Here is a 57,671-nt window from a genome sequence, read left to right as displayed (position 1 = left end):
GACTTTCCGTAGGTTGGGGTAAACGTCTGAAATGGCCGGATGACTATTTCACTCTTTCTGCCGAATTAGCTTACCAACGCTACAACTTGAGCGACTGGCAATACTTCCCGGTAACCAATGGTAAATGTAATGACCTTAGCATTTCATTGACTTTGGCACGTAACTCTATTGACAACCCGATCTTCCCCCGTTCAGGTTCAGATTTCTCATTGTCAGTTCAGCTTACACCGCCTTACTCATTGATGGACGGTAAAGACTATAAGGGATATTATAGTAACCCTGAAACAGGTAGCATTACCCAGGACAACATGAATAAACTTCATAAATGGATAGAATATCACAAATGGAAATTCAAAGGCAAAACGTATACTCCGTTGATGGACCCGATTGCACATCCGAAATGTCTGGTGTTAATGACACGTACTGAATTCGGTTTGTTAGGTCACTACAACCAATACAAAAAATCTCCGTTCGGAACATTCGACGTGGGTGGTGACGGTATGACCGGTTATTCAACTTATGCAACTGAAAGTATCGCTTTGCGCGGTTACGAAAACAGCTCATTAACTCCATACGGATCTGAGGGTTATGCTTACGCACGCCTCGGCATTGAATTAAGATATCCGTTGATGCTGGAAACAAGTACTAACATTTATGTGTTAGGTTTCCTAGAAGCTGGTAACGCATGGCACGATATCAAGAAATTCAATCCATTCGAATTGAAACGTTCTGCCGGTGTCGGTGTTCGTATCTTCCTGCCGATGATTGGTATGATGGGTATTGACTGGGGTTACGGTTTCGATAAAGTATTTGGTTCTAAACAATACGGAGGAAGTCAATTCCACTTTATCTTAGGACAAGAATTCTAATGTATCATCAAAAACTAAACGTTATGAGAAAGTCTGTTCTATTAATCATGATGCTGTTTGCTGTCAGCATGGCGGCAAATGCACAGAAGTTTGCACTGATCGATACGGAATATATCATGAAGAATATTCCGGCAGCTCAAAGCGCTAATGAGCAAATGCAAGAAGCTACGAAGAAATACCAGAGCGAAGTAGAAGCCCTGGCAAAAGAAGCACAGAAGATGTTTCAGGATTACCAGGCAAAATCTTCCACTCTTTCTGCCGCACAAAAGACAAAGACAGAAGATGCAATCGTAGCTAAAGAAAAAGCGGCAGCCGAGTTGAAGCGTAACTACTTCGGTCCGGAAGGCGAATTAGCCAAGATGAGAGATAAGTTGATTACTCCGATTCAGGACGATATTTATGAAGCCGTGAAAGCTATATCACAGCAACATGGATATGATTTGATTATCGACAGAGCCTCTGCTACAGGTATAATATTTGCAAATCCACGCATAGATATTAGTGATGAAATACTAAGAAGATTAGGATATTCAAATTAATTTCATACATTTGCAACTGGAAATAACTAAAAATCATTCAAATAAATTATAGAACTATGCTAAAAAAAATTGCACTTGTAATGTTGCTTGCACTCCCAATGGGTGTATTTGCACAGAACCTGAAATTCGGCCACATTAATGCACAGGAAATCATCACTGTGATGCCGGAATTCACCAAAGCTCAAAATGACATTCAGACTTTAGAAAAACAACTTACTGCTGAACTTCAGAGAACGCAAGAAGAATTCAACAAGAAATATCAGGAATTCCAACAAGCTATCGCTAAGGATTCTCTTCCTCCCAACATCGCTGAAAGAAGACAAAAAGAATTGCAAGATATGATGCAAAGACAAGAGCAATTCCAACAAGATGCTCAACAGCAAATGGCGAAAGCACAAAATGATGCCATGGCTCCTATCTATCAGAAGTTGGACAATGCTATCAAAGCCGTAGGTGCTGCTGAAGGTGTAATCTACATCTTCGACTTGGCAAGAACTTCGATCCATACGTAAACGAATCACAGAGCATCAACTTGACTAGCAAGGTAAAAGCAAATCTTGGTATCAAATAAGAACTGACCAAGAATAAAGAAATACCAAAAGGGAAAGAGAAAGAAGTTGATCCTTCTTTCTCTTTCCCTTTTTTTGGCGTACATTTGCGTATATAAATCAAGTGTGTCATGAAGCAACATCTATCCAATACGCCCGGACCGATCGGAGTATTTGACTCCGGTTACGGAGGTCTGACCATCTTAGACAAAATAAGAGAAGTATTACCGGAATATGATTATATCTATTTGGGAGATAATGCACGTGCTCCTTACGGAACACGTTCTTTTGAGGTCGTATACGAATTTACCCGGCAAGCAGTCAACAAACTATTTGATATGGCTGCCACCTGGTTATATTAGCTTGCAATACAGCTTCCGCAAAAGCTTTGCGCAGTATTCAGATGAATGATTTACCAGGCATCGATCCGGCTCGCCGTGTGCTCGGAGTCATCCGCCCTACCGTAGAGTGTGTCGGAGAGATAAGCAAAAACCAGCATATCGGTGTACTGGCAACAGCAGGCACCATCAAATCCGAATCGTATCCGTTGGAAATACACAAGTTGTTTCCTGAAATCCAGGTCAGCGGCACAGCCTGTCCGATGTGGGTATCACTAGTTGAAAACAATGAATCACAGGACGAAGGAGCAGACTATTTTATCCGGAAGTACATCAACCAATTGCTATCGAAGGATCCTCAAATAGATACTGTCATTCTCGGATGTACTCATTTCCCCATACTTCTACCCAAAATCCGGCAATATATTCCGGAGCATATCAGTGTAATTGCGCAAGGCGAGTATGTTGCGGAAAGTCTGAAAGACTATCTGAAAAGACATCCCGAAATGGATGCAAAATGCACGAAGAATGGGAACTGTCAGTTTTACACGACCGAAGCGGAAGAAAAGTTTTCAGAATCGGCCTCTACTTTCCTGAAACAGCAGATTAGTGTAAAACACATCACGCTCGAATAAAATTTAAGAAAAAAAGTAACCGTTTCTCTCTCTTTTTTGTTATATTTGTAGATAACCCCTAATAAGCAAGATCATGAAAGAAGAAGATTATAGCAAAGCAATAGAAGTATTCTCCGGATCCCCATGGGAAGCCGAGATCATCAAAGGGCTATTAGAAAGCAATGACATCCGTTGCGTAATCAAAGATGGGATTATGGGTACACTGGCACCCTATATCGCTCCTTCCGTATCCGTTCTTGTCACCGAGGATCAATACGAAGCGGCCACCGCACTTATCAGGAGCCGGGCCGAGAAAGATAACGACTGATACGGTCGAGTCCTTCACGGATATTCTCCAATGAGTTTGCATAGGAGAAACGTACATATCCTTCGCCTCCCGTACCAAAATCTACCCCGGGAGTAATACCGACGTGTGCATGTTCGAGTACATCGAATGCAAAACGATAAGAGTCGGTAGTAAATTTGCGTGCGTCAGCAAAAATGTAAAATGCCCCTTGAGGTTCTACTTTTATTTCAAAACCCATTTCCCGGAGACGGGCAATCATATATCGGCGACGCTCATCATAAACCAGCTTCATCCGTTCCACGTCCGGTTCAGCCTGCCGCAATGCGACAATCCCTGCCTGCTGGGCAACACTGGACGCACAGATAAACAGATTTTGCTGTAACTTTTGCAAAGATCGCATACAAGATTTAGGTGCGATCAAATAACCCAACCGAAGCCCCGTCATCGCAAAGCGTTTAGAGAATCCGTTCAGGACAAAAGCCTGATCGGTATATTCAAGGATGCTGTGCGCACGTCCTCATACACAAGGCCGTGATAAATTTCATCTGAAATGACAGGAACTCCTAATGCAGCTACGTCCTCAAGAATTTTTCATCCAACAACATTCCGGTCGGATTCATCGGAGAATTGATAAAGATAGCTGCAGTATGCGGATTCACACACTTACGGATAGCCTCTATATCGTATTGCAGATATTCTTTAGACAAAGGAACCAAAACAGGTTTGGCTTGCGTAGCCAACACAAAATTGCGATAGCAAGCGTACCCCGGATTGGAAAGAATCACTTCACTATCCGGATTGCAGAGCAACATCAATGCAAGAAGAATAGAAGGAGAAGACCCGGAAGTCACGACAATACAATCCGGATCTACCGTTACCCCATATTCGCGCAGATAAAAAGCGGCAATTTCCCGTCGCAGTTCCGGATCACCTAAAGAATGTGTATAATGAGTCAGATGACGATCATAAGCCGCTTTTGCCGCTTCCGCCACACAGGCCGGCACATCAAAATCGGGTTCGCCAACTTCCAGATGAATAATATCAATGCCTTGTTTTTGCAATTCGTTCGCCCTCTCCAACACATCCATTACGATGAAAGAGGTCATCTGTTCTACTTGTGGGTTTGTATGTTTCATTGTTTTTCTTTTCTCTATCTGACTGCAAAGATAATTCTTTTTAGCCTGTTTTGGTAACATATCGGTAAAAAGCTCTATATTTGTGCTTTCAAATCGTTAGTAGGAATGAAACAGGAATTTACACGAATCGCAGTAAAAGTAGGAAGCAATGTATTGACACGCCGCGACGGAACGCTGGACGTTACCCGTATGTCGGCACTTGTTGACCAGATAGCAGAATTACATAAATCCGGGGTGGAAATCATTCTGATTTCTTCGGGAGCTGTTGCTTCCGGGCGCAGTGAAGTGCATCCACAGAAAAAACTCGATAGTGTAGACCAACGCCAGTTGTTTTCTGCCGTAGGTCAGGCTAAGCTCATCAACCGTTACTACGAACTTTTCCGCGAGCATAGTATTCCTGTTGGTCAGGTGTTAACCACGAAAGAAAGTTTTGGTACCCGCCGCCATTATCTGAATCAGAAAAACTGTATGACGGTAATGCTTGAAAACAATGTTATTCCTATTGTCAACGAGAATGATACAATTTCCGTCAGCGAGCTTATGTTCACTGATAATGATGAATTGTCCGGACTCATCGCTTCCATGATGGATGCACAGGCTCTCATTATCTTAAGTAATATCGACGGAATCTATAATGGTTCTCCTGCCGATCCGGGTTCTTCTGTTATCCGGGAGATCGATCACGGAAAAGATTTATCCAATTATATTCAGGCAACGAAGTCCAGTTTCGGACGGGGAGGAATGTTGACGAAAACAAATATTGCCCGCAAAGTAGCTGATGAAGGAATTACAGTGATTATTGCCAACGGGAAACGGGATAATATTCTGGTAGATTTGCTTCAGCATCCGAAAGAAACGCTTTGTACACGTTTTATCCCTTCAAACGAACCGGTATCCAGTGTAAAAAAATGGATTGCTCATAGCGAGGGGTTTGCTAAAGGAGAAATTCACATCAACGAATGTGCGACAGAAGTTCTAAACTCTGAAAAGGCTGTCAGCATCCTCCCCATCGGAATTACTCACGTTGAAGGTGAATTTGAAAAAGATGACATTGTGCGTATCATGGACTTTCAAGGAAATCAAGTGGGCGTTGGAAAGGTGAACTGCGATTCCAAACAGGTGCAAGAAGCAATCGGTAAGCATGGAAAGAAACCGGTAGTACATTATGACTATCTATACATTGAATAATTAATAATAAGAATTTCTGTTTTATCCGATTTTAGACTAAAATTAGCTTGTTTCTGAAACAGCAATGAACTGTTTCAGCCTATTCTAACAAGGGTATATTCTCACTGCAATGAGAAAAAGTTCTCATTATAATGAGTATTTCTTCTCATATCTATGAGTATTTTTTCTCATAGGGATAAGTATACTTGAGAATGTTTACGGAAGTTTTTTTGAATTATAATTGTATGAGTTTACCTCATTTCTATACCGAAATGAATTTTCAACTAATCAGAAAAAGAGATACGAAATTAGAACTATATGTCTCTACAATCTATATACCATCACAAAAGCAACATTTATTTCTGTTTTCAACAAGTTTTATTCACATCATTCACTATATTTGCATAGTTTATCTTTCCATTTAATGCAAAAAAGGAGCAAATGACTACAAATTTAAACGAGACCTTTGCTGCCGTACAGGTGGCAAGTCGGGAATTAGCCTTGCTGAATGATGACATCATCAATCAGATTTTAAATGCAGTAGCTGACGCAGCAATTGCAGAAACACCTTTCATTCTTGCAGAGAATGAAAAAGACCTCGCACGGATGGACAAAAATGATCCGAAGTACGACCGGTTGAAATTGACGGAAGAACGTTTAAAAGGCATTGCTGCCGACACACGCAATGTAGCGACACTCCCCTCTCCTTTGGGTAAAGTGTTGAAAGAAAGTGTTCGCCCCAATGGGATGAGATTGACAAAAGTCAGCGTTCCTTTCGGAGTGATAGGAATTATTTATGAAGCCCGTCCGAATGTCAGTTTTGATGTTTTCTCCCTTTGTCTAAAGAGTGGAAATGCCTGCATATTGAAAGGAGGAAGTGATGCCGATTGTTCCAACCGGGCTATCATCAGTGTGATTCACGAAGTATTGAAGAAATTCAATATCAATCCACACATTGTAGAACTACTTCCGGCTGATAGAGAAGCTACGGCAGCATTGCTGAATGCTGTGGGTTACGTAGACCTGATTATCCCCAGAGGCAGCAGCAGCCTGATTCATTTCGTACGCGAGAATGCAAAAATTCCCGTTATTGAAACAGGGGCAGGTATCTGTCACACTTACTTTGATGAATTTGGAGATGTAAACAAGGGGGCAGCTATTATTCACAATGCGAAGACACGCAGGGTTAGCGTATGTAATGCGCTGGACTGCACCATTATACATGAGAAAAGACTGACCGATCTCCCTATGCTTTGCGAGAAACTAAAAGACAGCCATGTCATTATCTATGCTGACGCACAGGCTTATCAAGCATTAGAAGGCCGCTATCCTGCCGAACTTCTGGAACACGCCAAAGCAGAAAGTTTCGGCACAGAGTTTCTGGATTATAAAATGGCTGTCAAGACCGTAAAAAGCTTCGAAGATGCCTTAGGCCATATTCAGGAAAACAGCTCCAAACATAGCGAGTGTATTGTTACCGAAAACAAGGAACGTGCAGCCTTATTCACAAAGATTGTGGATGCAGCTTGCGTATACACCAATGTATCTACTGCCTTCACTGACGGAGCGCAATTCGGATTAGGAGCAGAAATCGGAATCAGTACGCAAAAACTACATGCGCGCGGTCCGATGGGACTGGAAGAGATCACCTCTTACAAATGGGTCATCGAAGGAGACGGGCAAACGAGAAGAAATTGAGACGATACCGTTATCGTTAAAAATCAAACAAGGTATTGAACGAAACTAATTGAAAATTAAGAATTAAAAGATAAATGATATGAAGAAATTTACTTGCGTACAGGACATCGGCGATTTAAAATCAGCCTTGCAGAAGCATTCGAAATTAAAAAAGATCGTTTCAAATATGTAGAACTGGGACGAAACAAGACTTTGATGATGATCTTCTTCAACTCCAGTCTGCGCACCCGCCTTAGCACACAGAAAGCTGCAATCAACTTGGGAATGAATGTAATGGTACTAGATATCAATCAAGGTGCATGGAAATTGGAAACCGAACGTGGCGTAATTATGGATGGCGATAAACCGGAACATATCTTAGAAGCCATTCCGGTGATGGGCTGTTATTGTGATCTCATCGGAGTACGTTCTTTCGCCCGTTTCGAAAACCGCGACTTTGACTATCAGGAAACGATTATCAATCAATTTATCCAATACTCCGGACGTCCCGTCTTTTCGATGGAAGCGGCAACACGCCACCCATTGCAGAGCTTTGCCGACTTGATTACCATTGAAGAATACAAGAAAACAGCACGTCCTAAAGTGGTCATGACCTGGGCTCCACATCCACGTCCATTGCCACAAGCTGTTCCCAATTCTTTTGCCGAATGGATGAACGCAACGGATTACGAATTTGTCATCACCCACCCCGAGGTTATGAACTCGCCCCGCAATTTGTAGGCAACGCAAAAGTAGAATACGACCAGATGAAGGCTTTCGAAGGAGCCGACTTTATATATGCCAAGAACTGGGCAGCTTATTCTGGCGACAATTACGGACAGATATTAAGTAAAGATCGTGATTGGACAGTCAGCGACCGTCAAATGGCAGTTACCAACAACGCTTATTTCATGCATTGTCTTCCGGTTCGCAGAAATATGATTGTGACAGACGATGTGATCGAAAGCCCGCAATCAATCGTTATTCCGGAAGCTGCTAATCGTGAAATCTCGGCAACTGTCGTTCTGAAGAGACTATTGGAAGGACTAAAATAACCGAAAAATAAAGAGGCCGAAAAGCCTTTTCCATCAACGCATAAGAACAAAAGAACATCTCCTTAAAATCCTACTTATAAATATAAAAACAGGATTTGAAAATTGAGATGTTCTTTTGTTCTTATTGTATTTAAAATAAAAGCAGGCTATTACTTACCGCCCGCTCTTTACTTTACCCTATTTCTCTATTTCTTTGCCAGCCTCCTGCCAGGAATTAAATCCTTTATCAAGTTCAAAGACCTTATAGCCCTTCTCACTCAAAATTGCCGCAGCCTTCTTGCTCCGATTACCACTACGACAATACACAGCCACCGGTTTATCCTTCTGTAATAATGAATCAGCCATTGAAGCAAAAGAATCATCCATCACATTGATGTTGATTGTCTTCGTGATGTGCCCCTCCGAATATTCCGCAAGTGTACGGACATCCAGACGTTGTATATCCTCATTCTGAATAAGAGAATCAAACTCCTCTACATTCATAGATTGAAAATCTCCTTTCTGCTGACAAGAGAAAAGGGAAGAGAGAAATAAAAATATCCCCACGATTAATTGATTCAATTTAAACATATATACTCTATTATTCAATTCTGCCCAGGAATATAGTTAAACCCGGGATCACAATACTTTTCAGATACTACCGCAGAGCCATCCTTATCGTACGTACAATATTTAAACTTAATATTTATGGTCCGGCCAGGATGCTCCTCATCAATATATTGCGCCAAAGGAACAGAGATATAAGCACGCCGATTATAGTATTCTTCATCACTGTTCGCATCATGGTATAATAACATATTCACAATACCATTTGTTTTAAGTTCAGACACATCTTCCACTATGCCGAAGGTATGTCCTTTGCCTGTACTGACTTTTAGATTCAGAATCATATTCAGATAATCCCGCCCCAGCCAGATACTGACCACCTCTACCGGATCTTGCTTTATACCGTCTTTATACACCGGATCATCTTCCGGCTTAGGCACCGGCACAATGAGCGATTGCAAAGAATATATAGTAGCCGCACTTCCATCCGGAAGCACTTCATAGTTACTCATTACACGTCTGGAGGTATTTGCGGCAATAGTAGAACCCGTACGGTCTTCCGCCACAGGCAAAGCCTCTCCCTTATCAGGAATAAGCGTTTGTATACGACCGTCTTCCCCGGCCTCTACAGTCACAAATTCCAGTTTCACCGAAGGATAATAATAATCATCATCTCCACAGGCAGTCATCAGGAAAAGCAATCCCCACAACCAAATAACATGTAATTTTCTTCTTTTCATCGGCAAGCTGCTAAATAATTAACTAACGGATTGGAATACATTAATAACAACTTCTCACGCAAAAAGTCTTCATCCTTATTCGGAATCTTGATCTTTGCCAATTGTTGTTCAATATAGTTCATAAACTGTTGTTTCTCTTCTTCCGTGTAATTGGCCCCGAATTCCGTCGTGCCATTCAACCAATCGTACGCCACATAATTTCCCGGATATATCCGGTAGTTACGATGAATACGGCGGTCAAGACAGGCAGAGATACGGGCAAACAAATCCGGTTTCGGCAACGAACGGTCCAACTCTTTCAGATCATCATTCAGACAAGGGGCAACCTGAAAATGTACTCTGCCTTTATATCCGAAAAGGCCGGTTTGCATATTAATCAAATCGTCCTGCGTCGTCTTCTTATACCCTTCGATGTCTCTCTTCAACTGAAACTCCTGCGCTTTCAGAAAATCACACGGGTCATATTCGTATGAAATAGCAAGCGGAGCAATATTCATTTCCACCAAACGGTCTATCAAATCACCTTCACCACCCATTGCCAGCATTTTCAACACACTGTCTTGCGTACGGTCATTCGAATCTTTTGCGCGTCCTTCACGCTGCGCAATCCAAATAGACTGATTTTTTTCCGAAATGGTGTAATGCATATAACGGGACATACGTGCCGAAGATTCTAACATCTGCCGCATTGTCAATGCCCGCTGCACAATAAATGATTTATTGACACGCACCAGTTTCTTAATCCAGGGATAAATCAGCAAATTATCTCCAATCGCTATTTCTACCGTATCCATTCCCTGGTCAATCAACAAAATAGAGAGAAAGCCCGAATCGAGAATAATGTCTCTATGATTCGATATATACGTATAAGCTTTACTTTTATCCGGTATGGCGGTATGATCCAGTGTCAGTCCGGCGGTATGATCTGCCGCTATCTTCCACAAAATGCCATAGCAAAATGCCTCCTGAAAATCAAGTTTAGTCTTACAGGCACGCATTTTCTGCGCCAGAAGTTCAAATGGAACGTTCGGTATAGCCCCGGTAGCAGCTTTCTGAAAAGCCGGGTCGGCAATCAGTTCCTCAAAGACTTGAGGAAGTTCCTCATCATTGTAAGGACGAATTTCATTAAACTCTGTCAGATCCATCACGTGATTAAAATTTATTTTCAATAATATCGGTCATCACATCCTTTATATCCAGTCCGGCTGCACGCACCTGCTGGGGAATAAAGCTGGTAGTAGTCATTCCCGGAGTAGTGTTTACTTCGAGAAGATTCAGTTTTTCACCGGCAGTCACAATATATCTACACGGATAATGCCGGAGCAACCTAATATATCATAGATAGCCGAAGTCAACATCTGCACACGCTTGGTCAGTTCGTCCGAGATACGCGCAGGAGTGATTTCATCTACCTGTCCATTATATTTAGCATCGTAATCAAAGAACTCATTGTGCGTCACCACTTCCGTAGGCGGGAAGATAACTGTCTTCTCTTTTGTCTTATAACAGCCGCAAGTCAGTTCCGTTCCATCCATAAACGCTTCTACAAGTACTTCTTGCGCCTCTCCGAAAGCTTTAACAATGGCCGGCTGTATTTGTTCTTTTGTCTTTACTTTCGTAACTCCGAAGCTCGAACCTCCCAGACTAGGCTTGATAAAACAAGGCAGACCGATCTTTTCCACTACTTCCTCGTCAGAAATCGATTGTCCCTGGCGCAGCAACAATGATTCGGCAATGCGTACTCCAAAAGCTTTCAGATATTGATTGCAGGTAAACTTGTCGTATGTAATGGCAGCCGCCAATACTCCACAACAGGAATACGGTATACGCATCATATCAAAATAGCCTTGCAGGCGACCATCCTCACCGGGCGTACCATGGATGGTGATATAAGCAAAGTCGAACACAACCTTTTCCGTTCCGTTCGTAAAACTAAAGTCATTTCTATCTACCGGCACTTTATTTCCGTCCGGCAATTGTACTTCCCAGCGACGGCCTTCCATCTCCACGATATACAAATTATACTTTTCCTTATCAATAAAGGAATAAATGCCCTGTGCACTACGCAGGGAAACTACGATTTCAGAGGTATCCCCTCCTGCTACGATAGCGATGTTGCGTTTCATTCTAATTCTCTATTACTTATATAGCCTCTCCACTTCTCGATAAGCCGGGTCATGTCATCCGGAAGTTCGGAAGTAAAGTACATCTCCTCACCTGTGACGGGATGCACAAACCCCAACGTCATAGCATGCAAAGCCTGTCGGGGACAAGTGTCAAAGCAATTATTTACAAACTGTTTGTATTTACTAAAATGAGTTCCTTTCAGTATCTCATGCCCGCCATAGCGTTCGTCATTGAATAATACATGGCCGATATGCTTCATGTGGACACGAATCTGATGGGTACGTCCTGTTTCAAGTATACATTCCACAAGGGTTACGTAGCCCAGTCTTTCCAATACACGGTAGTGCGTAACGGCATGCTTGCCCACCGTCGGGTCGGACATCACCGCCATCTGCATCCGGTCTTTCGGATTGCGGGCGATATTACCGACAATCGTTCCTTCATCCTGTTCCACAACGCCCCACACCAGAGCACGATATCTGCGTTTGGTAGTCTTATTAAAAAATTGGAGTCCCAGATTTGTTTTGGCATCCGGTGTCTTGGCAATCACCAGCAAGCCCGAAGTATCTTTGTCGATGCGATGAACAAGTCCCACGTGCGGGTCATTGGCATCGTAATCCGGTATATCCTTCATGTGCCAAGCCAGCGCATTGACCAGCGTGCCGTGATAGTTTCCGTGTCCCGGATGCACTACCAACCCTGCCGGTTTATTCACCACCATTACGTATGGATCTTCATAAACAATAGTAAGGGGAATATCTTCAGGAATAATTTCGTTTTCATAACGGGGGCGATCCATCATCACCGTTATGACATCCAGCGGTTTCACTTTGTAGCTACTCTTCACCGGCTTGCCATTGGCCATAACGAATCCGCCTTCGGCAGCCTTCTGAATACGGTTGCGCGAAGCATTGACAATACGTTCGAACAGATATTTGTCGACTCTGACCATCGCCTGTCCCTTATCTACAACCACGCGGAAGTGTTCGTAAAGCTGGAATTCGTCACCGACAGGTTCTATATCATCCAAATCATTCTCCAGTTCATCCGGAAGTTCTTCCTCTATCATGCGAGTCCGTTTCTGTTATTTATCTATTAAAACCAACTATCATCTTGAGCAGATGATGATTCCGACGTAATCGGCTGGTCCGTATCTACGGAAACATCGGCTGAATCTTCTTCCGACGTATCACCGGAGCCGTTTCCGACCATCAATGTTAACGAAGATCCCACAGGTATTTTCTCACCCGCAGCCAACTGGCGTCCCTGGTACTTCACGCCGTATACCCAGTCTTTCTCACCATTTACCAATTGAACCTGATTCAGTTTGAAACCGGCATTTAGCAATTTAGCCTGCGCCTGGCGGAGCGAGCTGTTGTCCGCCACATCAGGAATAGCACGCAAAGGGACATCCAACGTATTGACAGTCAGATATACCGTACGTCCTTCTTTCACTTTCTCGCCGACTCCCGGCTTCAGTTCGAGAATGATACCTGCTGCTTTATCCTTTACATATTTGGTATCGGAAATCACATATACCAAACCGTGATTCCGGAACATTTTCGCTGCTTCGTCCACCGTCATCCCTTTCACATCGGGAACGGCAACAGTTTCACCATGATGAGTATGTATATCAAGCCATTTCAATACACCGAATATCATCACTACCACCACAACAATCATGGCGATAATGTTCACCCAGAAGAATTTATTTGTTTTAAAAGAAAAGAATTCTTTAATAGTCATACGCATTGCTGTTAATATGCGCCAAAGATACGACAAAATAGTTGAACTTTTAAAAAGTAGGCGATGAAAAATGTCCTCATCTATTATGCAAGAACGCTTATCATCGCCAGAATTGCTGCAACTATAATCCCCACTCCTATAGATTTCAACAACCTTATTATATTTATGCGGGGTTTCAAATCCCCCGAATCTGCTCTTCTATTACGTATGTTTGTTTATGAGTCTTGTTCTATTCCACAAAGAAAAGCAAAAAGTCATAAACAAGAGCAAACAATAGCGCTTTTTAACATACTATTCTCCTGAAAATCAGGAAACAAAAAAGGCGAAGATTAAATTCCCCGCCTTTTTTGTTTCCTGATGACAAGTGATTATCACTTTTGTCCGTTGTACTCATCAGAAACAGTCAGTTTCTTTCTGCCTTTCGCACGACGAGCAGCTAATACTCTACGACCATTAGCCGATGCCATTCTCTCACGGAAACCGTGTTTGTTCTTTCTCTTTCTGTTAGAGGGTTGAAATGTTCTTTTCATTACTGTATCTTGTTTTTATGTTATTATTCTACGTAATCGGGCTGCAAAAATAGGCACTTTTTTTAAATTAACCAAGAGATAACTCATTTTTGCTCAAAAGTTTTTGTGTTTTTTACTGATTTAGATTACTTTTGCAGTCGAATTCCTGCGAAAACAATTAAATAACAATAATATATTAAGAAAAATAGCAGTATGATTAATGCTCAAGACATCAAAAACGGAACTTGTATCCGTATGGACGGAAAGCTCTATTTCTGTATCGAATTCCTGCATGTAAAACCAGGTAAAGGTAATACTTTCATGCGTACTAAACTGAAAGATGTAGTCAGCGGTTACGTTCTCGAACGCCGTTTCAACATCGGTGAAAAGTTGGAAGATGTACGCGTAGAACGTCGTCCGTACCAATTTTTGTATAAAGAAGGAGAAGATTATATCTTCATGAACCAAGAAACATTCGACCAACACCCTATCGCTCACGATTTGATTAACGGTGTTGACTTCCTGCTCGAAGGTGCAGTATTGGAAGTTGTTTCTGACGCTTCTACAGAAACTGTTCTTTATGCAGATATGCCGATCAAGGTTCAAATGAAAGTGACTTATACAGAACCGGGCGTGAAAGGTGATACAGCTACCAACACGCTGAAACCTGCCACTGTAGAATCAGGAGCAACCGTACGTGTTCCATTGTTCATCAACGAAGGTGAAACAATTGAAATCGACACTCGCGATGGTTCTTACGTAGGACGTGTAAAAGCATAATTGACAAGAACATATATAAAAAAACCGGAAGTTTTTGGACTCCCGGTTTTTTTATGTCTTTACCGATATTTATTTGTATCCGGCTGCTTTCGCAATTCTTTTAGGAATCTCCGTGTTATCAATCTTTTCTCCAAACAGTTGAGAACCTGCGCCGATAGCGAATACAGGTACATAACCGGCAGAGTGACCGCCACTTACCCAACCTACCATAGCAATCTCATCCATCACTTCCTTAGCACGTGCAGCCATCGGTTCACTCTTAGAATACATACTTTCAGCAAATACGACTTTATTCTTCACGAATGATTTTTCAAACTCATCACGTAATTTCTTTTCCTGTTCCCAAGAAATAGGGAATTGTTTCCAGAAACCCATTTCTTCGCCTAGGAATGTTTTCATATCTTCCCAAGTCACTTTATTGCCTTTTGATTTTCTCAATTCGCTGATACGTTGTGAAAGTCCGTCAGCAGAATGTTTCTGATGCTGCAATGCTTTCAGGTTCAATTCATATTTTCCTGTACCCAGCACGATACCACCTGTTTCATGGTCGGCAGTAACGACAATAAGGGTTTCTTTCGGATGCTTTTTATAAAACTCATAAGCTACCTTGATAGCATTATCCATATCCTTTACTTCGTTGAACACTGTAGCAGCATCATTCGCATGACACGCCCAGTCTATTTTGCCACCTTCTACCATCAAGAAAAACCCTTTCTTATTATCTTTAGTAAGAAAATCAATGGCACTTTCTGTAATCTGCGCTAAAGTCAAATCACCTTCTTTACGATCGATAGCATAGGGTAAACAAGATGGATTAGCACCTTCTTCCTGAATCAGGATCATCTTTTCTGCTTTTGCAGCTTTTGCCTTATAGTCATTGTAGCCACGTGCTACTGTATATCCGGCTTCTTCAAAAATAGGGAAAATACTTGGAGCTTCTTTCTTGTCAAAAGATGTAGTCGGTTTAAGAAAACCACCGCCTGCATAGAAATCGAAATTTGCTTTTGGCAAATCCAAAGCTATTTCATAATATCTATTACGATCGGGTTGATGTGCATAGAATGCGGCAGGAGTAGCATGATCTACACTAACAGAAGTAGTTACACCAACTTTCTTACCAGCTTTCTTTGCCTTTTCAGCTACAGTCTGAATAGCATTCTTGTCCTCTCCCACAGAAATTGCATGATTATAGGTCTTCTTGCCTGTTGCTAATGCAGTACCTGCAGCAGCAGAGTCGGTTACTGAATTTTTAGCAGAGAAAGTAGTTGCCATAGTAGCAACCGGGAATTGAGTAAACAACAAAGGCTCGACGCCAATGCGTCCATTTTGAATTTCCGCCTGATACATCTCCGTACCATTTACCTGATTGACTCCCATTCCATCCCCGATGAAATAGAATACGTACTTTGCCTGCCCGTTGGCTACAACGGAGATAAAGACAAAGAACAATGTGTAGATTAACTTTTTCATTCTCTAGTATATTTATTTTTAGATTATTTGTCTACAAAGGTAGAAAAAAAAGAAGAAATTATCCGGATGCCATATTACAAATTCATCACATATTGCTCAAACCTGTCCTTATCACCGGCAGCCTTGTTACGCATCCGGCTACGATAATTATAGATAGTCGCCAAAGAGTAGCCCAGAAAATGGGCTATCTTGTTACTATCTATCACTCCCAGGCGAATAAGGGCAAAAATGCGGAGTTCCGTTGTCAGCAGTTCATCGGATTTCGGGTATATGCGCCCTTCTTCTACCAGCAGTTCATTAAAGGCGGTAATAAAGTTCGGGAACAGTTTCAGGAAAGACTTATCAAACTCATTATAGAATTCATTCCGCTCGTCACGGATAAACTGCTCGGACTTGATGGCTTTGAACAAGTCTTCAATACGTGACGCCATAGCCAGCTTCGCCAGTGAACGACGGTAAGTTTCCAGCTTATCCAGATAGTTGACGCATCTGTCCAGATAGCGGGCGATATACACCTCTTTAATTTTCCCCGTCTGTTCCAGTTCTTTGTTTACTGCCTGCATTTGTTTGTTCGCCAAGCTTAAGTCACGCCGCATGGCAGACAGTTTCTTCATCCAACGATACAAATAGAAAACAGCAATAAGGAGAAAGAAAGACAACAGACTGACGCTGACAAGCATTGCCTGTGAAACCACACGTTCTTTTTCTTCCTTCAGTTTATAAGCCTTGTCGATAATAGGAAAGAACTCCGTCACCTCAATAAAACGCAGGCGGGCATTGCAAGCTACGGCGTCTTCCATCGAACAGCTCAGATATTTGTAAGCGCGGTCTACATCGCCCAGTTCATACATCAAGTGTGCCAGTTTCTGCAATGAAGCATATTCCCTGACCGAAGATTCCAAATCGGCAATAGCTGTCAATATCAGATAATATACTTCTTTTTCCATATCGCCTTTCATGCCATATGCTTCGGACAGCGTATAGTAGATATAGACTTTCTGACGTTCGTCAACCGCATCCTTCAACGCGTCGCTGAGCATCACCAAAGCTGTATCAGCCTTACCTGTAACGATACATTTCTCAGCCAGTACAATCGTACGGTTTATTTCGGGCGGCATTATACCAATGATAGAGTCCCTGTATAAATCTGTCTTTGTCAGGTATTTCTTCTTTTCCTCTTTATTAGTGGTATAGTCTGCAAGCCAACCATAACAGGCACGATAAGTCTGATAATAGGATAGTAATGTTTGTTTGTCCAGCTTCTCCGAATTTATGCTCTCCAGTTCTTTCATGGCTTCAATATACATTCCCATCACTCCCAATACTGTTGCACGGTCAATTATTATCTCATCTGCCAATTCCGGACGGGTCAGTTGGGGGAGAAGCTGTTGTCTCCTGTTTATATAATAAAGTGCAGAATCTGCCTGATAATGAAGATAAGCATCGAACAAAGAACCATACAAGCGATATTTATCAGCAGGAGCAACCGAATGAGCGAGCTGCATTTTCAGCGCATCAATAGCTTTCTCTTTCTGAACCTGAAAAGTCTCTTTCTTATTTATAATATCATCCAGTCTTTTAAGGACTGCCGCATTATCATCCGTCTGTGTCGCAAACAGTAAAGTCGGACAAACTAAAAGAAAAGCTAAGATATAGGCTATATTTCTCATAGGTTACTTTTTAAAGATGTCACAAATATAATGAATATAGTAATGATTATGAAACAGACGGTCAAAATAATTTTAATTCCTACTTGTATTTTCTCATAGTCTTTTCACAAGCAATGCATTCATTTTCAACAAAATGAGCATCACAAGTATTTATATTTATATTCTAGTCCCCAAATGCTTTCCCCTATCCCCCTACATTTGCAACATCGGTTCGCCGAGCAAACATTTAAAATCTATGTTACCATGAAAAAGAATTTTCTATTTGTAATCTTACTTGTACTACTATTTGGTTGCAGCCCGGTATATGCCGCAACTGTCATAAAAAAAGTAGTCCCTGCTTTTTGGTGGGCAGGTATGAAAAATCCGGAGTTGCAGGTTTTGCTATATGGAGAACATATAGCATTTGCAGAAGTCAGTATCTCTTCCGAAGACATCACCTTGCAAGAGGTTGTCAAGCTAGAAAATCCAAATTATCTGATTGTCTATCTGAATATCTCGGAAGCAGCCCCGCAGACATTCAACATGATTCTGAAACAAGGTAAAAAACAGACTGTAATTCCTTATGAACTCAAAGAAAGAAAGCCGGATTCTTCTCAGATAGAAGGTTTCAACTCTAGCGATGTGCTTTATCTCATTATGCCGGATCGTTTTGCTAACGGTGATTCTTCTAATGATATAATTTCCGGAATGTTGGAAGCCAGAGTAGACCGTAACGACTCCTTCGCCCGCCATGGCGGTGATTTCAAAGGGATAGAAAAGCATCTGGATTATATCGCGGACTTAGGTGTGACGAGCATATGGCTGAATCCGATTCAGGAGAATGACATGAAGGAAGGCTCTTACCACGGTTATGCCATCACTGATTATTATCAGGCAGACCGCCGCTTTGGGAATAATGAAGAATTCCGGAACCTTGTAGACCAGGCACATGCCAAAGGGATGAAAGTAGTCATGGATATGATTTTCAACCACTGCGGTAGTGAAAACTATCTATATAAGGATATGCCATCCAAAGACTGGTTCAACTTCAAAGGCAACTATGTGCAGACAAGTTTTAGACTGCCACCCAACTAGACCCGTATGCTTCTGATTACGAAAAGAAAATAGCAGTTGACGGTTGGTTCAGCCAGGTTATGCCGGATTTCAACCAACGGAACCGCCATGTAGCTACTTATCTGATTCAGAGCAGTATCTGGTGGATAGAGTATGCCGGTATTAACGGAATCCGCCAAGATACGCACCCTTATGCAGACTTTGACATGATGGCTCATTGGTGCAAGGCAGTGAACGAAGAATATCCCAAATTCAATATTGTAGGCGAAACCTGGTTAGGCAGCAATGTACTTATCTCTTATTGGCAAAAAGACAGCAAACTGACCTATCCTAAAAACACCTACCTGCCCACTGTCATGGACTTCCCATTGATGGAACATATGAACAGGGCTTTTGATGAAGAAACAACCGACTGGAACGGCGGACTGTGCCGGCTTTACGAATACCTGTCGCAAGATATCGTCTTTGCTGACCCGATGAATCTATTGACTTTCCTGGATAATCACGACACTTCCCGTTTTTATCGTTCGGAAGCGGATACTAAAAACCTAAACCGATACAAACAAGCATTAGTGTTCCTTCTGACAACACGCGGAATTCCACAAATATATTACGGGACAGAGATCCTGATGGCTGCCGATAAAGCCAACGGTGACGGAGCACTTCGCTGTGACTTCCCGGGCGGCTGGCAAAATGATACTCATAATTACTTCGATGCGGCAAACCGCACTCCGCTACAAAATGAAGCTTTCTCTTATCTGAAGAAACTGCTCCAATGGAGAAAAGGAAACGAAGTCATAGCCAAAGGAAAACTGAAACACTTCGCACCGAGTAAAGGCATCTATGCGTACGAAAGGAAACAGGGTGATAAATCAGTCGTTGTTCTCCTGAATGGAACAGACCGGGAACAGACTATCAGTTTGGATACTTACCGGGAAATACTGCCTGATACTTCTGCATACAATGTATTGGAAGATAAAAAAGTAGAATTAGGAAAGGATTTAACACTTCCGAGCCGTGGGATATACCTTTTATCCTTTTAAAGAAGTTCACTACGACTTATATTTATCCGAAGTACCCAAGCAGTTATTTAGCTATAAATCAAAATAATAAAGTTTATACTAACTTGTATTTTTATTCTAATTGGAAAACTCAGTTCAGACGGTCGCTACATTTGCAATATCCGAAACAAAAGGAATAAAAACATAGGTTAGCTCACAATTTAATACCATAAAAATAAAATGAAAAAGAATCTTTTGCTTATCGCATTTCTCTGTATCTCGTTTATAGCGAATGCACAACAGAAACTCACTTCGCCGGATGGAAATCTAGTAATGACCTTCCAGGTTAACAAAGAAGGTGCTCCAACGTACGACTTGATTTATAAAGGCAAAACGGTTATCAAACCAAGTACCCTGGGACTGGAATTAAAGAAAGAAGATAATACCCGCACAGATTTCGACTGGGTAGACCGCCGGGATCTGACAAAACTTGATTCAAAGACTAATCTTTATAACGGATTCGAAGTGAAAGACGTCAAGACTTCCACATTCAACGAAACTTGGCAACCGGTATGGGGAGAAGAAAAAGAAATCCACAATCATTATAACGAACTGGCAGCCACGCTGTATCAGCCCATGAACGACCGTTCTATCCTTATCCGTTTCCGGTTGTTCAACGATGGTTTAGGATTCCGCTACGAATTCCCGCAGCAGAAATCTCTGAACTACTTCATCATCAAAGAAGAACATTCCCAGTTTGCAATGGCAGGCGACCACATCGCTTACTGGATACCGGGCGACTATGACACTCAGGAATATGATTACACTATCTCCCGCCTGTCAGAAATCAGAGGTTTGATGAAAGAAGCCATTACTCCGAACTCTTCTCAGACTCCTTTCTCACAGACAGGCGTACAGACTGCACTGATGATGAAAACGGATGACGGTTTATATATCAATCTTCACGAAGCTGCTCTCATCGATTACTCATGTATGCACCTGAATCTGGACGACAAAAATATGGTATTCGAATCCTGGCTGACTCCGGATGCTAAAGGAGACAAAGGTTATCTGCAAACTCCCTGTAATACTCCGTGGCGTACCGTTATCGTCAGCGATGATGCCCGCAATATTCTTGCATCCCGCATCACTCTGAACCTGAATGAGCCATGCAAAATCGCAGATGCCGCTTCATGGGTGAAGCCTGTGAAATATATCGGCGTATGGTGGGATATGATTACCGGAAAAGGTTCATGGGCTTATACCGACGAACTGACCAGCGTAAAACTGGGAGAAACAGATTACTCTAAAACCAAACCGAACGGCAAACATTCTGCCAACACTGCCAACGTGAAACGCTATATTGACTTCGCCGCAGCAAACGGGTTCGACGCTGTATTGGTAGAAGGCTGGAATGAAGGTTGGGAAGACTGGTTCGGCAATAGCAAGGACTATGTATTCGACTTCGTCACTCCGTATCCGGATTTCGATGTAAAAGAAGTACATCGTTACGCAGCGAGCAAAGGTATCAAGATGATGATGCACCACGAAACTTCCGCATCTGTCCGCAACTACGAACGCCATATGGACAAGGCTTACCAGTTTATGGTAGACAACGGTTACAATTCTGTAAAGAGCGGTTATGTAGGCAATATCATTCCGCGCGGCGAACACCACTACGGACAATGGATGAACAACCACTACCTGTATGCAGTGACGAAAGCAGCCGACTACAAAATCATGGTAAATGCTCACGAAGCAACCCGCCCGACAGGTATCTGCCGCACGTATCCTAACTTAATCGGCAACGAATCCGCACGCGGAACCGAATACGAATCATTCGGCGGAAACAAAGTATATCACACAACTATACTTCCTTTCACCCGTTTGGTCGGCGGCCCGATGGATTACACTCCGGGTATCTTCGAAACTCATTGTAACAAGATGAATCCTGCAAACAATTCACAGGTACGTTCTACCATCGCCCGCCAGTTAGCCTTGTACGTGACCATGTACAGCCCGCTGCAAATGGCTGCCGATATTCCTGAAAACTACGAACGTTTCATGGATGCTTTCCAATTCATCAAAGACGTGGCAATCGACTGGGACGAAACAAACTATCTGGAAGCAGAACCGGGAGAATATATCACTATCGCCCGTAAGGCAAAAGGTACAGGCGACTGGTATGTAGGTTGTACAGCCGGTGAGAACGGTCATACTTCCAAACTGGTATTCGACTTCCTCACACCGGGAAAACAATACATTGCCACTGTTTATGCGGATGCTAAAGATGCCGACTGGAAAGAAAATCCGCAAGCTTATACCATCAAAAAAGGTATCCTGACAAACAAAAGCAAACTGAACTTGCGCGCTGCCAACGGTGGCGGTTATGCCATCAGTATCAAGGAAGTAAAGGATAAAGCGGAAGTAAAAGGACTAAAGAAATTTTAGGGAATAAGATTGAAGAGAATATAGTTTTCAGTAGGTATTTTTTAGAGAGATATATTTGATTTTGATAAAATAACTTTAAATTAGAGACATGAAAAAGAGCTTAAGACTAAAAGCCCTGCTCACATTATTGGTGGGACTCTTCCTTTCCATTGGAGCATTTGCTCAGCAAATAGCTGTCAAGGGGCATGTGAAAGACACAACGGGTGAGCCTGTCATCGGTGCTAACGTACTGGTGAAAGGTACAACCAATGGAACAATAACTGATTTCGATGGTAACTTTATGTTGAATGTACCGAAAGATGCTATTCTTTCCGTTTCATTCGTCGGCTATAAATCAGCAGAAGTGAAAGCAGCTTCTACTGTAATGGTTACATTGGAAGATGATTCTCAAGTACTGGACGCAGTAGTCGTTATCGGCTACGGCTCGGTAAAAAAGAACGATATGACCGGTTCGGTTACGGCCATCAAACCGGACAAACTAAATAAAGGTTTGATTACCAACGCACAGGACATGATGACTGGTAAGATTGCCGGTGTAAGCGTTATCAGCAAAGGCGGAGCTCCGGGCGAGGGAGCAACGATTCGTATTCGTGGCGGTTCTTCACTGACTGCGGAAAACGACCCGCTGATTGTAATCGACGGTCTGGCAATGGATAATAAGGGGGTGAAAGGTTTGGCTAATCCTCTGTCTATGGTCAATCCGAATGATATTGAAAGCTTTACCGTATTGAAAGATGCTTCGGCTACCGCCATCTACGGTTCGCGTGCTTCCAATGGCGTTATCATCATCACAACGAAGAAAGGTCAGGCAGGCGCACGTCCTACCATTTCTTATGACGGCAATGTATCTGTCAGCACTGTGAAATCTACCGTCGACGTAATGGACGGAGACCAGTTCCGTTCTTTCATCAAAGACATCTGGGGAGAAGACAGCGAAGCTTATAGCAAATTAGGAAATGCCAACACCGACTGGCAAAAAGAAATATTCCGCCCAGCCGTAAGTACAGACCATAACCTCACCATTTCCGGTGGATTGAAGAATATGCCTTACCGTGTATCGTTCGGTTATACCAACCAGAACGGTATTGTGAAAACATCCAAGTTCGAACGTTATACGGCTTCTGTCAGCTTGGCTCCTTCTTTCTTTGAAGACCATCTGAAAATAAACGCCAACCTGAAAGGTATGATTGCCAAGAACCGCTACGCTGACGGTGGTGCGGTAGGTTCTGCGGTCAGCTTTGACCCCACACAGTCCGTCCGCTCCGACGATCCTTACCATCAATATTATTTCGACGGATATTTCCAATGGAATACGGACGCTTCTTCTTTGAATGACGACACATGGAAACGTACTTTCAACGGCAATGCTCCGGGTAATCCGGTTGCCTTGTTGGAAGAAAAGGACGACCGTGCCATCTCCAAATCTTTAATCGGTAATCTGGAACTGGATTATAAGTTTCATTTCTTGCCGGACTTGCACGCACACGTGAACGGTGGCATGGACCTCTCTACGGGTAAGCAATATACGGATGTCTCTCCCTATTCTTCGACCAACAACTATTATGGCAGCTATGGCTGGGAACAGAAAGACAAGTACAACCTCTCTTTGAATGCTTACCTGCAATACAGCAAAGATTTTACTGACAAACATCGTTTCGATGTAATGGCAGGCTATGAATGGCAGCACTTCCATGATACGTCCGACCAGGAATATTGGGGACTCTATCCGCTGTCGAACAACGTGGTAGAGAACAGAGGTCAGCGTTACAACAATACCTCAAGTGGTTCGGCTACGGAAAGTTATCTTGTATCTTTCTTCGGTCGTGTCAATTACACACTGCTGGACCGTTACCTGTTTACGGCAACCGTACGCCAGGATGGTTCTTCCCGTTTCCACAAAAACAACCGTTGGGGATTGTTCCCGTCTTTTGCCTTGGGATGGAAGTTGAAAGAAGAAGCTTTCCTGAAAGATGTTGATGTACTTTCGGATTTAAAACTTCGTCTTGGCTATGGTATTACCGGTCAGCAGAATATCAATTCGGGCGACTATCCGTACCTGGCTGTTTATGAGACAAACAAAGACGGGGCTTACTATCCTATCCTGGGAGAGGGAATCACTTACCGCCCGAATGCATACAACCCGGACTTGAAATGGGAAAAGACGACCACTTATAATGTAGGTCTGGACTTCGGATTCCTGAACAACCGCATCAACGGTGCTGTGGATTATTACTATCGTAAGACCACCGATTTGCTGAACAGCGTATTCGTTTCTGCCGGAACGAACTTCAAAAACAAGGTATTGTCCAACGTCGGTTCATTAGAAAATTCAGGTATCGAATTCTCCATTAATTCAAAACCGGTTGTAACTACCGACTGGACATGGGATCTTGGCTTCAATATCACTTACAACAAAAACGAAATCACCAAATTAACTACCGGAGATAGCGAAAATTATTATGTTGCTGCCGGAGACAATATCGGTGGCGGACGTGATATGAAAGCAATGGCGCACGCCGTAGGACATCCGGCTTCTTCCTTCTATGTTTACCAGCAAGTGTATGACGAGAATGGAAAGCCTATAGAGAACGAATTTGTAGACCGCAACGGAGACGGAACGATTAACGGTGACGACCGCTACTTCTACAAAAAGCCGACAGCCGACGTACTTATGGGACTTACTTCCCGTCTTTCATACAAGTCATGGGATTTCAGTTTCTCACTGCGCGCCAGCCTGAACAACTATGTGTATAACTCTGTCGAAGCAGGCGGTTCCGACTGCAACCCGACCTCTGTCTATTCATTCGGCGCACTCAACAACCGCCCGTTGATGGGAGTGGCAAACAATATCCAAAGCAAGAACGACAACACCTTACTGTCCGATTACTTCGTACAGAATGCCTCCTTCATGAAATGTGACAATATCACTTTGGGATATTCGTTCAAAAAGCTGTTTGGCGCTCCGATTGGCGGACGCGTATATGCAGCCGTACAGAACGTATTCACTATCACCAAATACAAAGGACTTGACCCTGAAGTAGAAAAGGGATTGGATAACAATATTTATCCGCGTCCTCTGACTACATTAATCGGTTTAAGCCTTAATTTCTAAACCTACTAAAAATACCAATTATGAAATTCAGATATATAAAATCAATCCTATCGGCTGCCTCACTATTACTGGCAGTCAGCGTGACTTCATGTATCGGTGACCTGGATGCGACTCCTATCGACCCGAATATAGTGATGACATTTGACCAGGCGAGCGTTTTTAACAAGATATATGGAACCCTCGGACTGACAGGTCAGAAAGGCCCCGACGGAAGCGGTGACTTGGACGACATCGACGAAGGTACTTCCTCTTTCTACCGTATGACTTGGTGTGCCAACCAATTGATGACAGATGAAGCGATTGTCAATTCATGGAACGATGCCGGTGTCGCTACTATTGCCGATTGCAGTTGGAGTTCTTCCAATGAAATCGTGACAGGACTCTATTACCGTCTGACATTCGACATCACTTTGTGCAACTACTTCCTGGAACAAACGGAAGGACTGACAGATGATGAAACGACACGCCAACGTGCAGAAGTACGTTTTATCCGTGCTTTGAACAACTACTACCTGATGGATATGTTCGGCAATCCGCCTTATTGCGATAAAGTATCGACAGAAAAGCCTCAGCAAATACAACGTGCGGATCTTTTCGCGAAGATTGAAGAAGAGTTGAAAGAAATCGGTGACGACGCTACCGCCACACTAGCACAGCCGCTTCAAACGACTTACGGCCGTGTAGACCGTGTTGCCGCCTGGTTATTGCTGGCACGTATGTATCTCAACGCAGAAGTCTATACCGGCACGCCTCAATGGGGAAAAGCCAAGGAATATGCCCAGAAGGTGATTGGCTCCGGCTATAAGCTGGCTCCTGTCTACAAACACCTGTTCATGGCAGATAATGATGGCAGCAATGTCAACAAGGCAAGACAGGAAGTGATACTTCCCATTTTGCAGGATGGTGTGAGAACCAAGAGTTGGGGTGGTTCGCTGTTCTTGATTGCAGGTACGCACAAAAGTGACACAGGCATGAATCCCTGGGGAAGCAAGCAAGGATGGGGCGGCCCGCATTGTCGTCAGGCAATGGTAGCCAAATTCTTCCCGAACGTAAATGATGCTCCTTCCGTATTGGAAGACCAGATGGTAGTGGCAGCAAAAGATGACCGTGCCTTGATGTGCGGAGTGCAGAGAAGTACGTCGACAGGAGACAATATGAGCTTTACGGACGGATTCGCATGTGCCAAATTCTCGAACATCCGTGCAGACAACGGACTGACAAGCGATACGGATAATCCTGATATGGATATACCTCTTCTTCGTATGGCAGAAGCTTATCTGATTGTAGCAGAAGCCAGTATCCGTGCCAACAATGGTGTTTCTACTCAGGAGACCATAGACGCTATGCATGAAATCCGTAAGCGTGCGAACGCCGCCGAATCTGCTTCATATACATTGACGGACATCCGTGACGAATGGGCGCGTGAGTTCTGGTTTGAAGGTCGCCGCCGCATTGACTTGATTCGTTTCGGCGATTTCGGCGGACACACCGACTATAACTGGGATTGGAAAGGTGGAGAAAAACAAGGTACTGAAATAAAAGAGTTCCGCAACATTTATCCTATTCCTGCCAATGATATCAATGCGAATACGAATCTGGAGCAAAACCCGGAATATTAAACCAGACCGAAGTTATACTTTTATAAAAACAGAGTAATATGAAAAAAATAAATATACTGACGTCCATACTAGTAGCGACAGCCCTGCTGACCGCCTGCGAGGATGACAGGGACTCAAATCCTACCATACAGGAACCTACAACTTTTGTATTGAACACCCCTGCCAATGCAACGTACAACGTCTATGACCTAAATCAATCCAAGAATATCGAGTTGACTTGTACGCAACCGGACTACGGCTATCCTGCCGTAGTGACTTACACCGTGCAAGCGGATTTAACAGACAAATGGACTGATGAAACGGAAACGGCAGACGCCTCTTATCTGACACTACCTTCCATATCTACATCAGCCAAAGTGGATGCCAACACACAGGAATTGAATAAGGCAATCGTAAAACTTGCCGGCTGGACATCGGAGAATGATTATGACGGCGAACCGATGAGTGTATTTGTACGTTTGTACGCACATATCGGAGATAAAGGGTATCCTATACATTCCAATTCGATAGAATTGAAAGTTATACCTTATTATATGGATATATCTGATGCCGTTCCTGCCACTTATTATTTACTGGGCGATTTCATCGGTGAAGTTCCCTGGGGAAATCCGACAATGGCAGCAGGTACCGCTTATTTCCCGATGTCACTGGTAAAAGGATATGCGTATGATGCCAATACTGGTAAAGGAGAATTTACCTACACAGGATATATCCCAGCAGATAAAGGATTTAAGGTAGTGGCTACTCCCGGTGCATGGGACGACCAATGGGGAAATGCTGACAGCGAAGGATTCACCAATTTGGTAAATGACAAGAACTCTCAGAATATTAAAGTGAATGCGGCCGGCTGGTACACACTTCATCTCAATACGCTTGAAAATAAACTGACAATGAAAGCTACTACTTTTGAAACTCAACCGACAGAATATGATGCCGTCACATTGATTTATGGTTCGGAATCTGTAAACATGACCAAAGTTACCATGGAGCATTCACATGTATGGTATGCCGACATAACAATCGCGGCAAGCTGCAAAGCCAAATTTACTTCCGGCGACAAGACTTGGGGTGGAGAGGTATTCCCGTTTGGCTCATTTGTTGATGGAGCTACCATCAGTTGCAAACCGGGTGATTATACCGTACTGTTCAACGAACTGGACGAGTGCTATTACTTCAAAGCTAAATAGATTAATCTTAAATGCAGATAGATATGAAAAAATTATCAATATATATAACCGTGTTACTGGCTGCCGCACTAACAGCCTGCAACGAAGATTTTAATGAAGGGGTAGCTTCCCCACAGTCTTACGGACAGGAAGAAGCTGCTGACAAAATAACTTTTACAGCTACAGGTGTAGCCCCGATTAATCTTGGAAATGTCGAGGAAGAATCCGTAGCGGTTGCCGTATTTACAACTCCTGCCGTTAAAGAAGAAGCCACTTTATCTTATAAAATGAAGTTAGATAATAAAGTGACTTTAATTGTAGACGACAAAGGATACGTAGCAACGGAAGATTTGCAGAATGCAGTGGCGCAAATATATGGTATCCGTCCGGTAGAACGTACCATGAATGCAGTATTAACGTCATACGTGGCTGTCGGAAAGACAGTATATGCGGCACCGGCTGAAAGCTATGAGTTGAAAGTTACTCCGGAAGCACCGGTTATTGAAAGCGCTTATTATATTAATGGCTCTCTGACTTGGGAACAGAATGTAGCATTTGTTAATACAAGTGGTGATCCTTATACCAATTCAGTCTTTACAACAACAGTTCCTGCTCTGGTTACAGATAACACCGGTGCAAAAGATGCCTATTTCCTGATTAAATCCAACTCAGGCAAATCACTTGGCGCGGTTGATGCAGACAACGATGCTCCAGAAGGCAATCTCATTTTATCAGAAACAGCAAATCCTATCAAAATATCCGGTGGCGATTATAAATCAGTTAGAATCTCCATCAACATGATGGAAGGCACTTACAAGATTGAGAAAACAATGGATGCACCTCATTTATGGATACCAGGAAATCATCAGGAATGGAAGCCTTCACAAGCACCGACTTTATATAAGCCAGAAGGAAACAATGCTTATTGGGGAATGTCGGAATTGAACGGTGGCTTTAAGTTTACCGCACAGCCCTATTGGCCGGATGGTTCGAATGGCGGACTTGATTATGGATATGACTATTTTACCTCGAAAGAAGGTATGACAAATGATGGTGGAAACTTATCTTTACCACAGGGTATTTATTACATTGTAGTCAATTTGGACGACAAGTACGTCTCTGCAACAGAAATAACATCTATGGATATTATAGGTACAGCCACAGGAGGATGGGAAAACGGCAAAGAATTAACTTATGATGCAACAGAAAAATGCTGGACTGCAAAGACTGAAATGGCAGTGGGTGAATTTAAACTCCGCGTCAATTCCAGTTGGGACTCCGGTGTTAGTTTCGGGGGAACATTAGATACACCCAGTCCTTTTGCTGGAGATAATATTTCAATGGACGCAACCGGTAACTATACCATCAAATTCTATCTGAACGGTAGACTAGTCCTCATCAAAGAATAATAAATGGAAAATACATTATGAAAAAAGATATAAAACATATATTCTGGATGCTGCTCTGTCTATTCACGATAGTAGCATGTTCCGACGAAAACCATGAGATGTTAATCACCGGTCCGGAAATCCCCGAACTGGATCACGAGCCGTCTATCGAAGATTGGTAGAAGGAATCAATAATTACCCCACTAAATTCAAGGGCGACAAGCAAGGTAAAATCTGGTATAAAGCAGCAGCCGGCGACGACTTGTACGGCTATGAAGGTGATGTATATGTTCACATCGGTATCAATGACTGGATGTATGTTCCTACGGAATGGGGGGTAAATGAAGATAAATACAAGGCAGAGAAAGTGGCGGATAATATTTGGTGCTTTACACTTGCCCCGACAGTACGCGAATGGTTTGGCGCGGAAAATGCAGCAAACATTCAAAATGTCTGCATCCTCTTCCGCAATGATGAAGCGTTGACTGACGAAAAGAAAACCAGCGACTTTTTTATCACAGTAACAGGAGACAAGACTTTCACACCGGCTCCGGTAGAGATAGCTGCCTGCCCGGTAGAAGAAGCGGGTATCCATCCATCGGCTGACGGAACGTCTGTGACTTTCGCACTATACGATTTGGATACGGATAACAATTACAAGGATTATGCTTGTCTCATTGGCGACTTCAATGATTGGGAACTTAGTACTGAATATCAGATGAAGCGTGATAACGACAAACACTTCTGGTGGTACACCGTTACGGGCATCGACCCCGCCAAAGAGTATGGTTTCCAATATTACATGGGTAGTGAAAAAGACGGCAATGTTCGTATTGGCGACCCCTATTGTGAAAAAGTGCTGGATGGCTCGAACGATAAATATCTTGTAGAACAAGGAGTTTATCCGGCTAGTGCCATACAGTATCCGAATGGAAAGACAACAGGCATTGTCTCCGTATTCCAAACAAAACCGGCATCCTACAATTGGCAAGTATCCGACTTCAAGATTGATAATCCTGACAATATGGTAATCTATGAGTTACTATTCCGTGACTTCACACAAGTAGGTTCCGAACTTGCTACGGGTACAATCAAAGAGGCTACTAAACATTTGGACTACATCAAGAGTCTGGGAGTGAATGCGATTGAACTGATGCCTATACAAGAATTCGACGGGAATAATAGCTGGGGATACAATCCATGTTATTATTTTGCAATGGACAAAGCATATGGAACGAAAGAGGAATATAAGCAATTCATTGATGAATGTCATAAACAAGGCATTGCAGTATTACTGGATGTAGTCTACAACCATGCTACTGGCAGTCATCCATTTGCTAAACTTTATTGGAATTCGAAAGAAAGCAAGACAGCCAAGAATAATCCGTGGTTCAATGTCGATGCTCCGCATCCATTCAGCGTATTCCATGACTTCAATCACGAATCGCCGCTTGTACGTGAATTTGTAAAACGTAACTTGAAGTTCTTGTTGGAAGAGTATAAGTTTGACGGTTTCCGTTTTGACTTAACCAAAGGATTTACTCAAAACAAGAGCAATGAATCAACGGCAAGCAACAAAGATGACTCCCGTGTTGTTATCTTGAAAGATTACTATAAAACAGTGAATACGACCAATCCTAATGCAGTGATGATTCTCGAACACTTCTGCAATTTGGATGAAGAGTCAGAATTGGCTAAAGCAGGGATGAAACTATGGCATAATATGAATGAAAGCTATTGCCAATCCGGAATGGGAGAATCAAGCAATTCTGATTTTTCATACATGCGAAATAGCGGAATGCCTGCCGAAGGATGGGTTAATTTCATGGAAAGCCATGATGAAGAAAGAGTTGCATACAAGCAAACTGCTTTTGGCAATCTTCAAAATGCAAGTCTTGATATCCGCATGAAACAACTGGGAACAAATGCAGCCTTCTTCCTGACCGTTCCAGGACCGAAAATGATTTGGCAGTTTGGCGAACTAGGATATGATTATTCCATAATGTATAAGTACGATGGAACAATGGGAACTGAAAAGAATACTGATGCCAAGCCTGTGAAATGGGATTATCTTACTGACCAATATCGGAAAGGATTATACGACACTTATAGCACTTTGCTGAAATTACGCAATGATAATCCGGACTTATTCAGCGACAACGCATTCAAAGACTGGAAAGTAAGTGTTTCCGATTGGGATAAAGGTCGTTATCTAAGATTGGAATCCACTACAAAGAAACTGGTTGTAGTAGGCAATTTCAAGAATGAACAGATTAATACAGGTGTGTACTTTGGTAACACGGGAGATTGGTATGAATTGAATGGTGAAACATTGAATGTGACTAACAGTTCTGAACAGCCTGTTGTTATACCTGCTAATAGCTTCAAGTTATACACCAACTTTCCAGTAAACAATTGATTGAACGGTTGTAATCAGAGTTATCATAGAAAACAACCCATAATAATGTAATAAATCCCTGTTCCACAATGTTGGAGCAGGATTTATTGCTTTAATTATTTCTTATCGGTAGAAATTTTTCTCTTCAAGCATGAGCTTTTTTTCAATCCTTTTAAGCGAGCTAGTTGTTTCATGCCTTGAAACTGTTTGTTTCTCACCGAGAAACGAAGTGTTTCACACCGGGAAACCATTCGTTTCACACCGGGAAACTTTTTGTTTCACACCGGGATGAAACTATCCGCCTCAAACCTGCGTCTCTCCTTCTATATATTCTTCAAGAAAAAGGTTCTCGCCGTCGAATACGGCATAAGAAAAGAAATTAATCCAGTCTCCAAGTATCAGCACACGTGAAGTGACACTTAGCATCAAATCAAGTTCAATGTGGCGATGTCCGTAAATAAAGAAGTTTATATTGGGATGACTTTTCAAATACTCTTTTGTATATAGTACCAGATGCTCCTGATTTTCCCCCATATAATCCGGTTCCTTTCCGTCAGTCCGTTTCTGCCTGCTGCGTTTCGCCCATGATAAACCAAGTTCCACGCTCCATCGGGGATGAATAGCGGAAAACAATGTTTGTAATGTTTTGCTGTGAAACATGGAACGAAGCAGTTTGAACTTCTTGTCCGGGTCGCCCAGTCCGTCACCATGAGCAAGATAGAACTCTTTTCCGTATATTTCGGTAGTCAGCGGTTCACGGTGCATAATGACACCACATTCTTTGGTGAGATAATCCCCACACCATATATCATGGTTGCCAATAAAGAAATGCACTTCCACTCCCATATCCGTCAGTTCGGAGATTTTTCCCAAGAAACGGGTATATCCTTTGGGGACGACCAGCCGGAATTCATACCAGAAATCAAACATATCTCCCAACAGATAAACAGCAGAAGCCTTGTGCTTTATACTATCAAGGAAGTTCACCAAACGCCGTTCCTGCGTGCGTCCATGCTCAATAGCACGGGACCCAAGATGCGCATCGGAAAGGAAATAAACGTTCTTCATGAGTTTTGAGTTGTTAGTTATAAGAGATTGATTATGAGGTTATCACTCGTAACTAGAGAAAACCGAGTTCGAGTTTCGCCTCCTCACTCATCATATCTTTGTCCCATTCCGGTTCAAACACCAGATTAATGGTAGCCGCAGTCACACCCTCCACCGATTCCACTTTCTGACGAATATCTTCCATGATAAAATCAGCAGCCGGACAGTTAGGGGCTGTCAATGTCATATCAAGTACCACTTCTCCAGTATCGGAGACATCTATCTTATAAATCAGTCCAAGATCGTATACATTCACCGGAATTTCCGGATCGTACACCGTTTTTAGCATGGCTACAATCTTTTCTTCTATTTCAATCTTTTCCATACGTCTTCTCATTTTGTTATGTATCGCAAAGATAGAGATAAAAAATGAAACATAAAAAATTAGGTACGGAATGAGCATCGTGTACCTAAAGAATATTACATCTATTCTCCATCTTCACTAATATGAAAAACGTACCCAGATGGTAAATTGTTGCAAAAGGGAATAAAGATGTAGAGAAAATTAAAGCAATCCTTCATCCGCAAAGCTAAAGAACCCGTCTTCACAAACGACGACATGATCTATCAGGTGGATATTCATTGTATCTGCCGCTTTACGAATATGTTCTGTCAGTGTTTTGTCAGGCTGACTAGGACGGATATTCCCTGAAGGATGATTATGGACCACAGCTATTTGGGTGGCTCTTTGCAGCAATGCTTCCCGAAGGATGGTGCGTACATCGGTGTATGTTCCATCTATTCCACCGGTACTGATACGCACCTTATCAATCAGTTTCGTTGCCTGATTCAATAAAAGAACCCAGAATTCTTCTTGTTCGAGGTCGCACATCAAAGGTTGAAAAATATCATAAATATCTTTTGAACAGGTGATTTGAGGCCTTTCTTTTGTGTTTTGCAGTTTCCGACGCTTTCCAAGTTCCAATGCTGCCATCACTGTAATACTTTTCGCCGGTCCCATACCTTTAAAACGGGAATAATCGCAGACTTCCCATTTTGCCAGAGAATTGAGATTGTTATCACAAGACAGGAGCAGGCGTCGCATCAGTTCAACAGCGCTTTCTTCCGTATTTCCGGAGCCGATTAATATAGCGAGTAGTTCGGCATCACTCAATGCTGCTGCTCCCTTTTCCATCATTTTCTCCCGTGGGCGGTCCTCCAGTGCCCATTGGTTGATGGATAGTTTATGCTTACTTTCCATTTGCTATGTTTTGAAGGTGTAAAGGTAGGTTTATTTAATTTAATGATAGAGGCAATGGGAAAAAAATTGGTTGCAGGCTTCTTCTTTTTTCTATGCAGAGACAAGTTGTACGACACCCGGGTCTCAGCATACCTGACACCCGGGTGTTGAGTAGCATGAGACCCGGGTGTCAGACGTATTGAGACCCGGGTGTCATGCAACATTCCTTTTAAGTAAAAATAGGAATGGTAGTAAACAAATTAAAAGTAGGTTACTTATAAAAATTCTTTTGGAAAGCCTCAAACTCATCTTTTCCTCTGACACAACGCTGCCACCATGCACGCCAAAAGCCTGTACCATAGCCGATAAGTTGTATAAATGCAGCGGCTATGGAATATATGCCAATAGTCAGACTCTTATTCTGAATAGTAGAATCCATGCATACCAGCAATGCATAAAGAATGATCGGCGTAAAACTGAAAAGACAGAATGGGGTTCCTAATAATAAGAGTGCCACTCCCAGCGTAAATACAGCAGGAAGTAAATGCACCAGTTTCAGAGAGTCCGGGTATTTCTTATAAAGATTAATACGGGCAATGCCGGAGTTATGCACTTGCTTGAAGAACTTCTTCAAATCAGTGCGGCGTTTGTGATACACCCAGGCATCCGGAAAAAGCCGGCAAGTATAGCCGTTCTTAAAGATACGGATACTAAAGTCAATATCCTCTCCAAAACGCATCTTTGAGAATCCGCCCAAAGCCTCATACACTGCCCGGCGAACTCCCATATTAAAACTGCGGGGATAGAATTTGTCCATCTTCTTTTTCCCGCCACGGATTCCTCCGGTCGTAAAGAAAGAAGTCATGGAATAGTTTATCGCCTTTTGGATATCCGTGAAAGAATCGTGCGCACGGTCGGGACCGCCGAAAGCATCGGCAGGAGAAGCGAGAAGTTCCTTCTCTACCGCATCGAAGTATCCTCGGGAAGAATGACATCAGAATCTAATATAATAAGGTATTCTCCTTCGCTACGTTCTGCCCCGTAATTGCGGGTCTGTCCCGGACCGGAGTTAGGTTTAGAGAAGTATTTTATATTCAACCGGTCTGCATACCGTTCTACTACTTCTTTACAGGGAATGAAGGAACCATCTTCTACAACAACGACTTCGAAATCTTTAAAGTGTTGCATGGTAAGACTTTGCAATAATTCATCCACTTCATCGGGACGATTATAAACGGGGATTATGACGGAGTAACGCATAGTAAATTCGTTTTAAGAATGAATTTGAGATGCAAATTAAGACAAAAAAGGGGAAACTACTCCCAAATCTCCAGAAAAACAAAAGAACTAACTATATTTCCTATCTACTTTTTATCAAGATTCCCTCAAAAAGTTTTCTATTCTCCGTTAGAATCATTATAAAAAGAGATTGAGTTTCTCCAACTATATTAGTTTGATAAATCTTACAGAATAAAAAAGGGCGTTCCTGGGAAATAAGGGAAAATTGGAACGCCCTTCGAAATAAAGGTTTATTATTAGACTGGTCTTTCACAAGTGCAGTCTTTACCTTTTTTCATCTAACAAATTAAGGATGTCAAAAATCCTTAGTGGGAAATAACATATTCATCTTTTCACAAAGATGAATAATTCGACAAATAATATCCGATACCACCATATCGGACAATTATATTATCAATAAAAGGGTAACTCTACACAAAGGAAAAGAGTTACCCTTTCTTTCTTATTTAAAATAGGACTATTTCAAAGAAGCTTTCACAGTGATCTTATTAATAGTTTCTGTACCCCAGTTATGATTTACAGTTACTTTCACATAGATGTCCAATGACTGAACAATCGCTGTATTGTTACATGTAATCACACCTGTTGACGGATTAATAGTATAGGTACCCTCATTTACAGTAGCACTATATCCATCAATTGCATAAGTAATGGCGCCAGCAGCATCAATGCCATAAGCTGCAGCCCAAGGAGCTTTTGCTACTCCATTTTCAATAACTACATTCTTCTTGGTTACATTGATATCTTTGTCAGACATCTTGATTTCTGCTTTCGTTCCTACATTGATAGTCTTATTCTGATCACCATCTATATTCCAATCAATAGAAGACTTGTAAGACAAGACATCAAGCGGAGAACGCAATACAGGTTCACAATAAGTCACTTCTTTTCCATTTATATCAAGAATAGTAGCTTCAATATCAGTTCCTTGTATTTTAGCTCCGATCTTGATAGCACCTAAAGTCTTCACATCTACATCCGGAGTTACAGTAATAACATTACCAGCAATGCTTATCTGACTATAAACAGCTTTAACAGCATCAGACTGTTTTGCTTGCGGAGCCAGATAATATTCAATAACTTCACTAGAAGTACTGTTATCTGTATTATATGCAGCATAAAGAACTGTCAAATCAGCCGTCATACTGAATGACTTATCAGCTTCAGTCCATGCACCGGTAATAGTTGTCTTACCATTCACAACAAATGCACTATTTTGCTTGATGTTCACTTTACGTTCGCACTTAACAAGATCCTTCAATTTCAAAGTATACTGTTTGTTAGAACCGTTAACACGATGAGTTGTTGTGGATTTACGCCATGCATATTCTTCAGAATTTGTAATTTCATATTTTGAGTTTCCACCACCTGGCCATGTTTCGAATGAATACAATTGCTGATCTCCATTGATAACAGTTTCGGCAGGGAATATCAATTTAAGATTATCCAAATCTGTGCTTGTACCCGGTGTGAATTCAATATATGCATCAACCTTGTTAGCATAAGTTTTACCATCTTCATTAGTCAAGTAATACAAACCATATTTAACAGGAGTTACGTTTTCATTGTCAGACATATAGTCACGTCCACCCAGTGAATTCAAGAATGCACGAACATTCAAGTCAATAGTTTGTTCACTTGTGCTATACTGCAATTTAGCTAACTTATCAGCTGCAGCTGCATCTTTCGTTTCTACATCAATATCAACCAATGCCGGAGCCACTTGCTGCTCGCGAACAGCTTTCACTGCAAAGTCATAAGAAATGATTTCCGTACCTTTTTCATTCTTATAAGTTGCTGTCACATAGCATAATTCATTGATAGCCGAAGCTTGCTCACTAGATTTAGCTGTAATAACACCGTCTTTAATTTCAAAGATACCTTTTGCCTTATCAGCTGTTTGTTTGAATTCAACAGTGATACCACTAAATCCTAAATCAGCCATTGAAATGAAATCCTCTTCCACATCATGTCCCAATGCTACAGAATCATTCAAATTATAAGATTTGTTATAAACAAATGTATATTCAACATAAGATGAAAAATCGGATTCGGTAGTTGCATCAGCCAAAACATCAGTAGGAACTTCAACTGCATCTTTTGTATGCACAAAACTCAAATCAGCCGGAGTCCATTTTTCAGCTTTGAAGTTGAAATAATCAGAGGCTGTTGTATAACCGTTAATTGTTACATCCAAAGAAGAAGCGTAAGGTTTATCAACTTCAATGTTTTCGGAAATCATATTTACACTCAAGATACCTTGTCGGTTATCCACCCATTTTGCACTACCTTCTACATATTTCAGTGCAGGAACAAGTGCTCTGGTTTTGTATGTATCGGTAAATGCAAATACAGCTTTACCCAGATCCAGTGTAGTAGGCCATACTTTGAAAGTAGCAACTGAAGCACTGGTTGCCAATAATTCCGCTTCAGGATCATTGGACGACATCAAACCAATTGATCTTACAAAATCCTCCCGATCATCAGCAGCTTGTCTTCTGTAAATAATGCTTTGCAAACCATTATAAGCAGAACCTTCTGCCAACATTTTATATTCTTTACCGTCAAGAGTGATGACATACAAACCATCCACTTCATTTATAACGATAGAAGGAACTTTAGTATCAGTTTTCAAGCTTGTTACCACATCACCGATAACGATATACCCATCTTTATTAATGGACACGTTAGCTGATGCATCCTGCCCTGGTTCGCCAGGCTGACCAGGTTCACCTTGTTCTCCCTTCTTCCCAGTAGCATTAACCTTATTTCCATCTGCATCTAAAACATACTCATAGGTTTTACCATCATCAGTACTTACCTGCCAATAGTTGTCACTTGATACTTTAAATTTAGGAATGACCGTTTCACCATTTAATCCCGGCTGTCCGTTCTCTCCATCTTTACCATTGGTGATAGTCAATTTAGAACCATCAGAAAGAGACAATTCATAACCATTTGCTACAGGAGTATAGCTGACAATAAATTTACCGGCTTTCATTGCAGCTTCCACCTCTTCAATTTTACTCTTATTGGCGTCGACCTGCTGTTGCAAACCATCTATATCATCATCGTAGTCTTTGCATCCTACGTAGCTGATAGCAGAAAGCGCCAGCGCCCCGAAGAGCATCACTTTTACAAACTTTTTCTTCATAACTACTTAAAAATTACATTAATAATATATTATTAAACACTAAGTTTCAATAATAGCATACCTGTTACTTTGTAGGTAACGGGAAAACCTTTGTCCCTGCTCTTTTTGAGTAGTCAATACTAGAAAATGATATAATATACAATGAAACTTTTTAACCCCTACTTCGAGAAAGAGGTAGAGGGGAGGGAAATCTTATGCAAAATTTAGAGGTTAACATACCCTAGTACAAAGAATCCACGTGTTTTATCTATTTATGTTCTTCTTTTGAGTGCTTTAATGGAAAAAATGTGCGATTTCGTTTGGTTGTTTTAAGAAATATGCTCATATTTGCACCGGTATTTATTCCCGTTACCTACAAAGTAACAGGCTTACTTTCAGCAAATTGCATTCCGAACCGAATACCGGATAAAATCAATAACCCGTTTATTTGCTTCATCTATTTTCTTATTCTGAAAAGGTTTCAGATAAGTCTCCGTCACCGTAATGGACGAGTGCCCCATCGCTTCGGAAATGATGCCCGGATGAATTTCACAATAATACGCTGTTGTAGCCCATGTATGACGGGCGGTGTATGAACTCAATTCATCACCCAGTCCCAACAATTCACCCAACAACATTAATTGTCGGTTAAATGTGCGCAATGCTAACTGATACTCTCGATATGCCTCTTTTGTTCCTTCACGACTTTTCAACAATGAGAAAAGGTATGGAGAAGAAGGGTCACAATTCATGTGCTTCTTCACCAAAAGCATTGCCTCCGGAGTCAATGTCACCGACAATGTACGCCCCGTCTTACGCCTACGATAAGTAATCACATTATCATGCAAATCACTCTTACGCAAATATGCGAGATCGACAAAAGGTAAACCACGAAGTAAAAACATCAGAGTAAATAGCTCTTGTGTACATCGCAAAGCCGGAGTTGCAACCGATGAATGTAATTTTGCAAATACCTTTTTTATGTCTTCCTCACATAAAGCTCGCTTACGATCAGCGCGAGTACCGGTATAAACCGAATGAAATAAGTTCGGCACATAAGGTGCTTTTCGAAGATCGACTGCACGGTTATATACTGCACGAAATGTACGCAAATAAGTTGAAACTGTATTCCAACTACAACCACGGCTACGAAGATGTATTTCGAAACCTTTCAACCATCCCGGAGTTACTTTATCAAAAGTGAAATCTCCTTTCCCACAATAAACAATAATGGCATTGAGACTGCTACGATATACGTGAGCCGTCCCAAAGTTTCCCCCCATTTGTAGCCCGTTAGCCACTTGCCTCATAAATGCTACTACTTTTAACATATTATTATTACTTAATTTAATTACACAATAAACATACAGGTATTTTTAAGAACAAGCAAACCTGTAAGTTACAAATAACAATAATAATAACAATGTTGTTTCTTGGAAGTAAATGAAAGGAGCGATGAGGTAAAACTAAGACAAAAAAAGACGGGGATGTCCCAATCTTGGCACATCCCCGTACAATATAAATCAATTCTGTTATTATTTCTTCAGAATATCCATTGTATCGGATGCAATCAACAATTCTTCGTCTGTCGGAATCACTACTACTTTCACTTTAGAAGCAGGAGTAGAAATAATTGCTTCCTCACCACGAACTTTAGCATTCACATCGTTGTCAAGCTCAATACCCATGAATTCCATATCCTTACAAACTTCACGACGACATTCCATCTGGTTCTCACCTACACCACCAGTAAACAGGATAATATCCACACCGCCCAATGCAGCAGCATAAGCACCGATATATTTCTTAATACGGTAATAGTACATCTTCTCTGCAAGGATAGCTTTCTCATTGCCAGCCGCACAAGCAGCCAAGAGTTCACGCATATCGCTTGATACACCCGAAATGCCCAGTACACCGCTCTTCTTGTTCAACAGATTGGAAACACCGGTTGTGTTCAAGCCTTCTTTTTCCATGATAAATGTTACTGCACCGGCATCAATATCACCGCTACGAGTACCCATCATCAAGCCTTCCAATGGAGTCAAGCCCATAGTAGTATCCATACATTTACCATCTTTGATAGCAGCGATAGAACCACCGTTACCAATGTGGCAAGTGATAATTTTCTGTCCTACCGGATTCACGCCCAAAAATTCACATACACGTTTGGACACGTAACGATGAGATGTTCCGTGGAAGCCATAACGACGCACACCATACTTTTCATACAATTCATAAGGAATAGCATACATGTAGGCATAATCCGGCATGGTCTGATGAAAAGCCGTATCGAATACACCTACCTGCGGAATGTTAGGAAGAATAGCAGAAACTGCATTCACACCTTTCAAGTTAGCCGGATTGTGCAACGGAGCCAGATCATTGCAAGCTGTAAAGGCTTCCAATACCTCCTTGTTCAGCAATACAGATTCGCTGAAACGCTCGCCTCCGTGTACCATACGGTGACCTACGGCATTGATTTCATCCAAAGATTTGATAGCGCCATATTCGGGGTGAATCAACGTATTCAGGATAAACTCAACTCCTACTGTATGTTCAGGAATATCTTTTTCCAGAATTTTCTTTTCACCATTCGGTAAAGTCAGTTTCAAGAAAGATCCTTTCAGACCGATTTTTTCGATACCACCTTGCGCAATCACTTCTTTGCTGGTCATATCGAACAATTTATATTTAATAGATGAACTTCCGCAGTTCAATACCAGAATTTTCATGTCGTTGTCAATTTAATACTTACTACCTTATATCTAATACTTATTTATTTGCCTTTGCAGCAATAGCCTGGTTAGCCGTGATAGCAATCATGCGATATACATCTTCGATAGACAACCACGAGACAAGTCGTTTACCGGACAAGCGATACCCTGAAGGATCGGGCCGACAGCGTCAGCATGTCCCAGACGTTGAACTAACTTATAAGAGATATTACCAACTTCCAGACTCGGAACAATCAATACGTTTGCTTCGCCAGCCACAGGAGAACCCGGAGCCTTGCTTGCACCGACTTCCGGAACAAGAGCAGCATCAGCCTGCATTTCACCATCCAGATCAAGCGTAGGAGCCATCTCCTTTGCAATCTTAGTAGCTTCTACCACTTTATCAACTACTTCGTGTTTTGCAGAACCCTTGGTAGAGAAGCTCAACAGAGCCACTTTCGGATTTTCAATACCGGCAACGGCTTTCGCAGTTTGAGCAGTACAAATAGCAATCTGTGCCAGCTGATTAGCGTCCGGAACCGGAGTTACGGCAACGTCACCCATGACCAAAATGCCATTCTTTCCGTATTCAGGAGCATGAGTCAGAAGCAACATAGCACCGGATACGCAAGTGATTCCCGGAGCAGTCTTGATAATCTGCAAAGCAGGACGCAATACATTACCAGTAGTGTTGCGGGCACCAGCCAACTGACCGTCAGCATCACCGCTCTTAATCATTAAACAACCATAGAACAAAGGATCGCTCGTCAATTTGCGGGCTTCTTCGATAGTCATCCCCTTCTTTTTACGAAGTTCACACAACAACTGCGCATATTCTTCGTGTTTCGGAGAAGTTTCAGGATCAATGATAGTAGCTTTACCGATGTTTCCCAATCCCCATTTTGTAGCAAGTTCATTAATTTCTGCCGGTTTACCCAGTAAAATTAGATCGGCTACTTCGTCTGTCAAAATCATATTGGCAGCTTTCAATGTGCGTTCTTCAGTTCCTTCCGGAAGAACAATACGTTGGCGATTTGCTTTCGCACGCGCCACGATTTGGTTGATTAAATTGAGCATAGATATATTGAATATTATTATAAAACGTCCTTACAATTTGTAATTTGCGGTGCAAAAGTACTCAATTTTGCAATATCCACATTACAATTTCGGCTATTTTTCTCTCCCAAGTCTAAAATATTATAATATTTAACACTGTACTCCTATTTTTCATACCTTTGCAGTGTTTTCAAACAAAATCAATAGGTTATTAGTATATGATACGTCAGTGCGCCATTTTATTTGGCTGTTTGGCTTTGGGTGAATTAATAGTTTATCTTACGGGTATCAAGCTCCCCTCCAGCATCATCGGTATGCTGCTGCTCACCCTCTTTTTAAAATTAGGTTGGATTAAACTACACTGGGTACAGGGATTGTCCGACTTTCTGGTTGCCAACTTAGGATTCTTTTTCGTTCCGCCCGGTGTGGCTCTTATGCTATACTTTGATGTTATTGCGGCAGAGTTCTGGCCGATAGTAACAGCGACCATTGTCAGCACCGCGCTTGTACTTGTCGTTACGGGATGGGTACATCAAATCGTCCGCAAGTTCAGGCTGGCACGTCAGATTAAGCTGGCGCGCAAACTTCATCTGACGGATTTCCATCTGTCGGAGAAACTGCACCTTAAAGATAAAATCAACTTAACGAATAAAGACAAATGAGTTCTTAGAGAATAATTTCTTCCTGCTGGCTATCACCTTCGGGATTTTCTTCTTTGCCAAATTGCTTCAGAAGAAAACAGGACTGGTATTATTAAATCCTATATTGCTGACCATCGCCCTATTAATCATCTTCCTTAAAATGACAAATATCTCATACGAGACCTATAATAAAGGAGGACATCTGATCGAGTTCTGGCTCCGCCCGGCTGTTGTTGCTTTAGGCGTACCTTTATATCTTCAATTGGAGATGATAAAAAAGCAGTTATTGCCAATCCTTCTGTCTCAACTGGCAGGCTGCATTGTCGGAGTTATTTCAGTAGTGCTGATTGCGAAGTTTATGGGAGCTTCCCAAGAAGTAATCCTGTCTCTGGCTCCCAAATCGGTTACGACTCCGATTGCGATGGAAGTAACCAAAGCCATTGGCGGTATTCCGTCACTGACGGCGGCAGTTGTTGTGGCAGTAGGTTTATTAGGAGCAATCTGTGGTTTTAAGACCATGAAAATCATGCGTGTAGGCAGTCCGATCGCCCAAGGGCTTTCGATGGGGACAGCCGCTCATGCTGTCGGAACTTCCACCGCAATGGATATCAGCAGTAAATATGGAGCATACGCCAGTCTGGGACTGACACTGAATGGAATCTTCACTGCACTACTCACACCTACGCTCCTTCGATTATTAGGTGTCTTGTAAAAACAAAATCTCTTGATTTTCCGTTATATAAAGAGTTAAACGCAAAAAGCAATTTTATGATTCCATTTAAAGATATCACATTAGCAGACAAAGACACAATCACCTCATTCACGATGAAAAGTGATCGCCGCAATTGCGATCTTTCATTCTCCAATCTTTGCAGCTGGAGATTCTTATACGACACTCAATTCGCAGTGGTCGACAACTTTCTGGTATTCAAGTTCTGGGCGGGAGAACAACTTGCTTATATGATGCCCGTAGGTACAGGAGATTTGAAAGCAGTATTGTGGGAACTGATAGAAGATGCCCGCAAAGAGAACCAGCATTTTTGTATGCTGGGAGTGTGCAGCAATATGCGCGCTGATCTCGAAACCATCCTTCCGGAACAGTTCACTTTCACAGAAGACCGCGACTATGCGGATTATATTTATTTGAGAAGTGATCTTTCTACGCTGAAAGGGAAGAAATTCCAGGCGAAAAGAAATCATATCAACCGGTTCCGCAACACTTATCCGGATTACGAATACACACCGATTACCCCGGACCGTATTCAGGAATGTCTGGATCTGGAAGCAGAGTGGTGTAAAGTGAATAATTGTGACCAACAGGAGGGGACAGGCAACGAACGTCGCGCCCTGATTTATGCTCTCCACAACTTCGAGGCACTCGGACTGACGGGAGGTATCTTGCATGTGAACGGTAAAATCGTCGCATTCACATTCGGTATGCCTATCAATCATGAAACATTCGGCGTACATGTAGAAAAAGCGGATACCAGTATTGAAGGTGCGTATGCCATGATTAATTATGAATTTGCCAACCGGATTCCCGAACAATATATCTATATCAACCGGGAAGAGGATTTAGGTATTGAGGGCTTACGCAAAGCCAAACTGTCTTACCAGCCGGCGACGATTCTGGAAAAATATATGGCTTGCCTCAAAGAGCATCCCATGAATATGGTTAAATGGTAAGTCCATTATAAATATGATGTTAAAGGAGCAAGTAAAAGCATTGTGGAAAATCTGTTTTGACGATAGTGAAGAATTCGTTGAAATGTACTTCAGACTGCGCTATAAAACAGAGGTGAATGTCGCCATCCAAAGTGGCGATGAGGTAATCTCTGCGCTTCAGATGCTTCCTTATCCGATGACTTTCGGCGGAGAAACAGTGCAGACTTCCTATATTTCAGGAGCCTGTACGCATCCCGATTTCCGAAGCAAAGGGGTTATGAGAGAGCTTTTATCACAGTCTTTCGCCCGGATGCTGCGGAATGGAGTATATTTCAGTACATTGATACCGGCAGAGCCCTGGTTGTTCGACTATTATGCCCGCATGGGATATGCTTCCGTATTCAAGTATTCAACTAGAGAGATCGTTTTGCCGGAGTTTATTCCTTCTAAAGAGATAGCGGTCAGTGTGGTTCCGGTATTTCAGGAAGAGATTTATTCTTATTTGAATAAGAAGCTTTCCGAACGGGCTTGCTGTATTCAGCACACGCTGGAAGACTTTCAGGTTATTATGACTGATCTTGCCATCAGCGGAGGATACTTATTTGTAGCCAGACAAGAAAACGATATCAAGGGGATGACTATTATATATAAAGGAGACAAACATATCATTATCAATGAGCTTTGCGCTGAAGATAAAGATGTGGAATATAGCCTATTGTATGCTATCAGGCAACACACCGGATATAAGTGCATGGTTCAACTCTTACCTCCCGAAGATCAACAGCCTCAACATCCGTTGGGCATGGCACGTATCATCAATGCCAAAGAAGTGCTGCAAATCTATGCCGCGGCTTTCCCCGAAGATGAAATGCAGTTGGAATTATCGGATAAACAACTGTCGGTAAATAACGGTTATTATTATCTGTGTAAAGGGAAGTGCATGTATAGTACCGAGCGACTGCCCGGTACACATATACAGATGAATATTAGCGAACTAACAGATAAAATACTCCAGCCGTTAAAGCCATATATGAGCTTGATGATGAATTAAGACACGAATTACACCACCTAGGAAGAGTACGAAAAAAGAGTTGCAGATAATTCCTTCATATCTTTACTTATTTATATTCATATCTGTTTCTAATACATATACCATTTGAGGGTCAATTTCCGCTGTACGTTCACCATCTCCCTGACGGGTGTGTTGCACAAAAAGGTGAAGTTTCCGCTGTTTCTTCCAGAGCTCCGTATCATGGGACGGTTCCCAGGCATCCACGGAAAAGTCGGTCAAATCCGTTATCGTCCATTTACTAATGCCGACGTCGGACGCATGTGCCATTGAGACACGGCTTCCCCGTTCTTCGTCGCGGAAAATATAAAAGACTTCCCCACCCTCTACCACAATACGCGGACGGGCAATAGGTATCATTTTCGTACCGCCACCCTTCAAGGTAAAAGGTGTTTTGCGATCTGTGATCTGCCGTTGATGCCATACTTTCCCATCGTTCCAGACGATACGATATTGGGGCACGTTACTGTCGGGATCCCGCCAATAAGTGGCTATATACGGATTTCCTTCTGCATCGGCACTCATACTTGTTTGATTAATCAACTCACAGTTTTGAGGCAAACGACAGGCATACTCTGCATTAGACAATTTGATAGGAAGTTCATATTGCTCTCCACTTGATTTATACCAAGTCACTCCATTATCAAACGAACGGGCATAACATATATCATGGTTTGTTTCCACATGCCAGCTTTCGCGCCACACCCACGAAAGATGGATGGTTCCTTTCTCATCGACATACATTTGCCAATAAGCATTCCGTTTATTTTCTCCGTCAATCAGTATATCCTGAATACGAGTCCATTTATGTTCTTTCAGCGAATAACGGTTCATCACCAAGTTACCACGACCGGAAGAACCGGAACGATAAACAAACAGTAAATCTCCTCCGGATAAAGAATAAAACTCCGGATAGGTTACATTTCCTTCATCAATTCCGGTCATCGGTATTTTATCTCCCAGTTCCAGAGAACCAGGAGCAATGCTCCGGCAATAATTCAGTTTATGTCCATGATGATCGAAAGACACGTGTATGTAACCTTCTCCATCCACCATCATACTGATTACATTATGAGCATCCTTTACATTTCCCTGATATTGGGTACGGTGTAAAGTCCATTGTTTCGAATCCAGTTTCCGTTTTCCAAGTATCAGATAGCCGTCGTTATCGTAATAACTGATATATTGTTCCTCACCGTGCGTCACCAGCGAGTTATTCCGAAAGACCGTCGTATTGACCGAAGTACAGCTATATCCCTTTCCTACTTCCACCAAACGCTGGGAACAAGCAAGAGTAGGAACAAGTATTATTCCGCAAAGTAGTAGTAATATCCGTTTCATGCTTATCTTCTTTTTTATTTGTCAAAGATGGAAAGAGTCCATTTTTCATGCCAGGGAATTGTTATCTTTCCGTCTTTTACAAGTACAGGCAGCCATACATAGCGTGAGTCTTCCAAGTCTTTCTTTTTCCAGCGGTCGAACATAGCGATGTATGCGTCCTTCTTTCCGATAACAGGCTGAACATAAGTGCTCTGTGCGTAAAACGTTTTATCCGCATCCGGTCCCGTACAAGGATTACCAATCGTTTTCCACGTTCCCATAATAGAATCGGCCACTGCTATTTCGGCCACATTCGGATCCCAGCCTGTGCAACCGGAGCTTAACATATAGTATTTACCATTATATTTAAACACAGCCGGAGCTTCACGAGACTCTCTGACGAAATTACGAGTAAACCGTCCGCTAGGTTTCAGATAATCATCAGTCAAAAGACTAATATACATGGTTTCATTATTTTCCGAAGAATAGAACTGATAAGCACGTCCGTCATCATCCACAAAAACTGTCTGATCGCGGCTCATCGCATTGTTCGGACGGAAACTTTCCTGATAAACGAACGGTCCGACAGGAGAATCGGCAACCGCCACGCCGGCACAAGCCTTACTGTAATCGGCACTTTCCACATGTGCCCACATTACAAACTTACCGGTCTTCTTATTAAAGATAACTTTCGGACGTTCCAACACTTTGGAGGGATGCAGGTCATGATTCGGATCGTCTTTGACTGCCGGAAGCACAATTCCTTCAAATTTCCAATTCAGCAAGTCTTTAGAAGAGTAACAACCTACTCCGGTCACGTCTGTACGATAACACTCCCACGTAGCCCAGTCCGGCAAAATCGTTTTTCCTTTCTTGTATTCACCATACCAATAGTAAGTACCATTGTGATAAAGAAGTCCGCCACCATGGGCATTGATCGGATTTCCATCCGTATCATTCCACACTTGTCCGGGGATAAATGCTGTGTTCTTTTGTGCCTGCATTGATACAGGCAATAACAACGCGCAAACGACTCCTGATAATATACACTTGATTATTCTGCAATGTCTATTCATATTCATGATATTAAATAAGATTTCTTGTTTACAAAGATAGATGATACATTAAATATAAAGGTACACTTATGTGTCAAAAAAGGACTAAAAAACAATCATTCTCCGCTAAATGCACGATATTACAGAGCATTTGCACTTCGATTTTAGCCCGCGTTTACCATATAATACGATAGGGATAGGGATTTCACCTATCAGTTCACTCAATAAAAAGAACCTACCCGATTTCAACACAAAGTGATTTTCTGGTCGAGCAGGTCATTTATATATACACATAAAATGCTTTTCTGATAATCCGGTTTCCTAATCCTATATGGCACTTCTCTATCTATGCTTCTGAAGACATACCTTACCTGCTTCCTTATTCATTACTAACTGCCCTCTCTTTCATTAATAACAAACTTTCTTTTGATTATAGGTAAACTTCCTATTACCAATATGCAAACTTACTTTTCATTAAATGCAATCTATAAATGAAAGTTGCGTTTATAAAAACAGAACTTGCAATTATATAAATGGAACTTGCATTTATATAATCAAAGCTTGCATTTATAGTTTTCTTATAATGCAAAAGAAGTTTAGGTCCTATACAAAGGAAGTTTGTCCCTTATAGAAAAGAAGTTTTCTTATAATAGTCTGGAAACCATCTATTAATACTTCTCCTGCCAGCTATAGATAAAAGATTTAGCAGACTAGACAGCTGTAAAAGCCAGGGTAGAAAGGTGAAAGGAAGGTGAAAGCCAGCCCTTCACCCGCTAATGCCGATGAACAGGGCATTGTGAAAGGTGAAGGGTCTTTTCTTGAATATGATTATTTTAGTATACCAGCGTAAGGCAATGTCTGCAACCACAACTGAATGAATTATATCCACGAAACATTTCTCAAATATGATTTCATTCAAAGAATAAAGAAAGCAGTCTATATTGTTTATATTCAAGCAATTATTCATAGCACAATTTGTGTAGCATAAAAAATGCTACATAAATTATGCTATAAATATTGATTCTATCAAACTTTTACCGAACAATCATTGCCACATGATCCCACAACAAACGGTAGAACTATCATCTATTTGTTTACCAATACAGCACCTCCCTGCGGAAGAATCTCCAGCTGCACTTTACCGTTCTCTTTCACTTTCAACGGCACAAGCTGTGGCTCTCCTTTCTTATCATCCTTATACAGGGTAACCGTTTTTCCGGCAAACATCTCTAAATCCAGTTTCAACTTCAATGTTTCTTTTCCTGCATTCACAGCAGCCAGATACCAAGTATCATTGTGACGACGTGCCAACACGACATATTTTCCAGGATATCCGTCAATGAAGCGTGTCTCGTTCCAAGTGGTAGGAACCGCTTTCATATAGTCCATACAAACAGGAGAAACATCTTCCAGGTTGTTGGGAGCAAGCGCAAAGTTTTGTACCGGATTTTGGAATAATACGGTAGTGGCCAGTTGGAATATATCAGTAGTGCGACGCGTAGTTCCTCCGTCATTGTTGCGGTTCAGCCGTTTGTTCAGGAAACAACCGCCGAATTCCATGCTACCCACTGCATTGCGGATAAACGGATGCAGGCAAGCATTGAAGGCTTCTTCATCGCAGAAATGTTGGTTGAATACCATATTCTCGGATGCCAGTACGGCTTCACTACCTACATAATTCGGATACATGCGTTCCCATCCGCGAGGGATTGTACAACCGTGGAAGATCACCATCAGGCCGTGATCGTCAGCATCACTCAAGATATCTTCATACAAGCGCATCGTCTCTTGCTTGTCACCACCAAAGAAATCGACTTTAATGCCTTTTACTCCAAGACTCTGTAACCATTTCATCTCCCGTTTGCGAATAATGGCGTTGTCCATGTGATTAACCGGTCCTTGCTCAATATCATTCCAATAACCGGAAGAGCTATACCATAAGAAGAGTTCCACGCCTTTACTACGTGCGTATTCTACCAAAGACTTCATGCGGTCGCGACCGATGTTCGTATCCCACCAGTTATCAATCAACGCATACTCATATCCCATTGCCGCAGCAAAATCAATATATCGCACCTGATCGTCATAGTTGATACTACCATCCTGCCAAAGAATCCAGCTCCATGTGCCGCGTCCGAAACGGTAGTCATATTTTGTTTCATAAAGAGGACGCACGACATCCCACGCAACAGTTGTTTCCACAATCGGTTTCAAAGTTTCGCCAACTGTTATGGTACGCCAGGGAGTAGCTCCCGGCAAGGCAAATGCCGGAGCAACCGTTCCGTTGCCATTATTTTCTTCTGCCATCGGGAAAGCAATCGTATACAGATTACCTTCGCTCACATCGCTTAAACGTGAGCCGCAATATCGACTGTCCACTCCTGTCTCGCTAACCAGCACCCAACCATCGTCACCAATACGGAACAGGCAAGGGAAGGTGTAACCATGCCCGTACTGGGAACGGTCACTCATCGGAGCATCTGCCTTGTATTCTTCCTCATAACTGGGTTTTGTACGCTTCCATCCTATCATGGCATCGCTTTGCGGACACAAGAAAGTAGTAGTCTGTTGCGGGAAACGGAAACCGGTTTCTTCGGCAGTCACCGTTACACTTCCTTTTCCATCCTGACGCGGCAGGGTATAACGGAAAGCTACATCATTGTTGCTGACACGAAAGACAACATCTATTTTCTGTCCTTTCGGATTCTCAAATTGACAGTTCAGCTCGTTTGCCTGATAATGCACTTGTGAGGTTTTAATACGATCCTGACGATAGACGGTATCAATCGGGGTGACCGTATGCCCTGTCAGTTTCATTCCTTTAGCAAAGTCACCAATATTCGTGTTCATACCCAAAGGTGATTTCTCCAGCATGGTTTTCCCATTATAGGTAATGGAATAACTTGGCTTTTCGGTAGGGGAAGTAAAGACAACCAATTGCAGTTTTTCATCCGGTCCTTTCACGACCACGTCTTGTGCCATCAGCGAAGTCAGACAGCAACCAGCCACCAGTAGAGTGCTTATTATCTTCTTCATATTATTCATGTTATTATGTTCTTCATTTATTTCCTGTTATTTCTCATTTGCCTTTTTTATCCGGATCACCGTAAAAGAGTAGGCAGACAATTGGCAATCAAACTTTTCTGCCACTTCCACCGTATCTTCAACAGGTAGCGGAGTATCTGCCGGTTTGCCGGTCAGTACGGTTCTCTTTGCAGAAGGCTGTATCACACCGATTCCGGAAAGGTCGACATGAGTATTCACCTCTACAGGAAGTAAGTTGACCAACTTCACTATTACATCTCCACTTGCCGAATCGCGGACAATGGAAGAAGCAAAACGTTTCTGCACTTTATCGTCTTTATTATCCAAAGTGATCTTCGCCGGCAGATATTCGTTTCCGGCATTCTGTCCGTAGAGTTTCTGCACATAATATCCGGTGGTAGGTTTCACTTCCCGGTTATTGAAGTAAATCAAATCCGGATTCCATTGGGTATGTCCTTCTTTGGCGAGAAGAGGAGCATAGGAAGTCATGTGTACAACGTCTCCATTGCGTTCCAAGGCAGCAAGATAAAGAGCTTCCGTCAGTGCAGTTTCGATATTCGCTTTTCGTCCCGGGATATGAGTCGCATATTCGCCCAGATATACTTTTGTCTTTTTCGAACGGTCGTATTTATCGTAGAAGTCCTGATTGTTCAGGAACCATCCCGGAGTCTGATAATAATGTTCGTCCACCATCGGCACACCCAGTTTGTCGGCCAGTTTCCATCCTTCTACGTAGTCTGTACCTTCATTGAACGGTCCTACTGTACCTACAACGATCATTTCCGGATATTTTTCTTTGATGGCATTAAATATCATTGTAAAACGTTCTTCGAAGATATCGGTGATGAGATCTTCATTTCCGATACCGATGTATTTCAGGTTGAAAGGTTTCGGATGGCCTGCTTCGGCACGTACCTTTCCCCACTTTGTCTTCTTAGCGTCGCCGTTTGCCCATTCTATCAGATCAAGAATATCCTGAATATAAGCCCCCATTTCGCTCATAGGGATACCGCCTTGCTGTCCGCCTCTCAAGTCACCGTGACAGGCAGAGTTCTGGCAAGGAACACCAGCAGCCAATACCGGAAGCGGTTCTGCGCCAATATCTTCGCAGAATTGGAAATATTCAAAATATCCCAGTCCCATGCTTTGATGATATCCCCAAAGGTTACGTTGCGCCTTTCTTGCTTCTAACGGACCGACTGTATTTTTCCATTGATAGATATTCTTCAGACCATCACCATGAGCCACACAGCCACCGGGAAAACGGATGAAACGGGGATGAATGTCAGCTAACACTTGAGCCAGATCCTTGCGGAGTCCGTTCTTGCGTCCTTTAAATGTATGCTGCGGAAACAAAGAAATCATATCCAGATTCAATTCTCCAGCAGATTGGGGAATGATTTCGAGGCGAGTATCTGCGGTTGCTTTGGCAGTAATCACTGTTTTATACGTTTTCCATTGGCGGGAAGATACAGTCAGAGAAGTTTCTCCACATATATTTCCTTCTCCATCTACCAAACGAACCTGTAATTTATTTGATTGCCCCTGCGGAACTCTCGCGAATATGGAAAAATCATATTTCTCTCCAACATTCAGCGCGATACCATCAAAGCCTGTATTTTCTAACGCGGCTCCCGGTCGTTCTACATTCAATACGGCATAGTGCGGATTATTGGCATGAATAGGATCGCTAGTGTTAATGGTGAAAGTGGTTTTATCTCCTTTCAATGTCCAGGAATGAGTACTATTCCAGTTCTTATCCCCTTCCCTGTCTGAAGGGTCGTATTCGAAATCACGGTTCTGGATCAGCTCTGCATAGAGTCCTCCGTCTGCCGAATAATTAATATCTTCAAAGAAAGCACCCAACAAGACATCGCTGATGGCCTTGGCACGTTCGGGTTGTACGGTGACCGTTGCTTTTACAGGCTTCAAACCGGCAAAACGTTCTCCATCCTGTACCGGACGTTCTCCATGCAATGAGTTCCGATATTGATTCCAGCCATAATTCTTATTTAATCCATCTACCAAAGTCCACGCTACCCGGTTGATAGTTCCTTTCTGCTCCTCTCCGGCAACTACGGCTTTCACTCTTGTTCCGTTAAAATCGGAAGTAGTACGGGGATATTTCTGGCTGGTCCAGTTTATCAAGTCCTTAGAAGTGGCCTGACCGTATCCATCACGATCATTCAATTTCCAGGTACATATCCATTCGCCAGCGGGCGACTGTTTCAAATAAGGGTCGAGCATTTTCTTCTGTGATCCCCAACGGCTGTAATCACACCGGAGATATCCGTAGTTCCGGCCGACTTCAAACCAGTTTTCCTTATCCATGCTCCAGGCAAAACGAAGCCCGCTACGTCCGTCGTCTCCGGAAGTAGCGAAGGAAAAGAGATAAACCGAATCGGGGGTACTCGTCATTTCTTTGATTGCAGCTAAAGTGACTTGCTGAAACGACAAAAACAAGACAACTAAAAACAGGAATAATTTTCTCATGGTATCTATTGCATTAAGATTATCAATCGCAAAGTTAAGATTTTCATTATTCTAACTGATATATTTCAAGCTATAATTGGTTGTTTTACACTTAAAAATATATAAGAAACAAGTAAACAAGGGTAAAATATACACTTTTTCCAATATCGTATACTATTTTCCTGGATTACAATAGTGAATCCACCTTATCTTAATAACTCAAAAAAAGACGAAAGGGTGAATGTATTTATCTGGAAATGAAGATTACCCGCTTGAAATTCATTGAATTTGTAGATGAGAGGTGCCCAAATTTCCTTTCAACGAAATCATCTTCGCGACAAGGAGCTGTGGCGAGGATGATTTCTAATTTAGATGGGTTTTGACCTTCCTCCTTTGGATCAGAACCTTCCGGTTTACCATACGCCTTGAAAAGGCGTTGCAATTCTTTTTGAGTAATCGGAATAACAGTACCGTGGCGTGGATGGAAATCCATACTAACGGCATGGTCAATCACTTTGAAGTGTTCCAGATCAGCACTTTCCGTAAACTGGTATTTGCCTTTCATATACACATCGTACATCAAGATATACTTATCCGAGCCAATCAATGGAAAGATGCCCGCACCCTCTACTGCATCCTTCGTCTGCTGCTTATAGTCATCTGATTCCGTCCACTGTCCGGAGGTCAGAGAGGAAGTAGTAGCCTTCTTAATGCCATTTCCATTCCCTTCCGTTTTATAGAACAGGTGATAAAGCCCGTCTTTATAAATGATGTCGCCGTCAATACATGACTTTTCGTTTTTCGGGAGAAACAGCGGTTTCGGTTCTCCTTCTATATCGGTAAAATCCTTGTTAGCGTATGCATAATAAATGATGTCCGGACCATTGCCATGTTGCATGGACCAATAGATCATGTATTTTCCGGCCTGCTTGTCATAAATCGTTTGTGGCGCCCACACACGTTTCAGGTTTTCCTGATCGGGATATTTCTTCTGGATATTCACGATATTGGAAGTCCAGTGTACAAGGTCTTTCGATTTCAGCAATACCATGGCGCGATTAGAACTCCATCCATTGGCAGATACCATGTCTGTAACTACCATATAAAATGTCTTCCCGTCTTCACAACGTAAAATATGAGGATCGCGCACTCCGCCTGTTGAACTAATCACACGGGAATCGAGTACCGGTTGATTTCCATTCAAGGCTTTATAATTGTATCCGTCGAGACTAACAGCCATCCTGACGGCTTCTTCACTCATGCGATTGCCGGTGAAATAAACAAACAGGTAGGCAGATTGTTGGCAATATCCAGTCAACACTCCTACAAAGAGGAGTGCGAAAAGGATTATATTTTTTTTCATATCTATTATCATTTCAATGCTTGTACATCAATAGTTTAGTAATTAAAGTCAGCAGATTTCACATACACCCGATATTCTTTAATCATGCCCGGATATTCTTTCTCGGCACGGGGCAGATAGCGGAAGCCAGTCACTGTTTCCACTTTACTCAAGTCAATCACCAATTGATGAGGATAAGGGACATTATCCACAGTCATCCAGAAAGTAGATTCCTGCAAATCGAATATTTTATCGGCTGTACGGTTGCCGCTGCGTGTTTCTTCACTATCGGCATAACGAATCTTCCAATGCTCACGAGATACCGGTTTGCCATCAGCTCCCAGGACATCGAACTCTGCTACTGCCGCGATGTTATCATTTGCTTGCGGAGAAAGCGCTTCCAAACAGAAATAACGTCCTTACACTGGAGCAGCAAATCGTACTTCCTGCCAGCCGTTGCCCGGAGTGAAAGCTCCTTCGTGTGTTACTTTCTCACCTGTCAGTTTCAGTTTTTCTCCATCCTTGCGGTGTGTTTCGGGAGCTTTTTCACGAAGCACATCAAGAATAGGTTTCCTCAAGCCTTTAATAGAAGCCTTGGCAGGACCTTTCAAATCCAATATGAGAATTTCATTCTCTCCTTCTTTGAGCCAGCAACCCGGCATAAAGAGGGTCTGTTGCGGACCAATTTCCCAGAAACGCCCCATTGCATGGCCGTTCACCCAAACCATACCTTTACCCCATGTGCTCATATCCAGGAATGTATCTCCTACTTTATCCAGTTTAAAAGTGCTCTTGTAGTAAGCAGGCATAGACGGTAGTATTTTTGTATCGTTATATTTCTTGTCTTTAATAAAAGAATAATCTACCGGGAAGTTGTACACAGCCCAGTTTTTCAATTCCTTAGCCTGGTTACCCGAAACTAGTTCCACCTTTTCTGTAATACCTTTGCGGTCGTGGATGGATTTGTCAAAGTTGACACGTCCCATTGCTTCCACCAGAATATCCAGTTGCGTACCTTTTTTCAGTGCGGGTAAAATCGTAGTAAATTCTCCTTTGCGACGGTCCAAACGCGCCAGAAGTTTGCCGTCGGCATAGATTTGCGCCCAGTCGTGCACTTCCGTAATCTTCAAAACGGTTCCAGCGGGGGTTGCTTCAGGCAGTGTGGTCCGATACAGAATAGTTCCCCATCCTTGATTGAATTGTTCCATCGGTTGAATATCCACTGTTTGTTTGGCTTCCGGCAAATTCGAGAATAGTGGAGCCACTTTATTGAAATGAATTTCGGGAATCTCAATAACAGGCAAAGCAGCGGGGACTTCAGGCAATGATTCACCGCCCGGAAGATAGTTTTTCAATAAATCGCGAAGCAAGAAAAACTTTTCGGTGGTCCATCCGGCTTCACTGATCGGAGCGTCATAATCGTACGAACTGCACATAGCGGAATAAGCAGGGTTGTTTGCACCTCCCCAATGACCGAAAGTCGTTCCTCCGTGAGTCATATAGAGACTGAAAGAAATATTCCGGTCGAGCATATCCTTGATGCCCTGTACCATATCTTTCGCAGGACGTGTTTCGTGTTTCCGTCCCCAATGGTCGAACCATCCGCTCCAGAACTCACTACACATCAATGGAGTTTCGGGACGAAGTTCTTTCAGTTTCTTAAATTGCTGGTCGATATTAGCCCCAGTTCCGAAATTCACAGTCCAAATCAGGTCGTCAAGTGCGTTATTGGTAAAGTTACTGCTCCAGTCACATTGAAACAGAGGCACATCGGTAAAACCGGATTCACGTACCAAATCACGCACGGCAGAAACGTATGGTTTATCGGTTCCGTAAGAGCCATACTCGTTCTCCACCTGAACCATGATAATGTTTCCTCCTTTATCCACTTGCAACGGAGCCAATTGCTTACCGACTTCTTTCATAAAAATGCCTACCCGTTCCATATAATAAGGATCAAGCGTGCGCAAGGCCACGTTTTTTTTCTTTAACAGCCACCAGGGAAGTCCTCCCATCTCCCATTCCGCACACACATACGGACCGGGACGGACAATGACGTACATTCCATGTTGCTGCGCAAGTTTACAGAAAGCGGCAATATCATTCTGACCGGCGAAGTCGAACTTTCCTTCTTCCTGTTCGTGGATATTCCAGAAAATATAAATGCAAATCGTATTCATTCCCAATGCTTTGCACATCTCTATGCGATGACTCCAGTAAGCCTGTGGGATACGGGTGTAATGCAACTCCGCCGCCTTCACTACAAATGGTTTTCCATCAAGCAAGAATGTGTTCTTGCCCGCCTCAAATTTGTGGGCAGTGGTTTGCGCCTGTGCACTACTAAAGAGAATAACTGTAAAAAGTACCAGTAAAGCAATGATTTTGTTTTTCATGGTTTATTCAAAAATAGAATTTTAATAGTATACGGCAAAGGTAGGCGATTCACCTAAAAAGGAGGGGATAATTATCATTCAAAAAGGGTTAGAAATAAAGCAAAATAGCGCCAATGTGCGCTATTTGCTTTATTTCATTTTATTCCCGATC

Annotated in this window: 35 protein-coding genes and 10 pseudogenes (1 of these 45 running past the window's edge); 21 read left to right on the top strand and 24 right to left on the bottom strand. The window is 42.3% G+C overall.

The features are described 5' to 3' along the window. From bamA to DXA05_RS17545, 5 genes and pseudogenes are all read left to right on the top strand, one after another. A protein-coding gene (gene bamA, locus DXA05_RS17565) for an outer membrane protein assembly factor BamA (protein WP_004313003.1) crosses the window boundary here: on the top strand, window positions 1-869 show its 3' end. 1,786 nt of this gene lie to the left of the window's left edge; 869 of the gene's 2,655 nt are visible here — the last part of the coding sequence; its start codon lies beyond the left edge, outside the window; the stop codon is at window positions 867-869. A 23-nt stretch (window positions 870-892) separates the two neighbouring features. Next, window positions 893-1,408, top strand: coding sequence for an OmpH family outer membrane protein (locus DXA05_RS17560; RefSeq protein ID WP_008645182.1), 516 nt, complete (start codon window positions 893-895; stop codon window positions 1,406-1,408). 56 nt (window positions 1,409-1,464) lie between these two features. Then, window positions 1,465-1,979, top strand: a pseudogene (locus tag DXA05_RS17555) (OmpH family outer membrane protein). 108 nt (window positions 1,980-2,087) lie between these two features. After that, window positions 2,088-2,929 (top strand): annotated as a pseudogene (gene murI / locus DXA05_RS17550) (glutamate racemase). Between the two features lie 73 nt (window positions 2,930-3,002). Beyond that, window positions 3,003-3,236, top strand: coding sequence for a DUF2007-related protein (locus DXA05_RS17545; protein ID WP_004313000.1), 234 nt, complete (start codon window positions 3,003-3,005; stop codon window positions 3,234-3,236). Here the strand turns inward: DXA05_RS17545 and DXA05_RS17540 are convergent. Then, window positions 3,205-4,351, bottom strand: a pseudogene (locus DXA05_RS17540) (pyridoxal phosphate-dependent aminotransferase). The gene DXA05_RS17545 and the pseudogene DXA05_RS17540 sit on opposite strands and share 32 nt — an antisense overlap. 105 nt (window positions 4,352-4,456) lie before the next feature. Here DXA05_RS17540 and proB point away from each other — a divergent pair. The 3 genes and pseudogenes from proB (at window position 4,457) to DXA05_RS17525 (ending at window position 8,250) form a co-directional block, all read left to right on the top strand. Next, window positions 4,457-5,539, top strand: a complete 1,083-nt coding sequence (gene proB, locus DXA05_RS17535) for a glutamate 5-kinase (protein ID WP_008024470.1) — start codon at window positions 4,457-4,459, stop codon at window positions 5,537-5,539. A gap of 420 nt (window positions 5,540-5,959) precedes the next feature. After that, on the top strand, window positions 5,960-7,216 hold the full coding sequence (locus DXA05_RS17530) for a glutamate-5-semialdehyde dehydrogenase (RefSeq protein WP_008024469.1): 1,257 nt from the start codon (window positions 5,960-5,962) through the stop codon (window positions 7,214-7,216). 79 nt (window positions 7,217-7,295) lie between these two features. Beyond that, window positions 7,296-8,250 (top strand): annotated as a pseudogene (locus tag DXA05_RS17525) (acetylornithine carbamoyltransferase). Between the two features lie 177 nt (window positions 8,251-8,427). On the opposite strand, the gene DXA05_RS17520 reads toward DXA05_RS17525, so the two are convergent. The 7 genes and pseudogenes from DXA05_RS17520 to rpmH all read right to left on the bottom strand — a co-directional run bounded on the left by DXA05_RS17520 (window position 8,428) and on the right by rpmH (window position 13,939). Further along, window positions 8,428-8,820, bottom strand: a complete 393-nt coding sequence (locus DXA05_RS17520) for a rhodanese-like domain-containing protein (protein ID WP_004312995.1) — start codon at window positions 8,818-8,820, stop codon at window positions 8,428-8,430. 14 nt (window positions 8,821-8,834) lie between these two features. Further along, entirely contained in the window at window positions 8,835-9,536 is a 702-nt protein-coding gene (locus tag DXA05_RS17515; RefSeq protein ID WP_117683205.1) for a NigD-like protein, read from the bottom strand. After that, window positions 9,533-10,681, bottom strand: a complete 1,149-nt coding sequence (locus DXA05_RS17510) for a 1-acyl-sn-glycerol-3-phosphate acyltransferase (protein ID WP_128859433.1) — start codon at window positions 10,679-10,681, stop codon at window positions 9,533-9,535. The genes DXA05_RS17515 and DXA05_RS17510 overlap by 4 nt, the downstream gene beginning before the upstream one ends. A 7-nt stretch (window positions 10,682-10,688) precedes the next feature. Further along, window positions 10,689-11,662 (bottom strand): annotated as a pseudogene (locus DXA05_RS17505) (D-alanine--D-alanine ligase). After that, the gene (locus DXA05_RS17500) at window positions 11,659-12,732 is read right to left on the bottom strand and encodes an RluA family pseudouridine synthase (RefSeq protein WP_087322816.1); all 1,074 of its coding nucleotides are present in this window, start codon (window positions 12,730-12,732) and stop codon (window positions 11,659-11,661) included. Before DXA05_RS17500 ends, DXA05_RS17505 begins: the two are co-directional and overlap by 4 nt. A gap of 26 nt (window positions 12,733-12,758) precedes the next feature. Beyond that, the gene (locus DXA05_RS17495) at window positions 12,759-13,409 is read right to left on the bottom strand and encodes a PASTA domain-containing protein (RefSeq protein ID WP_049702285.1); all 651 of its coding nucleotides are present in this window, start codon (window positions 13,407-13,409) and stop codon (window positions 12,759-12,761) included. A 371-nt stretch (window positions 13,410-13,780) separates the two neighbouring features. Then, window positions 13,781-13,939 carry a 50S ribosomal protein L34 gene (rpmH, locus tag DXA05_RS17490; RefSeq protein WP_004299762.1) on the bottom strand — a complete coding sequence of 53 codons (159 nt, stop codon included), beginning with the start codon at window positions 13,937-13,939 and terminating at the stop codon, window positions 13,781-13,783. A 192-nt stretch (window positions 13,940-14,131) separates the two neighbouring features. On the opposite strand from rpmH, the gene efp reads away from it, so the two are divergent. Beyond that, window positions 14,132-14,698: an elongation factor P gene (gene efp / locus DXA05_RS17485; protein ID WP_004312989.1), complete on the top strand. Its 567-nt coding sequence runs from the start codon at window positions 14,132-14,134 to the stop codon at window positions 14,696-14,698. A 69-nt stretch (window positions 14,699-14,767) separates the two neighbouring features. On the opposite strand, the gene DXA05_RS17480 is transcribed toward efp, so the two are convergent. Together DXA05_RS17480 and DXA05_RS17475 are read right to left on the bottom strand one after the other, a co-directional pair. Continuing rightward, window positions 14,768-16,168, bottom strand: coding sequence for an alkaline phosphatase (locus DXA05_RS17480; RefSeq protein WP_004312988.1), 1,401 nt, complete (start codon window positions 16,166-16,168; stop codon window positions 14,768-14,770). A gap of 74 nt (window positions 16,169-16,242) precedes the next feature. After that, complete coding sequence (locus DXA05_RS17475) at window positions 16,243-17,838, bottom strand: DUF6377 domain-containing protein (protein WP_128859431.1); 1,596 nt, start codon at window positions 17,836-17,838, stop codon at window positions 16,243-16,245. 243 nt (window positions 17,839-18,081) lie between these two features. On the opposite strand from DXA05_RS17475, the pseudogene DXA05_RS17470 reads away from it, so the two are divergent. The 8 genes and pseudogenes from DXA05_RS17470 (at window position 18,082) to DXA05_RS17440 (ending at window position 32,047) form a co-directional block, all read left to right on the top strand. Further along, window positions 18,082-19,934, top strand: a pseudogene (locus tag DXA05_RS17470) (glycoside hydrolase family 13 protein). Between the two features lie 198 nt (window positions 19,935-20,132). Next, entirely contained in the window at window positions 20,133-22,343 is a 2,211-nt protein-coding gene (locus DXA05_RS17465) for a glycoside hydrolase family 97 protein (protein ID WP_128859430.1), read from the top strand. Between the two features lie 88 nt (window positions 22,344-22,431). After that, window positions 22,432-25,455 (top strand): TonB-dependent receptor, encoded by a 3,024-nt coding sequence (locus DXA05_RS17460; RefSeq protein WP_128859429.1) that lies wholly within the window; start codon window positions 22,432-22,434, stop codon window positions 25,453-25,455. 20 nt (window positions 25,456-25,475) lie between these two features. After that, the gene (locus tag DXA05_RS17455) at window positions 25,476-27,074 is read left to right on the top strand and encodes a RagB/SusD family nutrient uptake outer membrane protein (RefSeq protein WP_008645150.1); all 1,599 of its coding nucleotides are present in this window, start codon (window positions 25,476-25,478) and stop codon (window positions 27,072-27,074) included. 38 nt (window positions 27,075-27,112) lie between these two features. After that, window positions 27,113-28,261: a SusE domain-containing protein gene (locus DXA05_RS17450; protein ID WP_015533046.1), complete on the top strand. Its 1,149-nt coding sequence runs from the start codon at window positions 27,113-27,115 to the stop codon at window positions 28,259-28,261. 23 nt (window positions 28,262-28,284) lie between these two features. Next, on the top strand, window positions 28,285-29,649 hold the full coding sequence (locus tag DXA05_RS17445; protein ID WP_227236737.1) for a DUF5115 domain-containing protein: 1,365 nt from the start codon (window positions 28,285-28,287) through the stop codon (window positions 29,647-29,649). Between the two features lie 17 nt (window positions 29,650-29,666). Then, window positions 29,667-29,810 carry a hypothetical protein gene (locus tag DXA05_RS27830; RefSeq protein ID WP_284515600.1) on the top strand — a complete coding sequence of 48 codons (144 nt, stop codon included), beginning with the start codon at window positions 29,667-29,669 and terminating at the stop codon, window positions 29,808-29,810. Next, window positions 29,804-32,047 (top strand): alpha-amylase family glycosyl hydrolase, encoded by a 2,244-nt coding sequence (locus DXA05_RS17440; RefSeq protein WP_284515599.1) that lies wholly within the window; start codon window positions 29,804-29,806, stop codon window positions 32,045-32,047. The genes DXA05_RS27830 and DXA05_RS17440 overlap by 7 nt, the downstream gene beginning before the upstream one ends. 282 nt (window positions 32,048-32,329) lie before the next feature. Here the strand turns inward: DXA05_RS17440 and DXA05_RS17430 are convergent, their stop codons facing one another. The 8 genes and pseudogenes from DXA05_RS17430 to pta form a co-directional block, all read right to left on the bottom strand. Next, entirely contained in the window at window positions 32,330-33,094 is a 765-nt protein-coding gene (locus DXA05_RS17430) for a UDP-2,3-diacylglucosamine diphosphatase (RefSeq protein ID WP_004314435.1), read from the bottom strand. Between the two features lie 52 nt (window positions 33,095-33,146). Beyond that, the gene (locus DXA05_RS17425) at window positions 33,147-33,458 is read right to left on the bottom strand and encodes an iron-sulfur cluster assembly protein (RefSeq protein WP_004314431.1); all 312 of its coding nucleotides are present in this window, start codon (window positions 33,456-33,458) and stop codon (window positions 33,147-33,149) included. A 180-nt stretch (window positions 33,459-33,638) separates the two neighbouring features. Continuing rightward, a complete protein-coding gene (radC, locus tag DXA05_RS17420) occupies window positions 33,639-34,334 on the bottom strand; it encodes a DNA repair protein RadC (RefSeq protein WP_004314429.1) in 696 nt (231 codons plus the stop codon). A 250-nt stretch (window positions 34,335-34,584) separates the two neighbouring features. Further along, a pseudogene (locus DXA05_RS17415) lies at window positions 34,585-35,573 on the bottom strand (glycosyltransferase). A 496-nt stretch (window positions 35,574-36,069) separates the two neighbouring features. Next, window positions 36,070-38,766 carry a PL29 family lyase N-terminal domain-containing protein gene (locus DXA05_RS17410; protein ID WP_128859426.1) on the bottom strand — a complete coding sequence of 899 codons (2,697 nt, stop codon included), beginning with the start codon at window positions 38,764-38,766 and terminating at the stop codon, window positions 36,070-36,072. Between the two features lie 374 nt (window positions 38,767-39,140). Then, window positions 39,141-40,076, bottom strand: a complete 936-nt coding sequence (locus DXA05_RS17405; RefSeq protein ID WP_128859425.1) for a site-specific integrase — start codon at window positions 40,074-40,076, stop codon at window positions 39,141-39,143. 204 nt (window positions 40,077-40,280) lie between these two features. Beyond that, window positions 40,281-41,480 carry an acetate kinase gene (locus tag DXA05_RS17400; protein WP_117809391.1) on the bottom strand — a complete coding sequence of 400 codons (1,200 nt, stop codon included), beginning with the start codon at window positions 41,478-41,480 and terminating at the stop codon, window positions 40,281-40,283. A 40-nt stretch (window positions 41,481-41,520) separates the two neighbouring features. Further along, window positions 41,521-42,539, bottom strand: a pseudogene (gene pta / locus DXA05_RS17395) (phosphate acetyltransferase). A 197-nt stretch (window positions 42,540-42,736) separates the two neighbouring features. Here pta and DXA05_RS17390 point away from each other — a divergent pair. Genes DXA05_RS17390 through DXA05_RS17375 form a run of 4 tightly spaced genes read left to right on the top strand, consistent with a single transcriptional unit; the run spans window position 42,737 to window position 45,875 of the window. Beyond that, window positions 42,737-43,180, top strand: coding sequence for a CidA/LrgA family protein (locus tag DXA05_RS17390; protein WP_008024417.1), 444 nt, complete (start codon window positions 42,737-42,739; stop codon window positions 43,178-43,180). Further along, window positions 43,167-43,871, top strand: coding sequence for an LrgB family protein (locus tag DXA05_RS17385; protein ID WP_128859424.1), 705 nt, complete (start codon window positions 43,167-43,169; stop codon window positions 43,869-43,871). Before DXA05_RS17390 ends, DXA05_RS17385 begins: the two co-directional genes overlap by 14 nt. A gap of 56 nt (window positions 43,872-43,927) precedes the next feature. Then, window positions 43,928-44,845, top strand: a complete 918-nt coding sequence (locus DXA05_RS17380; protein WP_128859423.1) for a DUF2156 domain-containing protein — start codon at window positions 43,928-43,930, stop codon at window positions 44,843-44,845. A 13-nt stretch (window positions 44,846-44,858) separates the two neighbouring features. Next, window positions 44,859-45,875: a GNAT family N-acetyltransferase gene (locus DXA05_RS17375; RefSeq protein ID WP_128859422.1), complete on the top strand. Its 1,017-nt coding sequence runs from the start codon at window positions 44,859-44,861 to the stop codon at window positions 45,873-45,875. A gap of 63 nt (window positions 45,876-45,938) precedes the next feature. On the opposite strand, the gene DXA05_RS17370 is transcribed toward DXA05_RS17375, so the two are convergent. The 6 genes and pseudogenes from DXA05_RS17370 to DXA05_RS17345 form a co-directional block, all read right to left on the bottom strand. Beyond that, window positions 45,939-47,234: a BNR repeat-containing protein gene (locus tag DXA05_RS17370; protein ID WP_128859421.1), complete on the bottom strand. Its 1,296-nt coding sequence runs from the start codon at window positions 47,232-47,234 to the stop codon at window positions 45,939-45,941. 14 nt (window positions 47,235-47,248) lie between these two features. Continuing rightward, entirely contained in the window at window positions 47,249-48,289 is a 1,041-nt protein-coding gene (locus DXA05_RS17365) for a glycoside hydrolase family 43 protein (protein ID WP_049702283.1), read from the bottom strand. Between the two features lie 1,065 nt (window positions 48,290-49,354). Then, window positions 49,355-51,304 carry a glycoside hydrolase family 97 protein gene (locus DXA05_RS17360; protein WP_049702282.1) on the bottom strand — a complete coding sequence of 650 codons (1,950 nt, stop codon included), beginning with the start codon at window positions 51,302-51,304 and terminating at the stop codon, window positions 49,355-49,357. Between the two features lie 36 nt (window positions 51,305-51,340). Beyond that, on the bottom strand, window positions 51,341-53,806 hold the full coding sequence (locus DXA05_RS17355; RefSeq protein WP_128859420.1) for an alpha-L-arabinofuranosidase C-terminal domain-containing protein: 2,466 nt from the start codon (window positions 53,804-53,806) through the stop codon (window positions 51,341-51,343). A 382-nt stretch (window positions 53,807-54,188) separates the two neighbouring features. Continuing rightward, window positions 54,189-55,160: pseudogene (locus DXA05_RS17350) on the bottom strand (glycoside hydrolase family 43 protein); the annotation flags it as partial. A gap of 23 nt (window positions 55,161-55,183) precedes the next feature. Next, window positions 55,184-57,520, bottom strand: a pseudogene (locus DXA05_RS17345) (beta-galactosidase). Between the last annotated feature and the right edge of the window lie 151 nt (window positions 57,521-57,671).

Source organism: Bacteroides sp. AM54-2NS, from assembly GCF_003602935.1.
Lineage (GTDB): Bacteria > Bacteroidota > Bacteroidia > Bacteroidales > Bacteroidaceae > Bacteroides > Bacteroides xylanisolvens.
The sequence above is the reverse complement of the archived record's forward strand: the minus strand, read 5'-3'. Positions and strand labels throughout refer to the sequence as shown.

Excerpts from the sequence above, each read along its gene's own strand:
- DXA05_RS17460 (WP_128859429.1), top strand. The coding sequence starts at position 22,432 with ATGAAAAAGAGCTTAAGACTAAAAGCCCTGCTCACATTATTGGTGGGA.
- DXA05_RS17410 (WP_128859426.1), bottom strand. The coding sequence starts at position 38,766 with ATGAAGAAAAAGTTTGTAAAAGTGATGCTCTTCGGGGCGCTGGCGCTT.
- DXA05_RS17355 (WP_128859420.1), bottom strand. The coding sequence starts at position 53,806 with ATGAGAAAATTATTCCTGTTTTTAGTTGTCTTGTTTTTGTCGTTTCAG.
- proB (WP_008024470.1), top strand. The coding sequence starts at position 4,457 with ATGAAACAGGAATTTACACGAATCGCAGTAAAAGTAGGAAGCAATGTA.
- DXA05_RS17465 (WP_128859430.1), top strand. The coding sequence starts at position 20,133 with ATGAAAAAGAATCTTTTGCTTATCGCATTTCTCTGTATCTCGTTTATA.
- DXA05_RS17560 (WP_008645182.1), top strand. The coding sequence starts at position 893 with ATGAGAAAGTCTGTTCTATTAATCATGATGCTGTTTGCTGTCAGCATG.
- DXA05_RS17495 (WP_049702285.1), bottom strand. The coding sequence starts at position 13,409 with ATGACTATTAAAGAATTCTTTTCTTTTAAAACAAATAAATTCTTCTGG.
- DXA05_RS17445 (WP_227236737.1), top strand. The coding sequence starts at position 28,285 with ATGAAAAAATTATCAATATATATAACCGTGTTACTGGCTGCCGCACTA.
- DXA05_RS17380 (WP_128859423.1), top strand. The coding sequence starts at position 43,928 with ATGATTCCATTTAAAGATATCACATTAGCAGACAAAGACACAATCACC.
- DXA05_RS17520 (WP_004312995.1), bottom strand. The coding sequence starts at position 8,820 with ATGTTTAAATTGAATCAATTAATCGTGGGGATATTTTTATTTCTCTCT.
- DXA05_RS17545 (WP_004313000.1), top strand. The coding sequence starts at position 3,003 with ATGAAAGAAGAAGATTATAGCAAAGCAATAGAAGTATTCTCCGGATCC.
- DXA05_RS17370 (WP_128859421.1), bottom strand. The coding sequence starts at position 47,234 with ATGAAACGGATATTACTACTACTTTGCGGAATAATACTTGTTCCTACT.
- DXA05_RS17375 (WP_128859422.1), top strand. The coding sequence starts at position 44,859 with ATGATGTTAAAGGAGCAAGTAAAAGCATTGTGGAAAATCTGTTTTGAC.
- DXA05_RS17500 (WP_087322816.1), bottom strand. The coding sequence starts at position 12,732 with ATGATAGAGGAAGAACTTCCGGATGAACTGGAGAATGATTTGGATGAT.
- DXA05_RS17455 (WP_008645150.1), top strand. The coding sequence starts at position 25,476 with ATGAAATTCAGATATATAAAATCAATCCTATCGGCTGCCTCACTATTA.
- DXA05_RS17515 (WP_117683205.1), bottom strand. The coding sequence starts at position 9,536 with ATGAAAAGAAGAAAATTACATGTTATTTGGTTGTGGGGATTGCTTTTC.
- DXA05_RS17400 (WP_117809391.1), bottom strand. The coding sequence starts at position 41,480 with ATGAAAATTCTGGTATTGAACTGCGGAAGTTCATCTATTAAATATAAA.
- DXA05_RS17510 (WP_128859433.1), bottom strand. The coding sequence starts at position 10,681 with ATGGATCTGACAGAGTTTAATGAAATTCGTCCTTACAATGATGAGGAA.
- DXA05_RS17480 (WP_004312988.1), bottom strand. The coding sequence starts at position 16,168 with ATGAAAAAGTTAATCTACACATTGTTCTTTGTCTTTATCTCCGTTGTA.
- DXA05_RS17425 (WP_004314431.1), bottom strand. The coding sequence starts at position 33,458 with ATGGAAAAGATTGAAATAGAAGAAAAGATTGTAGCCATGCTAAAAACG.
- DXA05_RS17475 (WP_128859431.1), bottom strand. The coding sequence starts at position 17,838 with ATGAGAAATATAGCCTATATCTTAGCTTTTCTTTTAGTTTGTCCGACT.
- DXA05_RS17530 (WP_008024469.1), top strand. The coding sequence starts at position 5,960 with ATGACTACAAATTTAAACGAGACCTTTGCTGCCGTACAGGTGGCAAGT.
- DXA05_RS17360 (WP_049702282.1), bottom strand. The coding sequence starts at position 51,304 with ATGAAGAAGATAATAAGCACTCTACTGGTGGCTGGTTGCTGTCTGACT.
- DXA05_RS17405 (WP_128859425.1), bottom strand. The coding sequence starts at position 40,076 with ATGTTAAAAGTAGTAGCATTTATGAGGCAAGTGGCTAACGGGCTACAA.
- DXA05_RS17450 (WP_015533046.1), top strand. The coding sequence starts at position 27,113 with ATGAAAAAAATAAATATACTGACGTCCATACTAGTAGCGACAGCCCTG.
- DXA05_RS27830 (WP_284515600.1), top strand. The coding sequence starts at position 29,667 with ATGAAAAAAGATATAAAACATATATTCTGGATGCTGCTCTGTCTATTC.
- efp (WP_004312989.1), top strand. The coding sequence starts at position 14,132 with ATGATTAATGCTCAAGACATCAAAAACGGAACTTGTATCCGTATGGAC.
- DXA05_RS17365 (WP_049702283.1), bottom strand. The coding sequence starts at position 48,289 with ATGAATAGACATTGCAGAATAATCAAGTGTATATTATCAGGAGTCGTT.
- DXA05_RS17430 (WP_004314435.1), bottom strand. The coding sequence starts at position 33,094 with ATGAAGAACGTTTATTTCCTTTCCGATGCGCATCTTGGGTCCCGTGCT.
- radC (WP_004314429.1), bottom strand. The coding sequence starts at position 34,334 with ATGGAAAGTAAGCATAAACTATCCATCAACCAATGGGCACTGGAGGAC.
- rpmH (WP_004299762.1), bottom strand. The coding sequence starts at position 13,939 with ATGAAAAGAACATTTCAACCCTCTAACAGAAAGAGAAAGAACAAACAC.
- DXA05_RS17390 (WP_008024417.1), top strand. The coding sequence starts at position 42,737 with ATGATACGTCAGTGCGCCATTTTATTTGGCTGTTTGGCTTTGGGTGAA.